This window comes from Streptomyces sp. AC550_RSS872 (assembly GCF_019049285.1).
GTDB lineage: Bacteria > Actinomycetota > Actinomycetes > Streptomycetales > Streptomycetaceae > Streptomyces.
Window position 1 is genome coordinate 56,818 of record NZ_JAGMUL010000008.1, and the last position, 57,388, is coordinate 114,205.

Annotated in this window: 53 protein-coding genes (2 of these 53 running past the window's edge); 21 read left to right on the top strand and 32 right to left on the bottom strand. The window is 70.3% G+C overall.

Annotated elements, in window-relative coordinates; translation table 11 throughout:
* On the bottom strand, nt 1–166 hold the 5' end (the start) of the coding sequence (locus KUM44_RS03405) for an EI24 domain-containing protein (protein ID WP_217206136.1). The gene continues 650 nt to the left of window position 1, outside the view; only the first 166 of its 816 coding nucleotides appear in the window; its start codon is at nt 164–166; its stop codon lies beyond the left edge, outside the window.
* Nucleotides 167–374: 208 nt separating this feature from the next.
* On the opposite strand from KUM44_RS03405, the gene KUM44_RS03410 reads away from it, so the two are divergent.
* The 3 genes from KUM44_RS03410 (at nt 375) to KUM44_RS03420 (ending at nt 4,677) form a co-directional block, all read left to right on the top strand.
* Nucleotides 375–2,957 (top strand): M14 family zinc carboxypeptidase, encoded by a 2,583-nt coding sequence (locus tag KUM44_RS03410; RefSeq protein WP_217206137.1) that lies wholly within the window; start codon nt 375–377, stop codon nt 2,955–2,957.
* Between the two features lie 50 nt (nt 2,958–3,007).
* Entirely contained in the window at nt 3,008–3,427 is a 420-nt protein-coding gene (locus KUM44_RS03415) for a hypothetical protein (protein ID WP_217206138.1), read from the top strand.
* A gap of 95 nt (nt 3,428–3,522) precedes the next feature.
* A complete protein-coding gene (locus KUM44_RS03420) occupies nt 3,523–4,677 on the top strand; it encodes a serine hydrolase domain-containing protein (protein ID WP_217206139.1) in 1,155 nt (384 codons plus the stop codon).
* A 207-nt stretch (nt 4,678–4,884) separates the two neighbouring features.
* Here KUM44_RS03420 and KUM44_RS03425 read toward each other — a convergent pair whose 3' ends face one another.
* Both KUM44_RS03425 and KUM44_RS03430 read right to left on the bottom strand, forming a co-directional pair.
* Nucleotides 4,885–5,304 (bottom strand): organic hydroperoxide resistance protein, encoded by a 420-nt coding sequence (locus KUM44_RS03425; protein ID WP_217206140.1) that lies wholly within the window; start codon nt 5,302–5,304, stop codon nt 4,885–4,887.
* 113 nt (nt 5,305–5,417) lie between these two features.
* Nucleotides 5,418–6,416, bottom strand: coding sequence for an NADP-dependent oxidoreductase (locus KUM44_RS03430; protein ID WP_217206141.1), 999 nt, complete (start codon nt 6,414–6,416; stop codon nt 5,418–5,420).
* 114 nt (nt 6,417–6,530) lie between these two features.
* Here KUM44_RS03430 and KUM44_RS03435 point away from each other — a divergent pair, with 114 nt between their 5' ends.
* The 3 genes from KUM44_RS03435 (at nt 6,531) to KUM44_RS03445 (ending at nt 10,135) form a co-directional block, all read left to right on the top strand.
* Complete coding sequence (locus KUM44_RS03435) at nt 6,531–6,974, top strand: MarR family winged helix-turn-helix transcriptional regulator (protein WP_217206142.1); 444 nt, start codon at nt 6,531–6,533, stop codon at nt 6,972–6,974.
* 153 nt (nt 6,975–7,127) lie between these two features.
* Nucleotides 7,128–9,851, top strand: coding sequence for a LuxR C-terminal-related transcriptional regulator (locus KUM44_RS03440; RefSeq protein ID WP_217206143.1), 2,724 nt, complete (start codon nt 7,128–7,130; stop codon nt 9,849–9,851).
* A gap of 86 nt (nt 9,852–9,937) precedes the next feature.
* Complete coding sequence (locus tag KUM44_RS03445; RefSeq protein ID WP_217206144.1) at nt 9,938–10,135, top strand: hypothetical protein; 198 nt, start codon at nt 9,938–9,940, stop codon at nt 10,133–10,135.
* Nucleotides 10,136–10,180: 45 nt separating this feature from the next.
* On the opposite strand, the gene KUM44_RS03450 is transcribed toward KUM44_RS03445, so the two are convergent.
* Nucleotides 10,181–10,591, bottom strand: a complete 411-nt coding sequence (locus KUM44_RS03450; RefSeq protein WP_308402475.1) for an SHOCT domain-containing protein — start codon at nt 10,589–10,591, stop codon at nt 10,181–10,183.
* Nucleotides 10,592–10,877: 286 nt separating this feature from the next.
* Between KUM44_RS03450 and KUM44_RS03455 the strand changes: the two genes are divergently transcribed.
* The 3 genes from KUM44_RS03455 to KUM44_RS03465 all read left to right on the top strand — a co-directional run bounded on the left by KUM44_RS03455 (nt 10,878) and on the right by KUM44_RS03465 (nt 13,314).
* Nucleotides 10,878–11,027, top strand: coding sequence for a hypothetical protein (locus KUM44_RS03455; protein ID WP_217206146.1), 150 nt, complete (start codon nt 10,878–10,880; stop codon nt 11,025–11,027).
* Between the two features lie 111 nt (nt 11,028–11,138).
* A complete protein-coding gene (locus KUM44_RS03460) occupies nt 11,139–12,767 on the top strand; it encodes an MFS transporter (RefSeq protein ID WP_217206148.1) in 1,629 nt (542 codons plus the stop codon).
* A gap of 19 nt (nt 12,768–12,786) precedes the next feature.
* Entirely contained in the window at nt 12,787–13,314 is a 528-nt protein-coding gene (locus KUM44_RS03465; RefSeq protein ID WP_217206149.1) for a hypothetical protein, read from the top strand.
* Between the two features lie 67 nt (nt 13,315–13,381).
* Here KUM44_RS03465 and KUM44_RS46690 read toward each other — a convergent pair whose 3' ends face one another.
* The 6 genes from KUM44_RS46690 to KUM44_RS03490 all read right to left on the bottom strand — a co-directional run bounded on the left by KUM44_RS46690 (nt 13,382) and on the right by KUM44_RS03490 (nt 17,395).
* Entirely contained in the window at nt 13,382–13,504 is a 123-nt protein-coding gene (locus KUM44_RS46690; RefSeq protein ID WP_302185956.1) for a hypothetical protein, read from the bottom strand.
* Entirely contained in the window at nt 13,501–14,136 is a 636-nt protein-coding gene (locus KUM44_RS03470) for a potassium channel family protein (protein ID WP_217206150.1), read from the bottom strand. Before KUM44_RS03470 ends, KUM44_RS46690 begins: the two co-directional genes overlap by 4 nt.
* A gap of 226 nt (nt 14,137–14,362) precedes the next feature.
* Nucleotides 14,363–14,767 carry an SHOCT domain-containing protein gene (locus tag KUM44_RS03475; protein WP_217206226.1) on the bottom strand — a complete coding sequence of 135 codons (405 nt, stop codon included), beginning with the start codon at nt 14,765–14,767 and terminating at the stop codon, nt 14,363–14,365.
* Nucleotides 14,768–14,856: 89 nt separating this feature from the next.
* Entirely contained in the window at nt 14,857–15,174 is a 318-nt protein-coding gene (locus tag KUM44_RS03480; RefSeq protein ID WP_217206151.1) for a hypothetical protein, read from the bottom strand.
* Nucleotides 15,175–15,380: 206 nt separating this feature from the next.
* On the bottom strand, nt 15,381–15,800 hold the full coding sequence (locus KUM44_RS03485; protein WP_217206152.1) for a hypothetical protein: 420 nt from the start codon (nt 15,798–15,800) through the stop codon (nt 15,381–15,383).
* A gap of 134 nt (nt 15,801–15,934) precedes the next feature.
* Nucleotides 15,935–17,395 (bottom strand): DUF2252 domain-containing protein, encoded by a 1,461-nt coding sequence (locus KUM44_RS03490; protein ID WP_217206153.1) that lies wholly within the window; start codon nt 17,393–17,395, stop codon nt 15,935–15,937.
* Nucleotides 17,396–17,575: 180 nt separating this feature from the next.
* On the opposite strand from KUM44_RS03490, the gene KUM44_RS03495 reads away from it, so the two are divergent.
* The gene (locus tag KUM44_RS03495) at nt 17,576–18,835 is read left to right on the top strand and encodes a diacylglycerol kinase family protein (protein ID WP_254388979.1); all 1,260 of its coding nucleotides are present in this window, start codon (nt 17,576–17,578) and stop codon (nt 18,833–18,835) included.
* A gap of 5 nt (nt 18,836–18,840) precedes the next feature.
* Here KUM44_RS03495 and KUM44_RS03500 read toward each other — a convergent pair whose 3' ends face one another.
* From KUM44_RS03500 to KUM44_RS03525, 6 genes are all read right to left on the bottom strand, one after another.
* A complete protein-coding gene (locus KUM44_RS03500) occupies nt 18,841–19,878 on the bottom strand; it encodes a hypothetical protein (protein ID WP_217206155.1) in 1,038 nt (345 codons plus the stop codon).
* Nucleotides 19,879–20,110: 232 nt separating this feature from the next.
* Entirely contained in the window at nt 20,111–21,151 is a 1,041-nt protein-coding gene (gene yjfF / locus KUM44_RS03505) for a galactofuranose ABC transporter, permease protein YjfF (RefSeq protein WP_217206156.1), read from the bottom strand.
* Nucleotides 21,148–22,233: an ABC transporter permease gene (locus KUM44_RS03510; RefSeq protein WP_217206157.1), complete on the bottom strand. Its 1,086-nt coding sequence runs from the start codon at nt 22,231–22,233 to the stop codon at nt 21,148–21,150. Before KUM44_RS03510 ends, yjfF begins: the two co-directional genes overlap by 4 nt.
* Nucleotides 22,230–23,768 carry a sugar ABC transporter ATP-binding protein gene (locus KUM44_RS03515; RefSeq protein ID WP_217206158.1) on the bottom strand — a complete coding sequence of 513 codons (1,539 nt, stop codon included), beginning with the start codon at nt 23,766–23,768 and terminating at the stop codon, nt 22,230–22,232. Before KUM44_RS03515 ends, KUM44_RS03510 begins: the two co-directional genes overlap by 4 nt.
* 93 nt (nt 23,769–23,861) lie before the next feature.
* Entirely contained in the window at nt 23,862–24,863 is a 1,002-nt protein-coding gene (locus tag KUM44_RS03520) for an ABC transporter substrate-binding protein (protein WP_217206159.1), read from the bottom strand.
* Between the two features lie 154 nt (nt 24,864–25,017).
* Nucleotides 25,018–26,064, bottom strand: a complete 1,047-nt coding sequence (locus KUM44_RS03525; protein ID WP_217206160.1) for a LacI family DNA-binding transcriptional regulator — start codon at nt 26,062–26,064, stop codon at nt 25,018–25,020.
* A 544-nt stretch (nt 26,065–26,608) separates the two neighbouring features.
* Here KUM44_RS03525 and KUM44_RS03530 point away from each other — a divergent pair.
* The 8 genes from KUM44_RS03530 (at nt 26,609) to KUM44_RS03565 (ending at nt 37,015) form a co-directional block, all read left to right on the top strand.
* A complete protein-coding gene (locus KUM44_RS03530; protein WP_189781173.1) occupies nt 26,609–27,772 on the top strand; it encodes a mandelate racemase/muconate lactonizing enzyme family protein in 1,164 nt (387 codons plus the stop codon).
* Between the two features lie 154 nt (nt 27,773–27,926).
* Nucleotides 27,927–28,931: a zinc-binding dehydrogenase gene (locus KUM44_RS03535; protein ID WP_217206162.1), complete on the top strand. Its 1,005-nt coding sequence runs from the start codon at nt 27,927–27,929 to the stop codon at nt 28,929–28,931.
* Between the two features lie 121 nt (nt 28,932–29,052).
* A complete protein-coding gene (locus KUM44_RS03540; RefSeq protein ID WP_217206163.1) occupies nt 29,053–30,021 on the top strand; it encodes a hypothetical protein in 969 nt (322 codons plus the stop codon).
* A gap of 143 nt (nt 30,022–30,164) precedes the next feature.
* The gene (chvE, locus tag KUM44_RS03545) at nt 30,165–31,277 is read left to right on the top strand and encodes a multiple monosaccharide ABC transporter substrate-binding protein (RefSeq protein ID WP_374202005.1); all 1,113 of its coding nucleotides are present in this window, start codon (nt 30,165–30,167) and stop codon (nt 31,275–31,277) included.
* Nucleotides 31,278–31,309: 32 nt separating this feature from the next.
* Entirely contained in the window at nt 31,310–32,860 is a 1,551-nt protein-coding gene (gene mmsA / locus KUM44_RS03550; protein ID WP_217206165.1) for a multiple monosaccharide ABC transporter ATP-binding protein, read from the top strand.
* The gene (gene mmsB / locus KUM44_RS03555) at nt 32,857–34,101 is read left to right on the top strand and encodes a multiple monosaccharide ABC transporter permease (protein WP_217206166.1); all 1,245 of its coding nucleotides are present in this window, start codon (nt 32,857–32,859) and stop codon (nt 34,099–34,101) included. Before mmsA ends, mmsB begins: the two co-directional genes overlap by 4 nt.
* Before the next feature lie 29 nt (nt 34,102–34,130).
* Nucleotides 34,131–35,216, top strand: coding sequence for an aldose epimerase family protein (locus KUM44_RS03560; protein ID WP_374202006.1), 1,086 nt, complete (start codon nt 34,131–34,133; stop codon nt 35,214–35,216).
* A gap of 185 nt (nt 35,217–35,401) precedes the next feature.
* Nucleotides 35,402–37,015, top strand: a complete 1,614-nt coding sequence (locus KUM44_RS03565; protein ID WP_217206167.1) for a histidinol-phosphate transaminase — start codon at nt 35,402–35,404, stop codon at nt 37,013–37,015.
* A gap of 77 nt (nt 37,016–37,092) precedes the next feature.
* Here KUM44_RS03565 and KUM44_RS03570 read toward each other — a convergent pair whose 3' ends face one another.
* From KUM44_RS03570 to KUM44_RS03635, 14 genes are all read right to left on the bottom strand, one after another.
* Nucleotides 37,093–38,070: an arabinan endo-1,5-alpha-L-arabinosidase gene (locus KUM44_RS03570; RefSeq protein ID WP_217206168.1), complete on the bottom strand. Its 978-nt coding sequence runs from the start codon at nt 38,068–38,070 to the stop codon at nt 37,093–37,095.
* Nucleotides 38,071–38,190: 120 nt separating this feature from the next.
* Nucleotides 38,191–41,388 carry a serine protease gene (locus KUM44_RS03575; RefSeq protein ID WP_217206170.1) on the bottom strand — a complete coding sequence of 1,066 codons (3,198 nt, stop codon included), beginning with the start codon at nt 41,386–41,388 and terminating at the stop codon, nt 38,191–38,193.
* Complete coding sequence (locus KUM44_RS03580; protein ID WP_217206172.1) at nt 41,385–41,591, bottom strand: trypco2 family protein; 207 nt, start codon at nt 41,589–41,591, stop codon at nt 41,385–41,387. Before KUM44_RS03580 ends, KUM44_RS03575 begins: the two co-directional genes overlap by 4 nt.
* Nucleotides 41,592–41,797: 206 nt before the next feature.
* On the bottom strand, nt 41,798–42,028 hold the full coding sequence (locus KUM44_RS03585) for a hypothetical protein (RefSeq protein WP_217206173.1): 231 nt from the start codon (nt 42,026–42,028) through the stop codon (nt 41,798–41,800).
* A 359-nt stretch (nt 42,029–42,387) separates the two neighbouring features.
* A complete protein-coding gene (locus KUM44_RS03590; RefSeq protein WP_217206174.1) occupies nt 42,388–43,389 on the bottom strand; it encodes a winged helix-turn-helix domain-containing protein in 1,002 nt (333 codons plus the stop codon).
* Between the two features lie 162 nt (nt 43,390–43,551).
* Complete coding sequence (locus KUM44_RS03595; RefSeq protein ID WP_217206175.1) at nt 43,552–43,929, bottom strand: peptidase inhibitor family I36 protein; 378 nt, start codon at nt 43,927–43,929, stop codon at nt 43,552–43,554.
* Between the two features lie 141 nt (nt 43,930–44,070).
* The gene (locus tag KUM44_RS03600) at nt 44,071–44,928 is read right to left on the bottom strand and encodes a phosphotransferase (protein WP_308402477.1); all 858 of its coding nucleotides are present in this window, start codon (nt 44,926–44,928) and stop codon (nt 44,071–44,073) included.
* 139 nt (nt 44,929–45,067) lie between these two features.
* Entirely contained in the window at nt 45,068–45,727 is a 660-nt protein-coding gene (locus KUM44_RS03605) for a DUF4360 domain-containing protein (RefSeq protein WP_217206176.1), read from the bottom strand.
* A gap of 322 nt (nt 45,728–46,049) precedes the next feature.
* Entirely contained in the window at nt 46,050–46,298 is a 249-nt protein-coding gene (locus tag KUM44_RS45005) for a hypothetical protein (protein ID WP_254388980.1), read from the bottom strand.
* A 268-nt stretch (nt 46,299–46,566) separates the two neighbouring features.
* Nucleotides 46,567–48,081 (bottom strand): alpha-N-arabinofuranosidase, encoded by a 1,515-nt coding sequence (locus KUM44_RS03615; RefSeq protein ID WP_217206177.1) that lies wholly within the window; start codon nt 48,079–48,081, stop codon nt 46,567–46,569.
* A gap of 106 nt (nt 48,082–48,187) precedes the next feature.
* Entirely contained in the window at nt 48,188–49,156 is a 969-nt protein-coding gene (locus tag KUM44_RS03620; RefSeq protein WP_217206178.1) for an arabinan endo-1,5-alpha-L-arabinosidase, read from the bottom strand.
* A gap of 127 nt (nt 49,157–49,283) precedes the next feature.
* Nucleotides 49,284–50,144, bottom strand: a complete 861-nt coding sequence (locus KUM44_RS03625; RefSeq protein ID WP_217206179.1) for a carbohydrate ABC transporter permease — start codon at nt 50,142–50,144, stop codon at nt 49,284–49,286.
* Nucleotides 50,141–51,079 (bottom strand): carbohydrate ABC transporter permease, encoded by a 939-nt coding sequence (locus tag KUM44_RS03630; RefSeq protein ID WP_217206229.1) that lies wholly within the window; start codon nt 51,077–51,079, stop codon nt 50,141–50,143. The genes KUM44_RS03625 and KUM44_RS03630 overlap by 4 nt, the downstream gene beginning before the upstream one ends.
* Nucleotides 51,080–51,093: 14 nt before the next feature.
* Nucleotides 51,094–52,443 (bottom strand): extracellular solute-binding protein, encoded by a 1,350-nt coding sequence (locus KUM44_RS03635; RefSeq protein ID WP_217206180.1) that lies wholly within the window; start codon nt 52,441–52,443, stop codon nt 51,094–51,096.
* Nucleotides 52,444–52,785: 342 nt separating this feature from the next.
* On the opposite strand from KUM44_RS03635, the gene KUM44_RS03640 reads away from it, so the two are divergent.
* The 3 genes from KUM44_RS03640 (at nt 52,786) to KUM44_RS03650 (ending at nt 56,149) form a co-directional block, all read left to right on the top strand.
* A complete protein-coding gene (locus tag KUM44_RS03640; protein WP_217206181.1) occupies nt 52,786–53,427 on the top strand; it encodes a toxin-antitoxin system, toxin component family protein in 642 nt (213 codons plus the stop codon).
* Nucleotides 53,428–53,516: 89 nt separating this feature from the next.
* The gene (locus tag KUM44_RS03645; protein WP_217206230.1) at nt 53,517–54,746 is read left to right on the top strand and encodes an MAB_1171c family putative transporter; all 1,230 of its coding nucleotides are present in this window, start codon (nt 53,517–53,519) and stop codon (nt 54,744–54,746) included.
* Nucleotides 54,743–56,149, top strand: a complete 1,407-nt coding sequence (locus KUM44_RS03650) for an NAD(P)/FAD-dependent oxidoreductase (RefSeq protein WP_217206182.1) — start codon at nt 54,743–54,745, stop codon at nt 56,147–56,149. Before KUM44_RS03645 ends, KUM44_RS03650 begins: the two co-directional genes overlap by 4 nt.
* A 25-nt stretch (nt 56,150–56,174) precedes the next feature.
* On the opposite strand, the gene KUM44_RS03655 is transcribed toward KUM44_RS03650, so the two are convergent.
* Both KUM44_RS03655 and KUM44_RS03660 read right to left on the bottom strand, forming a co-directional pair.
* Nucleotides 56,175–57,026, bottom strand: a complete 852-nt coding sequence (locus KUM44_RS03655; protein WP_217206183.1) for an SMP-30/gluconolactonase/LRE family protein — start codon at nt 57,024–57,026, stop codon at nt 56,175–56,177.
* Nucleotides 57,023–57,388, bottom strand: partial view of an IclR family transcriptional regulator gene (locus KUM44_RS03660; RefSeq protein WP_217206184.1) — the 3' end only. 408 nt of this gene lie beyond the right edge of the window; only the last 366 of its 774 coding nucleotides appear in the window; the start codon falls outside the window, past its right edge — the gene reads right to left on this strand; its stop codon occupies nt 57,023–57,025. Before KUM44_RS03660 ends, KUM44_RS03655 begins: the two co-directional genes overlap by 4 nt.

Sequence of the window (57,388 nt, forward strand, 5' to 3'; positions counted from 1 at the left end):
AGGAGACGAAGGCCTCGCCCCAGACGGCGAGCGCGACCAGGGCGGCCGCGTAGAGCACCAGGGTGATCAGACCCGGGATCAGCCCGAACTCGTACTGCTTGCCGTGCCGGGCCACCCATCGCTGGCCCTTGAGGAGATATCTGAACCCGGTCCCGAGATCGCGCATGGACCGAACTCTAGTCGGGCCGTGTCACACGGCAGTCACGGCCGTTTCGGCGCCCGGTCTCGGGCCCCGCGGCCCACAGCATGCCTCCGCTCCGGCACCGGGATGCGCCATCCGGGGCATCGGTGACACCAACTCCCTCTTGTTGCGGTTGAGTCGAACAGGTACACCTCGCCGTACCGATCTCAGGAAGTTCCCGGAGGAGGTACGCGTGCGCAACACGAGAAGCGTTCCTGCGAGACCCGTTCCACTCATCGCCCTCGCCGTCACCACGGCGGGCTCCCTGCTCCTAGGCCCGAACGCCGCCGCGGCGGAACCCCGGCCCCCGGTCCACCGGGAAGCCGCGCTCGACCAGCAGGTGGCGCGGGCGCCCTTGAGCGCCGCCCAGCGAGCCCTCACCGGCGCCGGGGCCGCACCTCAGGCGGAGGCAGCGCTCGGCGACGACGGCCGCGGCTACCCCCGTCGGCAGGTCCTCGGCCCCGACCCCGTGAACCCGGCCGACAAGTCCCTCAAGCTGGGCCTCACCCCGTACCACGCGCTCGCGCCGAAGCTGAACGCCCTCCAGGCCCTCGGCGACCGGGTGAGCGTCGAGGTCGCGGGGCGGTCGGCGGGCGGGCACCGGCTCTACCTCGTCACCGTCACCGCCCCCGAGACGGTCCGTCAGGCCCGCTCGCAGGCGCGGATGCGGGAGCTCATCGAGCAGGCGCCGGCTCTGGCCGCCAAGTCGCCCGAGATCAAGCGGACTTACAAGGCGCCGGTGTTCGTCAACAACAACATCCACGGCAACGAGTGGGAGGGCACCGACGCCTCGCTCAGGCTCATCGAGCGGCTCGCCACCGCCAAGGACGCCGCGACGCGCGACCTGCTCTCCCACAGCCGCCTGTACTTCAACATCACCGCCAACCCGGACGGCCGTATCGCCGGAACCCGCGCGAACGCGAACGGCTTCGACATGAACCGGGACTTCGTCACCGCCTCGCAGCCCGAGGTGCGGGCGATGCGGCAGATCATGGTGGACAAGCAGCCGACCGTCATGCTCGACCTGCACGGCTACGTCAACGGCACCCTCATCGAGCCCACCACTCCCCCGCACGGCGAGAACTACGAGTACGACCTCTTCCTGAAGAACTCCTATGCCAACGCCCTCGGCATGGAGGCCGCCGTCAACGGCCTCGGCTACACACCGCAGAAGGACGGCGTCGAGCCCGCGCAGATCCCCTTCCGTGACCAGGAGGAGGGCTGGGACGACTGGCCGCCGATCTTCACCCCGCAGTACGCGGCCTTCCACGGCACGGTCGCCGCGCACACCGTGGAGATCCCGATGGAGGTGAACGGCTCCGTCTACGACACCCTGCCGGTCACCGAGCTGCGCCGCCGGTCCGCGATCAACGTCGACGTCGCCGGGGCCGCCCTGCGCGCCACCCTCGACTTCGTCCGGACGAAGCGCACCTCGCTGGTCGCCGACCAGATCGAGGTCTTCCGGCGGGGAGCCGCGGGTGCCGCGCAGGTGCCGGTGTCCCCGGAGACCGTCCCGGGCGTCCCCGGCATCGGCCCCGAGGACGTCTACACGACCACCTTCCCCCGCGCGTACGTCATCCCGGCCCCGGGCACGACGGCCGCCGCCCGCCTCGTCGGCCACCTCGTCGCAGGCGACGTACGCGTCACCCGCGCCACCCACTCCTTCCGCCTCGGCGGCCGGACGTACGCCAAGGGCTCGTACGTCGTCGACATGCACCAGCCCAAGCGCGGGCTCGCGAACGTGCTTCTCGCGGACGGGCGGGACATCAGCGACAAGGTGTCGGCGATGTACGACATCTCCGGCTGGAGCCTCGGGCGGCTGTGGGGCACGACGGTGCAGACCCTGCCACGGATGCCGTACGGCGGTGTCCTGCGTCCGGTCCGTGAAGCGTCCTCGGTCGCGTACGTCGCCCCGCGCGGCGACCTGCGGCTGCGGCTCGACGACCCGAACGAGGTCGGCGCGCTCAACTCCCTGCTGCGCGACGGCGTCCGGGTGCTCCGGGCCGCCGACGGCAGCGCGATCGTGCCCGGCTCGGCGCGGCGGCAGGCCAGGGAGGCCGCCCGCCAGTACGACGTCGCCTTCCACGCGACGCGGCTCACCGGCACGGTCCCGCTCCAGCGCACCCGGGTCGCCGCCGCCGTCACCGCGGGTGAGCTGTTCGCGCTGCGGGAGATGGACTTCGAGGTCACGCCGGTCTCGACGGACGTGCTGAACGCCGGGTTCGACTGGTCGTCGGTGGACGTGCTGTTCGTGTCGGTGGGGCTGGAGTACGGCGACCTGAGCGCAGCCGCCCGCACGGCCCTCGACGCCTTCCTCGCCGGGCACGGCCTTGTCGGCCGGGGCATCACCGGCGCCGAGCTGAACACGGCGGCGGGGCTGCTGGCGGCGAAGCCGGTCGAGGGCAACGGGGACGCCAACGGTGTCGTACGTGTACGGAACTCGGGCAGCCCTCTCATGTCCGGTGCTCCGGACCACGGGTTCGTGTACGCGCCCGTGTGGTTCACCGACCTGGGTCCGGACGTGCGGGTCGAGCAGGCCTACGGCGCCGGGAACCCGCTGGTCTCCGGGCACTGGCGGCCGTCGCCGGACGGTTCCGGCGGGCCGGCGGACGCGGCGGGGCGGGCGTCGGTGGTCAGCGGGCCGGGAGCCGTCCTGTTCGGCACCGAGCCGCTCTTCCGGGATCACCCCAAGGGCGAATTCGCCCAGGTGGCACGGGCGTTGCTCGCCATGGCACACACCACCGACACCTCCAGAAAACGTTTGCCCAACAGGTGAGGGTGGTGTGGAATGCGCACGACAGAGAATGTCGTGACTAAGGAGGAACATTGCTGACTGCGAGGCTCCGGAACGCCCTTGGCGCGTCCGCGGTAGTACTGGGCATGCTCGGTGTCACCGTTGCGTCCGTTTCGCCCGCCGCGGCCGCCGACAAGGCGTACGCATGGACCAAGGCGGCCGACTGGGGCCCCAAGGCGAATGACGGCAGTGGCTACTTCCAGCCGGACGGCGAGATATTCGGCGTGCGGGACAACCGGGCGGACGGCATGGGGGTCGTGCTGGAGTGGTCCATCACCAGCGGGGGCTCCGGCGGAGGCCAGCTGTGGAACACCGGCGGTTACAGCACCAGCTACAAGACGTGGGACAAGTCGTTCCCCGAGGGGGCTGTGGTCCACTTCCACGTCTGCCTCACGGACGAGGGAACCATCTACGTGGACACCTGCGGCGCCTACGCTGATGTGGTCGCCTAGTCCGGACGACACGAGCCGGTCCGGTAGTCGGTGAGCAGGAGGGCGGGAGTCAGTGCGACTGGCTCCCGCCTCTGCGTTGAGTGTGAGGAGAGCGGATGACTCAGGAGATCGCCGTCCACGGCACGGTCGCGGCGGGCTTCGAAGCGGTACGGGAGGAGTTCGCCGCCTTCGTGGCGGGTGAACTCCCCGACTACGAGGGACAGTTGTGCGCCTATGTGCACGGCCGCAGAGTCGTCGACCTGTGGGCCGGTGAGGGCTGCGAGCCGGGCTCCCTCTACGGTGTGTTCTCCTCCACCAAGGGCGCCGCTCACCTGGTGGTCGCGCTCCTGATCCAGGAGGGCACGCTCGAACCGGACCGCAAGGTGACGTACTACTGGCCGGAGTTCGGCGCCGAGGGCAAGGCCGCGGTGACCCTGCGCGAGCTGCTCTCCCACCGGGCCGGGCTGGTCGGGCTCGACGCCGGGTTCACCCGGGACGAGCTGGCCGACGACCGCGCCATCGCCGAACGCCTCGCCGACCAACGGCCGTTCTGGCGCCCCGGCACGGCCTTCGGCTATCACGCGCTCGTCATCGGCGCGCTCACCGGCGAGGTCGTACGCCGCGCGACCGGCCGTACGCTCCAGGAGGTGTACGAGGAGCGGGTACGGGCGCCGTACGGCCTGGACTTCCACCTCGGGCTGCCCGAGGAGCTGGAGCCGCGCTTCCGGTCGGTGCAGCCGATGGCGCCGACGCCGGAGCAGCAGGCGGTGCTGCACTCGGTGCCGCAGGGGCCGCACACCCTGTCGTCGATCGCGTTCAACACGCATGTGCCGGATCCGGGTGAGCTGGTGGACTACGCCAACTCCCGTGCCGTGCGCGCGAGCGGGCCGGCGTCGGCGGGCGGGGTCGCGTCCGCGCGCGGGCTCGCCGGGATGTACGCGGCGGCGATCAGTGAGCTGGACGAGCGGCCGCCGCTGCTGAAGCCGGACACGATCGCCGAGGTCGGTCAGATCCATTCGACCGGGTACGACCTGGTGGCGCGGGCCCACAAGTCGTACGGGCTGGGTTTTCAGGCGACGGCGGACACGTGGTATCCGTTCCTGGGTGCCGGTGCCTTCGGGCACAGTGGGGCTGGGGGGTCGCAGGCGTTTGCGGATCCTCGTAGTGGGCTGGCGTACGGGTACACCCGGCGTCGGTGCGCGTTTCCTGGTGGGGCTGCTCCGGAGAACGGGCGGTTTGTGAAGGCGGTGCATGTCGCGGCGCTCGCGTGACGCCGACTGCGCCCAGTAGCTCGGGAGGTTCGGTCGTATCGCGGGTGCGGCTCCGTGGGGGCTGGTCGCGCCCACGCGGCGGAGCCGCGAATCGATACACCCCCGCGCCCCTAGGGGGTTGCTGCCGGCGGCGTTTCCAAGCCGACCCACGCGAAGAGGCCGCACCCTACGTCCAAGGGTGCGGCCTCCGCCGTGGCAACGACCGTGTCAGACCAGCGTCACGGTGATGTTGCCGCGGGTCGCCTTCGAGTACGGGCAGACCTGGTGGGCCTTCTCGACGAGGCCCTTGGCGGTCTCGGTGTCGACGTTCGGGATCTCGGCGGAGATCTCGACGATGATGCCGAAGCCGTCGCCGTTCCTGCCGATGCCGACCTTCGCGGTGACGGTCGAGCCGGAGATGTCGGCCTGCTCCTGGCGGGCGACGACGCCGAGGGCGCCCTGGAAGCAGGCGCTGTAGCCGGCCGCGAAGAGCTGCTCCGGGTTGGTGCCGGCGCCGCTGCCGCCCATCTCCTTGGGCGGGTTCACGACGACGTCGAGCTTGCCGTCGTCGGTGGCGACCCGGCCGTCGCGGCCGTTCTCGGCGGTGGCGACGGCGGTGTACAGGACGTCGGACTGCTGGATGGACATGCGGTGTCTTCCTCCTCGGTCCGTCGCGACTCGCGCCCACGATCGCGACGGAATTCGGAAAGAAGTTACCGCATGTCGGAAATCCAGCACAGGTCAACGCCCGCCGGGGAGACCTACAGCTTGACGATCATCTTCCCGGTGTTGTCGCCGCGCAGGACCCCGAGGAACGCCTCCAGGTTGTTCTCGATGCCCTCGACGACCGTCTCGCGGTACTTCAGCTCGCCGGCGGCCACCCACGGGCCGACCTCGGACACGAACTGCGGCTGGAGGTCGTAGTGGTCCCCGACGAGGACGCCCTCGACGCGGAGCCGGTTCTGGAGGATCTTGACCATGTTGCGCGGGCCGGGGGTCGGCTCGGTCGAGTTGTACTGGGAGATCATGCCGCAAATCACGGCACGGCCCCGGAGGTTGAGCGCACCGATGGCGGCCTCCAGGTGCTCGCCGCCGACATTGTCGAAGTAGACGTCGATGCCGTCCGGGGCGGCCTCCTTGAGCTGCTCCCGGACCGGGCCGTTCTTGTAGTTGAACGCGGCGTCGAAGCCGTACTCCTCGACGAGGAGCTTGACCTTTTCGTCCGAGCCGGCGGAGCCGATGACCCGGGAGGCGCCCTTGAGCCTGGCGATCTGGCCGACCTGGCCGCCGACGGCGCCCGCGGCACCCGAGACGAAGACCGCGTCACCCTCCTTGAAGGCGCCGACCCGCAGCAGACCCGCGTACGCGGTCAGGCCGGTCATCCCGAGGACGCCGAGGTAGGTGGAGAGCGGCGCGGCGTCCGGGTCGACCTTGACGGCGCTCTTCGCGTCCACGGCGGCGTACTCGCGCCAGCCGAGGAAGTGCAGGACGTGGTCGCCGACGGCGATGCCCTCGGCGTTGGAGGCGACGACCTCGCCGACGGCGCCGCCCTGCATGACCTTGCCGAGCTCGAAGGGGGCGACGTAGGACTTGGCCGACGACATGCGGCCGCGCATGTACGGGTCGACGGAGAGGTACTTGTTGCGTACGAGCACCTGACCCTCGCCGGGGGTCGGCAGCTCGGCCTCCACCAGGGCGAAGTCATCGGCCTTGGGCCAGCCGACAGGGCGGGAGAGGAGGTGCCATTCGCGGTTGATCATGGGGGTGCCCTTCCGGTGTACTGCGGGTGTGCCGTGCCGCATTTACTTCAACGTATGAAACAACCATGCGCCTGAATATTTCATGATGTCAAGTAACTGGGTTACCCTGAGACCATGGCCACCCCACACAAGACCCGCCGCCCCGACGAGCTGACCCTCGAAGTCGTCGATCTCATCGGCTCCGTCGTGGCCCGCTACCACGAGGAGTACGAGGAGGCCGCCGCCGAGCACGCGCTCACCGGCGCGCAGGCGCGGCTGCTCAGCCTGCTGTCCCTGGAGCCACTGCCGATGCGGAAGCTGGCACAGCGGCTGCGCTGCGAGCCGTCGAACGTGACCGGCATCGTGGACCGCCTGGAGACCCGTGGCCTGGTGGAGCGGCGCCCGGACCCGGCGGACCGCCGCGTGAAGCTGGCCGCGGCGACGGAGGAGGGCCGCCAGGTGGCCCGCAGCCTGCGCGACTCCCTCCGGTTCGCCCGGGAGCCCCTGGCCGGGCTGTCGGAGGAGCAGCGGCTGACCTTGCGGGACCTGCTGCGCCGGATGCTGGGCGTGGACGTCTAGAACCGGCACCCCGGGGCCCCGGGGGCCCCGGGGGCGCCGGTTGCGGCGGGTCCGGGCCGGGGCGAGGATCGGAACGTGGTGGTGTACCGCTCGGACAGCCGTGAGGGGTGTAACGGGCGTGACAGGCGGGACGCGCGCTCCCTCGGGGCGGGGGTGACTCCGGACGGGGACCCGGTGCTCGCCGCCCGGCTGACCGTGCCGACGGTTCCGGGGACGTTCGTCCGCCGGGAACGGCTCGTCGAGACGTTGACCGAGGGGGCCGGCCGGCCGCTGACCCTGGTCACCGGGCCCGCGGGGGCGGGCAAGACGCTGCTGGTCGCCGACTGGAGCACCGCCTGCGAACCGGGGGCCGTCGCCTGGCTGACCGTGGAGCCGCAGGACAGCGCGCCCGGTGTCTTCTGGTCCTACGTCCTGCATGCCCTGCGCCACCACGGGATCGCCCTGCCCGAGAACATCCGCGGCCCGGCCCGGCCCGGCGAGGTGGACCACTCGCTGCTGGCCCGGCTCGCGGCCTGGCTCAACGAACGGGACAGCAGGGTGATCCTCGTCCTGGACGAGTTCGACCGGGTGGCCGGCTCGGCCGCGGTTGCCGACGAGCTCCAGTTCGTGCTCCGCCACGCCGGCGACGGACTGCGCCTGGTGATCATCAGCCGCACCGAGCCGCTGCTGCCGCTGCACCGATACCGGGCCGCCGGTGAACTCGTCGACATCCGCGCCGACGACCTGGCGTTCCGCGCCGAGGAGACGGCGACCCTGGTCGACCGGCACGGGCTGCCGCTGTCGGCCGAGGCCGCGCGCACGCTGACCGAACGCACCGAGGGCTGGGCGGCGGGGCTGCGGCTGTGCGCCCTGGCCGCGCAGCGGGCCGCCGACCCGGAGAGCTTCCTGAACGACTTCGAGGCCGGGCACAGCACGGTGGCCGACTTCCTGCTGGGCGAGGTGCTGCGCGCCCACCCCGCCGAGACCCAGGACCTGCTGCTGCGCACCAGCATCCTGGAGAGGACCCACCCCGACCTGGCCAACGCCCTCACCGGGCGGGACGACGCGGAGCCGGTCCTGGAGGCGCTGCAACGGGCGAACGCGTTCGTCGAGCCCCTCGGGCACTCCTGGTACCGGCTGCACTCGCTCTTCGCCGAGATCCTCCGGGTGCATCTGCGGGTGCGCCGGCCGGGCCTGGAGCCGGAGCTGCACCGTACGGCCGCCGAGTGGCTGAGCCGGGCGGGGCTGCTCGACGAGGCGCTGCGGCATGCGGCGGACGCGGGTGACTGGGAGCTGGCCGCCGCCGAGCTCGTCGACCATCTGGCGATCGGCCGGCTGCTGACCGGGCCGGCCGCCGAGCGACTGGACGGTCTCTTCGCCGGGATGGCACCGGAGGCGTCCGGCCCCGCGCCCGACCTGGTGCGCGCGGCGCGCGAGCTGGCCCACCACGACGTCGACCGGGGTGTCACGTATCTGCGGCGCGCGGAGGAGAACCTGCCGGACCTCGGCACCGACAGCACCGACGACGCCGCGGCGATGCGGCTGAGCTGTGCGGTGCTGCGGGTGCTGGCCGCCCGGGTGGTGGGCTCGGCGGACCTGGCGGAGACGGCGGCGCGGGACGCGGCGGAGGCGGAACAGGCCCTGCCCGCCGACCGGTTGGAGCGCAGTCCGGAGCTGACGGCCCTGATGCTCACCGACCTCGGTTCGGCCCAGCTGTGGGCGGGCCGGTTCGACGCCGCCCGCGCCACGCTGTCCGCCGCCGTCGACACCGCCGAGGGGCTGCCGACGGCGTTCCCCCGGCACGAGGCGCCTGGGCGTGTGGCGAACGTCCCTCCCCCAGAGGGGGCACCCCCAGCCGGGCGGACGACGGGACTTTCGCAGCACGCCCTGAGCCGGCTGGCACTGATCGACTTCCTGCACGGCCGGCCCGGCCAGGCCGAGGCGCATGCCCGGGGGGCGGTCGCGGAGGCGGAGCGTTCGGGGCTGCCGGTGCCGTACCGCACCGGGATGGCCCAGCTCGTGCTGGCCGCGGTCGCCGTCGACCGCGACGACCTGACGGCCGCCCAGGACCATCTCGACCAGGCGGCCGCCACGTCCGCCGCCACCCGCGACCCCCTCATGGCCGTGGAACTGGCGATCCTGCGCTCCCGGCTGCTGGTCGCGAGGGGCGACCCCCGGGCGGCGCTGCTCGCTCTCGACGACATGACACGGCAGCCCCTGGTCTCCGCCGAGCCCTCCCCCTGGGTGAGCGACCGCATCGCCATGGCCACGGCCGCGGCGCATCTGGCGGACGGCGATCCGAGGGCGGCGGTGAAGGTCTTCGAGGAACAGCCGCTGCACAGCCCGGAGAGCCGGGCGGCCGAGGCCCGCGCCCGGGTGGCCGCCGGCGACGGCGAAGGGGCGCTGCGGATTCTCGACGCGCTCCCCGATCCCCAGGACCAGGGACCGGCCGTCGACGTGTGGCTGCTGCTGACCCGTGCGCAGGTTGCCGAGGCGACCGGTGACTCCCCGGCCGCGGAGGGCCTGGTGCTGCGGGCCCTGGCGGCGGCTCGTCCGCATCAGCTCAGGCGGCCGTTCCGGGAGGCCGGGCCCTGGCTCGGCCGGCTGCTGCGCCGGCCCGCGCTCGCCCGGGAACACACCTGGCTGACCGGCACGCTCGCGCCGTTGCAGGCCGCCTCTCCGCAGCGGACGCAGGCCCCGCGCCCGGAGCCGCTCAGCGCCCGGGAACAGGACGTCCTCGAACGGCTGGCCCAACTCATGTCCACCGAGGAGATCGCCGCCGACCTGCATCTGTCGGTCAACACCGTGAAGACGCACCTGAAGAGCATCTACCGCAAGCTCGCCGCCACCCGGCGCGGCGAGGCCGTCCGCAGGGCCCGCGAACTCGGGCTGCTCTGACGGACTCGGAGACGGAACCGGACTGTACCGACGTGTCACCTCGCCCGGGTGATGCCCCTGCGTGCCCCGTCGCCCAGCATGAGGGCATGCGCTACGAGATCCGCGTCGACGGGGAGATGTCGGACGAGCTGACCACGGCGTTCCCCGAGTTGAAGACGTTCGTCGTCCCCACCCAGACCGTGCTGTACGGCCCGGTCGACGACGAGGCGCATCTCTACGGCCTGTTGGTCCGGTTCCAGTCGCTGGGGCTGCGCGTGGCCGAGTTCCGCCAGCTCCCGGAGTGAGAGCGGGAGCTTTCGGAGCAGTGATCGGAGCAGTGACGGGATCGCTCAGCCCGCGAGGACCTTCGCCTTGGCCTGCTCGTACTCCGCGTCGGTGATGTCGCCGTGGTCGTGCAGCCCGGCGAGCCTGGTCAGCTCGTCCACGCGGGTCGCCCGGGCCTCACCGGCGGCCGGGGTTCCGGCGGCCGCCTCCTGGACGTAGGAGCGGAACGCCTGCTCCTGCCGCTGCATCTGGCGCACGTCACGCTCGCCCATGCCGCGGCCTCGGGCGATCAGGTAGACGAAGACACCGAGGTACGGCAGCACACACACGAAGACCGTCCAGCCCGCCTTGGCTCCGCCGCCCATGGTGTCGTCCCGGAAGATGTCGCCGATGACCCGGAACAGCAGCACGAACCACATGACCCACAGGAAGAACCAGAGCATGGTCAGGAACGCGTTGAGCAGCGGATAGTCCACGGTTTCCTCCACTTGCCGGCCGCCGAGAGGGCCACGACGGCGCTCGGAGCCTGTCGTGCTCCACGCTGCGCCTGTCGGCCCGGGACGGCATCACCCGGAGCGGGTGGGGGTGTCGCGGTCAGCCGAGGACCAGCGGACAACGCGGGTCTGGGAGCAGCGGAGGCCGTCTGTCAGCTGTCGGAGGACGGCCGACGGCCCGGCGCCGACGACAGCACCGGTGCGCTGGTGGGCCACCGCCGTGTACGGGAGACGGACGAGAGGGGCGCCGCGCAGAACACGACGGGACTTGAACCAGGAACGGGCCGCCCACGACGGAGACCGGCGACTGCCTCGGGCGGGCCGGGCCGATGCGGCGGACGGCGAAGGCGGCAAGGGGTTCGGGGAGGCGCGCACCGCCCCCGAGCTCTCGGCCGCCGCGCTCCCCCGTGGCGGGTGAGGCGCGGGGTGCGTGCTTCGGATGCGATGGGGGGAGCGGCGGGGCGTGTACCGGCCGGCCGCTGCACAGCCGGCACCGTCGGCGTGCCGGGCCGACTCGGCGAGGTGGAGCGTGAAGCACTGGCGGGCTCTGATCGTCCTCGGGACGGCCCAGTTCTTGATGGTCCTGGACACCTCCGTCATGAACGTGTCCATCAGTCAGCTGGTCGAGGACTTCGACACCGAGGTCACCGCCATCCAGGCGGTCATCACGTTGTACGCGCTGGTCATGGCGGCGTTCATGATCATCGGTGGCAGGTTCGGGGACATCCTGGGGCGTCGTCGCATGTTCCTGCTGGGGCTGGTCGTCTACGGCGCCGGGTCGGCCCTGACCGCCGCGGCACCCACGCTGTGGGTCCTCGCGCTGGGGTGGTCGGTCATCGAGGGACTCGGAGCGGCCATGGTGCTGCCGGCCATGGCCGCCCTCGTCGCGGAGTCGTACCGCGGGCGGGAACGGGCCGTCGCCTACGCGGTCATCGGCGGGCTCGCCGGCGCCGGGATCGCGGTCGGCCCGCTGCTGGGCGGCTGGGTGACGACGTACCTCACCTGGCGGCTGGTCTTCGCCGGCGAGGTCGTGGTCGTCGTGGCCGTGCTGCTGTGCCGCCGGGTGATCCCGACGTCCGCCCCGGCCGGCCCACGTCCCCGGCTGGACGGAGTCGGCGCGGCACTCTCCGCGGCCGGGCTGGGGCTGGGCGTGCTCGGGGTGCTACAGAGCAGCACGTGGGGCTGGGTGCAGCCCCGCAACCCTCCGTTCACCGTCTTCGGCTTCGCCCCGACGCTGCTCGTCATAGGGGCAGGGGTGGCCCTCCTGGCCGTCTTCCGGCACTGGGAGCGGCGGCGGGAGCACCAGGGCGCCGACCCCCTCGTGCACCTGTCCCTGTTGGGCAGACCCGTGCTGCGGTCCGGCCTGATGACGCTGCTGAGCCAGAACCTCATCCTGCTGGGGCTGTTCTTCGCCATCCCGCTGTACTTGCAGGTGGTTCAGGGGTTCAACGCCTTCGAGACGGGGCTGCGCCTGCTCCCGGTGTCCGTGACCATGTTCGTGACCTCCCTGTCCGCGTCCTCGCTCGGGCGGGTCATGGGGCCACGCCGGGTGGTCCGACTGGCCCTGGTGACCCTGGCGGCGGCCATCGTGTGGCTGCTGGCCACCATCGACCCGGTCATCGACGACGCACAGTTCGCCGGAGCCATGGCCCTGCTGGGCGTGGGCGTCGGCCTGCTCGCCTCCCAGCTGGGCAACGTCGTCCAGTCCGGCGTCGGTGAGGAGGAACGCAGTGAGGCCGGAGGGCTCCAGTTCACGGCACAGAATCTGGGCTCCGCACTGGGCACGGCCCTCATCGGGTCGATCCTCATCGGCGCGCTGGCCCACGCCTTCACCACACAGGTGGACGACAATCCGCAGCTGTCGCAACAGACCCGTGAGCAGGTCGGCGTCGCGCTCCAGGCCGGGATCACCTTCGTCTCCACCGATCAGGTGCGCTCGGCGGCCGAGCGTGCCGGATTGCCGTCGTCCCAGGTCGACGCCGTCGCTGATTCCTACGCCTCCGCGCAGTTGCAGGGGCTGAAGGCGGCGATCCTGGCCACTGGTGGCGTCGCTCTTGCCGGCTTCCTGGTCACGCCGTCCCTGCCGAACGCCCGGGAAAAGCATCCGCGGCAGCCGGACGCCGGTGTTCCTGCCGGAGCGAGCGGATCGACGCGCTGAGCTCGGGAGGGAGCTGCCGATGCCCAGGATCAGGCCGGGCCCTGCCAGGGCTCGCGGGGCACCCCGTACCGGGCGCAGGGCACACGCGGACTACACGGGCGGCGTCTACGGATCCATGCTCGCGGCTTCCGTGGTGGTCGGCGCGGGTTCCCTGGGCTCGTTCCCCCGCCTCGAACTGGTGCTGCTGCTGTTGTTCACCGGAGGGGTGTTCTGGATCGCGCACGTGCACGCCCAGCTGTTCGGGACGCGCCTGGCACAACAGGCTCCCGACCGCCGGGTCGTGCTGCACGTGTGCCGTGACGAGTGGCCGATCGTCAAGGCCGCCGTCCCGCCGGCGGCCGCGGTAGCCGTCAGTCCGCTCCTGGGGCTGGACGTGCGAGGTGCCCTCTGGCTGGCTCTCTTCGTCGCCGTGGCCGGCCAGGTGGGCTGGTCCGTGGCCGCTGCACGCCGCGCCGGTGCTCCGCGGCGGCTCATGGCCGCCACCGCAACGGTCAACCTGTTGCTCGGCCTGCTGATCGTCTCCTTCAAGATCGTTCTGACGCACTGATCCTCTGCCGCACGGATCCTCTGACGCACTGATCCGTGGGGCGGGCAGCCGGGCCACCGCTCGTGCGCTACGAAATCCGAGCCGAGGGACGCTGGTCGGAAACGTCGGCCAGAGCCTTTCCGGTGCCGGGGCCGTGGTGCTGTCCGGCCAGACCGTCGCGTCCGGCCCTGTCGTGGCGCTGGGCGGTCATGACCGGGCCTCCTCGTCCGGCGTCCCCGCGTCGGTGCGGGAACCCGATTCCGTAGACGGCTCTCCGCTCTGCCGACGCAGGCCCGCCTGGACCGCGCTCGCCAGCACCCGCGCGGCGACGCCCACGAGCAGCAGCCCTCCTGTCATCTGCAGCATCGTCAGCACGCGCCCGGTCTGGGAGTGCGCGGTGATGTCCCCGTAGCCGACCGTGCTGAATGTGGTCAGAGTGAAGTACAGGGCGTCTGTCCTGGTCAGCGGTTCGCTGAAGGAGTCCGCGGCGGAGCGGTCCAGCAGGTAGTAGGCACTGGCGAAGAGGACCAGAAACAGCACCAGCGTGGCGGCCAGGGCCTCGATGGCTCTCAGCCGCGGGTGGGGTGAGCGCGTGATCACCCGTACCTCCCACGCGAAGACCAGCAGCACCGCCACCAGGCCGCACACGATCAGCGCCGCAGCAGCCTTACCACCCTCGTCCAGAGGCAGCAGATAGTAGGCGGTGACGAGGCCGACGGCGATGAGCACCGCGCGGGTGAGGGCGACGAGAGCAGCCCACCGGCGGGGGCGGAGCCGCCGTGGCCGGTGCGCGTCCTGCCCGGATCGGGCGCCGTCCGTGCGGGCAGTGCTCGGATCACTCATCTCGTGTCTCTTCGTTCCGTCCGGCCGGAAGGTCGATGGGTCGGACGCCAGGAGATTTCCACCTCACTGCCTGCCGCAGCGTCGTCGACGGAACACCCGGGGTGGGTGCCCCGGTCACCCACGGCAGGCGTGCCCCTCATGCCGTCAGGTCCTCGCACAGCGCCCCCTCACACCCCGCCCCGAGAGACCGTGGACGTCACGGCGGTGACGGACGCGTGGCCCCGCGTCAGACCGTCAGTACCTTGGCCTTGGCCTGCTCGTACTCCGCGTCGGTGATGGCTCCCTTGTCGTGCAGCGCGGCCAGCTTGCCCAGCTCGTCCGCCTTGGCGCCCGGCGCTCTCGGCGCGGGTTCGGCGGCGACCTGCTGGACGTAGCTGCGGAACGCCCGCTCACGGTCACGGGCCTGTCGCCGTTCACGCTCGCCCATGCCGCGCCCCCGGGCGATCAGGTAGACGAAGACGCCGAGGAACGGCAGCACGCACACCATCAGCGTCCAGCCAGCCTTGCCCCAGCCGCTGAGCGCGTCGTCACGGAAGGCGTCGACGATCACGCGGAACAGCAGCATGAACCACATGATCCACAGGAAGAACCAGAGCATGGTGAGGAAGACGTCGAGCAGGGGGTAGTCCATGGTCGCCTCCACCGGCCGGCTGCCGCGACGACCGCGCGGCTCGTGCGGTCCCGAGACCTTCACGATGCGCCGGGCCGGTCCGTCCGCCATCACCCCTCAGGGGTGGCCCTCGCCATCCCGACCCGGCCGCGAGCAGCGACACGACTGCCAGAAGGGCGAGCGCGCTCACACACCCCCCGTCCGGTCCGGATCTCGCGCCCGTCGGCCCGGGCCGGCCAGACAGGCGCCGAGTGTGCGACCACGAGGCCGAGCACGATCGTCGTGACGAGGGCCTGGCGCGGGAAGCGCAGGAGCGTGTCGAAGACGGCCGCCGCGGCCACGTCCGACTGCACGGCGGCCGGAAGATGGTCGAGGTGGAAACGGCGTACGACGACCAGGGCGATGACCACCACCAGGCAGGCGAACATGGCGCCCAGCGCGGCACCAGGATGCAGGTGACGACGATCAGCACCGCTGAGGCCGTGGCCCGGGCGATGCGCCCGGGCGCGGAGGTCTTGTGCGCGGCGCTCATGCGGACTCGTGCTGTGTCGGGTCCCCTCCCCTCGCAATCGCGTCCGCACACTACGAGCACGGCATGCCGAACGGGCCATTCGGGCGAGTGGTACGCCCGCCCCTAGTCCGCGAGTGGGTCCCGCTTGACCACGCACAGCGCCCAGATGATGAACGCGTACAGCGCGATCAGCGTGAGCGACCAGACCGGGTAGTACGGGATGGACAGGAAGTTGGCGATCAGCAGCAGGGCCGCGATGCCGACGCCGACGACCCTCGCCCATGTCTTCGCCGTGAACAGGCCGAAGCTCACGATCACGGCCAGCGCCCCGAACAGCAGGTTGATCCAGCCCCAGCTGGTCAGGTCGAACTTGAAGATGTAGTTGGGGGTGGAGACGTAGACGTCGTCCTCGGCGATCCCCATGATTCCCCGGAAGACATCGAGGATCCCGGCGATGAACAGCATCACAGCGGCGAACAGCGTCAGGCCGGTGGCGGCGGTCTGTGCCCCTTCCCGATGCTGGGGGCGACTGGTGGTGGCCATGGCGGCCTCCCTTTCCTCGACGGGCTGCGGCGCGCAGCCGTACACCACGAGCGTGATCCACGGACCGCCGCCCGTCGTCACCCCCGGCGGGTGAGGAGGGGCCGTGCGCGCTCCTGTCGGCAGGGACATCCGGTTCACGCCGCCAGGTCGGTCCGGGCGGTGACGCGGCCCTCGGTCACCGCGTCGGCCAGTGCCCGGTGGTCGCGCTCGTTCTGGTCGGCGTAGGCACGGGCGAACTCCACCAGGGCCCGGTCGAAGGAGTCGCCGCGGCCGAGATAGGCGGCGATGGCGATCGGGTCGCCCGAGCGGGCGTGCGCGCGGGCCAGCGAGGCGCCGCACATCCGGGCGAACAGCGCCAGGGTCTCGGCGTCCATGGTCTCTGGGCGGGCGATGCCCTTCCAGTCCCTCAACTGCCTTACGTAGAAATCGCGTTCAAGTCCGTCGAAGCCTGTGACGTGCTTCCACCCGAGGAAGATGTCGCTGGCGGCCTGCATGAGCCGCTGCCCGGCGACCACCCGCTCGCCCTGGTTCTCGTACTGGCTCGCTCCGCAGTAGGGGGCGAGGACCGACGTGCCCGCCTCCTTGGCCTGGAGCAGGAGCGGGTCCTCGTCGTCGCGACCGAGCAGCAGGATGATCCAACAGCGCGTGCCGACGCTGCCGACCCCGACGACCTTGCGTGCCATGTCGGCCACATGGAACCGGCTCAGCACATGCCGCCGCTCCGACGACAGGGTGCTCATGTACCCGGTGATCAGGTCTTGCAGCATCCGCTCCAGTTCCCCGCGTTCCGCGCCGGCCAGCAGCTCGTCGAGCGGTGTGATCAGCGGGGGATCCGAGATGATCCGGTGGACGCCGCCCTCCACTCGGGTCAGCTTCGCGGCGGCATGCAGACTCGTCCGGCTGCGGGCCTTCGCCGAGGCCCGGGAGGCCCGCTGCTCGTCGTCCTTGCGCAGCGGCCGATCCAGGAGTGTCTGCATCTGGCCGAAGTCGTCCCGTGCGTACCAGACGTCGAGGGTGCGCAGCCCGGCGAACTCCCACATCCGCTCCCGGTAGGACGCGACCGCGGCACGCACCAGGGTGTCGCACCGCTTGGCCGGGAACCCGTTGGCCCGCCCGGCGATCACCAGACTCGCGGCGAGCCGCTTGACGTCCCACTCGAACGGGCCCGGCAGGGTCTCGTCGAAGTCGTTGATGTCGAAGACGAGATGGCGTTCCGGGGAGGCCAGGAGCCGGAAGTTCAGCAAGTGCGCGTCGCCGCACAGCTGGGCGAACAGCCCGGTGTGCGCGCCGGCACCGAGGTCGGACGCCATGATCGCAGCGGCTCCTCGGTAGAAGCGGAACGGCGATTCGAGCATCCGGCCGTAGCGGACAGGGACCAGCTCCCGAATGCGGGTGGCGGACTGCCGCTCGATGATGTCGATGGGATCGGGCCGTTTCTCGTCGGGCTCGAAGACACCGTGGGCGGAGCGCGGAACACGGGCGCGTGCCTCCTTGCCGAGTGCCGCGCGCTCGGCCGGGGAGAGCGGGCCGTCGTGGATCGAGGAGAGCGGACCGCCGCCCCTCGGTGAGAGCGGGCCGTCGTGCGTCGTCGCCATGACCGGACCTCCTTGCCCGCAGGGTCACAGCCCGGCACCCCGGTGGGATCACCCGGAGCAGGTGATGTGGGACGGGGGCGCGGGCGCTGGGATGCCTCTGTGGGCCGTACGCGGAACCCCGCCCGGCAGTCCGGCACGGCTGATCGTCCCGCTGGGGCGGCTCAGCGGTGGGCGGCACGCTTGGCGCTGCTGGTCGCGGCCGCCGCGGTCGCGCTGCCGCTGACGGCCGCCGGAGTCAGGAGCCTCGCGCTGCTGGCCGTCGGTCTGGCCGGGCTCGCCGCCACCGCGGCCGCGCTGTGGTGGACCTTCGCCCGGCACGGCCCGGCCCGTGCGGCCGCCACCGGGCTCGCGGTGCTGCTGCCGCTCGTGGTGCTGCTGCACTACGCGGCGGTGGGCCTGCTGTGGGTCGTGCTGTCGGCCCTGGCACTGTGGATCGCGGCGGCGTTGATCGGCCGGGCCGCCCTCGGCGGGGACGTCGCGCGGACCCGCCCGCGGCAGTACCCGGCCGCACCGCCGAAAGCGCCGTTCCTCATCATGAACCCCAGCTCAGGGCATGGAAAGGTCGGCCGATACGACCTCGTGGCCAAGGCCCGGGCCCTCGGCGCCGAGGTGGCCGTACTCGACCCCGCTCACCCGCAGGACGTCATGGAGCTCGCCCGCCGGGCCGTGGCGCGGGGCGCGGACCTGCTCGGCGTCGCCGGAGGGGACGGTACCCAGGCACTGGTGGCGGGCGTGGCCGCCCGGCACGAGCTGCCGTTCGTGGTGATCTGCGCCGGTACGCGCAACCACTTCGCGATGGACCTCGGCCTCGACCGATCCGACCCGTCGACCGGCCTCGACGCCCTCACCGACGGCGTGGAACTCCGCGTCGACCTCGGCGCCATCGGTGAGCGCGTCTTCGTCAACAACGCGTCCTTCGGCGTGTACGCGACGGTCGTGCAGAGCCCCGCCTACCGCGACGACAAGGTGCGCACCATCCTGCGGGAACTCCCGGACCTGCTGACCCACCAGATCGGCCCCCGGCTGACCGTCCACGCCGGCCAGGCGGTCATCGACGCTCCCCAAGGGGTCCTGGTCAGCAACAACCCCTACCACCTGGGCGACGCCGCCGGGCTCGGCCGGCGCGCACGGCTGGACTCCGGTCTCCTCGGCGTCTTCGGCATCACCGTCGACAACGCCGCGCAGGCTGCCGGTCTGCTGCGCGGTCACCATGCGCGCGGGCTCACCGCGCTCACCGCGCGGGAGGTGGTCGTCGACGCCGACGTCGGCGACATCCCGGTCGGCGTCGACGGCGAGGCCGTCCGGCTACCCACGCCCGTCATCTGCCGTATCACGCCCGGCGCCCTGCGCGTGCGCGTGCCACGCCACCGCCCGGGAGTGCCCCGCTCGAGCGGGACGGTGGACTGGCGGGCCCTGGGCCGCCTGGCATGGCAAAAGTGAACGGGTTACGTGCACCACCACAGGAACCGGTCGCACTCCGTCTCGGACGGAGTCGGTTCCGGGGTCGGGTCCTGTGTGGTCGGCTTGGCGGTCGGCGCGGGAGCCTGCGGCTCGGAGGTCGGGGCGGGGGCCGCGGTCGAGGTGTCGGAGCCGCCGCTGCCCGTGGTCGCCGACGGGGCGTCCTTGTCGGGGGTCTTGTCCTCGTCCTTCTTCTTGTCCTCGTCCTTCGGGGACTCGGAGGACGAGGGGGACGCCGAGGGGCCGGGCGAACGCGAGTCCCCGTCCGTCCGCGTCGTGCCGTCCGTCGCCTCGGGGGACGCGGTCACCTCATCCGACGCCGCGCCGTCCGCCGACTCGTCGCCCGCCACGGCCGGCTTCGGGCTGCTGCCCGGGGCGTCCATGCCGAGCTCGGCGAGGCTCAGACCGCCGGCTGCCAGGACGAACCCGGCGGCGATCAGCAGGGTCCGGCGACGACGGCGGCGATGCGCGGCGGCCTTGCGGTCGCGACGACTCGCACCGGACGGCCCGGACTCCTCGTCCAGGTCGTCGTCGTCCTCGTCGTCGTACTCGTCCTGACCGCCCTGATCGTCGTACCCGGCGGCGTACTCGTCGCGCTCGTCCTGGCCGCGCCGACGGCCACGCCGCTGCGCCGCCCGCCGCGCGGCCCGTCCGCCGACCGGCGCGCTCTCAGCCACCTCAGCGGCGTCCGTGCCCGCGTCCGCGGCGTCCTCGCTGTGGCCGGCGTCGGCATGGCGGTCGCCGTACTCGGCACCGCCGTACTGTCCCGTACCGGCCCCGTACTGTCCCGTACCGCCGCCGTACAGCCCCGCGCCGCTGCCGTTCCCGTACTGCCCCTCGTACACCTCGTACGAGCCCTGCCCGCCCACGGCCCCCGCAGGCGCCTGTACGGCCCGCTCGGCCAACTGCGGGTACGCCTCGTCCGGTGCGCCCGCGTGCACGCGCAGCTCTTCGATCGCGGCGCCGCACCCCGGGCAGGCGAGGGCGCCGTTGAGGTGCCTGCGGCACGGGTGGCAGTAGTCCATGACGCGGGAAGACTAGGGAACCGACCCACACCTTTCCTAGCGGCTACTGTGAAGGTTGTGTGCGGAATTGGTCTTTCCGGTTTGGTCGGTGGGGGTCAAGCCCGACTATTCGGCGCGATCCTCCGCGCCGGGTCCGTAACGCGACTCAGGTGGCCCGTACGGCAACGCAAAATGGCCCGTCGCACCCACGTGGTGCGACGGGCCACCTCGGCACATGTGCCCAGGCACCGGCCTATGTTTGCTTGCGCGTCGTGATCGCCCGCTGGATCAGGATGAACGCGCCCAGCAGCACACCCGTGGCGATCTTCGTCCACCAGGAGCTGAGCGTGCCCTCGAACTGGATGATGCTCTTGATCAGGCCCAGTACGAGGACGCCGAACAGGGTGCCCAGGACGTAACCCGAGCCGCCCGTCAGCAGCGTGCCACCGATGACGACCGCGGCGATCGCGTCGAGCTCCATGCCGACGGCGTGCAGCGGGTCACCGGACTGGATGTACAGCATGAAGAGCAGGCCGGCCAGCGCCGAGCAGAAGCCGCTCACCGTGTACACGGCGATCTTCGTGCCGCCCAGCGGAAGCCCCATCAGCATCGTCGACTGCTCGTTGCCGCCGATGGCGTACACCCGTCGGCCGAAGCGCGTGTAGTGGAGGATGTAGAAGGCGGCGGCGACGACGACCAGGGCGACGAGGGCGCCGACCGACAGCTCCCCCAGTCCGATCGACACCCGGGCCTGGGCCATGCTGCTCACCGTGGAGTCGCTGATGGAGATCGACTCCTTGCTGATGACCAGGCACAGGCCCCGGAAGAGGAAGAGGCCGGCGAGGGTCACGATGAACGGCTGGATCTCGAAGTTGTGGATCACATAGCCCATGAGGAAGCCGCCGAACGCGCCCACTCCCAGGGCGAGCGGGATGACCAGCATCAGCGGCAGGCCCTGACTCTCCACCAGCCACGCCGTGAACATGGTGGTGAAGCCGATCAGCGAACCGACGGACAGGTCGATGCCGCCGGCCATGATGACGAAGGTGGCGCCGACGGCGGCGACCAGCAGATAGCCGTTGTCGACGAACAGGTTGAGGAAGACCTGCGGTTCGCCGAAACCGTAGTTCTGGTAGCGGCTGAGACCGCCGATGTACATCGCGAGGAACAGGCCGGCCGTGACCAGGACGGGCAGCCGCCGGTCGCCGAGCAGACGCGCGGCCGTGGACGCCTGTGCCGACGTGGACGGCGTACGGCCTTCCGCTGCGGTACGGGTCTTGGTGGTCGCGCTCATCGCGACACCTCCATCTTCGGGGCGGCGTCGGCCGGGGTGGCGGGCTCCGCCGGGGCGGTGGTCCGGGCGCGTCCCTTCGCGCCGAAGACCTTGGCCCGGAACTTCGGGGACTGCAACAGGCAGACGACGATGACGACGACGGCCTTGAAGACCAGGGTGGTCTGGGTCGGCACGCCGATGGTGTAGATGGTGGTGGTCAGGGTCTGGATGACGAGGGCGCCGACCACCGTGCCGCCGATGGAGAACCGGCCGCCGAGCAGCGAGGTGCCGCCGATCACCACGGCGAGGATCGCGTCGAGTTCGATCCACAGACCGGCGTTGTTGCCGTCCGCGGCCGAGGTGTTGGAGCTGATCATCAGGCCCGCGATGCCCGCGCACAGCGCGCAGAAGATGTAGACCATGATCTTGATGCGGGTGGCCCTGATGCCGACCAGGCGGCTGGCCTCGGCGTTGCCGCCGACCGACTCGACCAGCAGGCCGAGCGCCGTGCGTCGGGTCAGCGTCGAGGTGACGGCCACCACCGCGGCCACCACGAAGATGGCGAAGGGCAGGGTCAGCCAGTAGCCGCCGCCGATCAGCTTGTACGGCTCGCTGTTGATGGTGATGATCTGGCCGTCGGTGATCAGCTGGGCGACACCGCGACCGGCGACCATGATGATGAGGGTCGCGATGATGGGCTGGATGCCCATCCGGGCGACCAGGAAGCCGTTCCACAGGCCGCAGACCACGGCCGCCACCAGGCCTATGCCCACGGCGAGGAAGACCCCCGCCAGCGCGTTCTGGTCGGCCTGGTCGCTGATGTACGAACAGGTCAGGGCGCCGGTGATGGCGACCACGGCGCCGACGGAGAGATCGATGCCGCCGGTGGCGATGACCAGGGTCATGCCGACCGCGACCAGGATCAGCGGTGAGCCGAACAGCACGATGGAGACGAGACTGCCGTAGAGGTGGCCGTCCGACATCCTGATCGAGAAGAAGCCAGGGGTGAAGGGGACGTTGACCAGCAGCAGGGCGACCAGGATCGCGACCGGCCAGAACAGGTGGTGGCGCGTCAGTGCTCGCCATCGGGACGTGGTGGTCACTGGTGTTCTCCGCTCGCGATGGTCTCGAGGATCTTGCTGGTGGTGATCTCGGGCCCGTTGGCCAGCCGAGCCACGAGTTTGCGGTCGCGCAGAACTCCGATGGTGTGGCTGAGCCGGAGCACCTCCTCCAGTTCGGCCGCGATGTACAGCACCGACATGCCGTCCTCGGACAGGGACACCACCAGTTTCTGGATCTCCGCCTTGGCGCCGACGTCGATGCCGCGCGTCGGCTCGTCCAGGATCAGCAGCTTCGGCTGGGTGATCAGCCAGCGGGCGAGCAGCACCTTCTGCTGGTTGCCGCCGCTGAGCTGCCCCACCCGGGCCTCCGGGTTGGCGGGGCGGATGTCCAGCGCCTTGATGTACTTGGCGACGAGTTCGTCGCGCTGGGAGGCCGGGATGGGCCGGGTCCAGCCGCGGGCCGCCTGGAGGGCGAGGATGATGTTCTCGCGCACGGTCAGATCGAGGACCAGCCCCTCGGTCTTGCGGTTCTCCGAGCAGAACGCGACCCCGGCGCCGATGGCGTCGTTCGGGGCGCTCATCGAGACCTGCCCGCCGCCGATGGTCACCTTGCCGCTGTCGGGCTGGTCGGCGCCGAACAGCAGCCGGGCGAGCTCGGTGCGGCCGGATCCCAGCAGGCCGGCGAGGCCGAGCACCTCGCCCTTCTTGATCTCCAGGTCGAAGGGGGCGATACCGCCGGTGCGGCCGAGGCCCTCGGCCTTGACGAGCGTCTCGCCGACGTCGGAGCGCAGCTGGTGCTCGTGCAGCCCCTCCAGCTGGTCCAGGGCCTTGCCGATCATCAGCTCGATCAGCCCGACCTGGTCGAGGTCGGCCACCATGTGCTCGCCGACCAGGGTGCCGTTGCGCAGGATGGTCATCCGGTCGCAGATCTCGTAGATCTGGTCGAGGAAGTGCGACACGAAGAGGATCGCGACACCCTCGTCCCGCAACTGCCGCATCAGGCGGAACAGTTCGAGGACCTCGTCGCGGTCGAGGCTGGAGGTGGGCTCGTCCAGGACCAGCACCTTGGTGCCGGATCCCCCGCCGTCGCTGTCGCGGTGGCCCACCGACCGTACGATCGCGACCAGCTGCTGCACGGCCAGCGGGTACGAGGACAGCGGCGCCGTCACGTCGATGTCGAGGCCGAGCCGGTCGACCATCTCCGCGGCCTGCTTGCGTATCTGCTTCCACTGGATGCGGCCCGCGCGGGTGGGTTCGCGTCCGATGAAGATGTTCTCCGCCACCGACAGGTTGGGGCAGAGGTTGACCTCCTGGTAGACCGTGCTGATACCGGCCTGCTGCGCCTGCAACGGGCTGCCGATCCGCACGGACTTGCCGTCGAGGGTGACGGTGCCGCCGTCCAGCGAGTAGACGCCCGTCAGCACCTTGATCAGTGTGGACTTTCCGGCGCCGTTCTCGCCCATCAGGGCGTGGATCTCGCCCGGGAAGAGGCGGAAGTCGACGCCCGACAGAGCCCTTACCCCCGGAAACTCCTTGACTACGCCCGTCATCTCCAGGACGGGCTGCGGCTCTGCCATGGCAGCGCTCCTCATGAATGTGTCCAGGTCCGCAGGGAGCCTCGGCCGAGGTTGTCGGCCGGCCGGAGGCTCCCTGCCGGTGGGGACGGTCGGTCAGTACGTGCGGTTGGGGAGCTCGGCCTTGGCCTGGTCCTGCGTGAAGTCGCTCTCCTTGGTCTTGATCCAGCGCTCGACCTTCTGGCCGGCGTGGACCTGCTTGACGACCTCCATCAGCTGGGGGCCGAGCAGCGGGTTGCACTCGATGATGCCGTTGATCTTGCCCTCGGCCATGGCCGCGAAGCCGTCCTTCACACCGTCGACCGTGACGATGAGGATGTCCTTGCCGGGCTTCTTGCCGACCGCCTCGATGGCCTGGATGGCGCCGAGACCCATGTCGTCGTTGTGCGCGAAGAGCACGTTGATGTCCTTGTGGGACTCCAGGAAGGCCGCCATGACCTGCTTGCCGCCGGCACGGGTGAAGTCACCGCTCTGGCTGGCGACGATCTTCCAGTCCTTGTGCTCGGCGTCCATGACCTCCTTGAAGCCCTTGCCGCGCTCGATCTGGGGAGCGGTGCCGGTGGTGCCCTCCAGCTGGGCGATCTTCACCGGGCCCTTGAGGCCGGCCGTGGCGATGACCTTCGCCACCATCTTGGCCGCGCGCCGGCCCTCGTCGGTGAAGTCGGAGCCGACCAGGGTGACGTACAGGGAGTCGTCGGAGGTCTCCACGGAGCGGTCCGTGAGGACGACCGGGATCTTCGCCGCCTTGGCCTCCCTGAGCACGGCGTCCCAGCCGGTGACCTTCTGCGGCGAGAAGGCGATGACGTCCACCTTCTGCGCGATGTAGCCGCGGATCGCGGCGATCTGGTTCTCCTGCTTCTGCTGGCCGTCGGAGAACTTGAGGTCGATGCCCGCCTCCTTGGCCGACGACTTCACCGAGGTGGTGTTGGCGGTGCGCCAGCCGCTCTCCGCGCCGACCTGGGAGAAGCCGAGGGTGATCCCCTTGCTGCCGCCACCGGAGCCACCGGACGAGCCGCCGTCCTCCTTGGCGCAGGCCGCCAGACCGGCCGTAGCCGCCACGCCGACCGCCGCGGTGAGGAAGTTCCTTCTGTTGAGCATGTCCTTCTCCTTTGAAGAGCCGGCCCGGGGTGGACCGCTGGTACTCGGTTGGTACTTGTGGGGACCGGCCGTACTGCGTCCAGCCTGTCGATCATCGTTCGAGATGTCGGTCACGCTTGCCCCGAAGGACGAACGGCGACCGGGTGGTGCGGCGTCAGCCGGGAGCGGCTCCCGGTTGAGGCAGGTACGGGAACGTGCTTGCGCGGACGACGAGTTGGGGTTCGATCGAGACCTGGGACGTCCCGGAGGGGGTACGGCCCTCGATCAGGTCCAGCAGCAGGGCGATGCTCCGCTTGCCCACCGTCGCGAAGTCCTGCCGGACGGTGGTGAGCGGCGGGGCGAAGAACTCCGACTCCGGGATGTCGTCGAAGCCGGCCACCGCGACGTCCTGGGGAGTGCGTACGCCCGCCTCACGCAGCGCCCGCAACACCCCCAGCGCCATCTGGTCGTTGGCCACGAAGACGGCGGTCAGGCCGCGTCCCACCCAGCCCGCCAGTTCCTGGCCGGCCCGGTAGCCCGACAGCGGGCTCCAGTCCCCCCGCAGCAGCATCGGTGGTTCCACGTCCGCCGCTTCGAGGGTCGCCCGCCAGCCGTCGACCCGGTCCACCGCCTCCTGCCAGTCCTCGGGCCCGGCGAGATGCCAGACCCTGCGGTGGCCGGCGGCGAGCAGATGGCCGGTGGCCAGCCGTGCGCCCAGATTCTGGTCCACGTTGACGCTGGGGACCTCGGCGCCCGAGCCGGTGCCCACGGCCACCACCGGGAACGGGTGGCGGAGTTCGGCGAGGGCCTCGACCGCCGACCGCTGCGGGGCGATGGCAATGACCCCCTCCACCCCGCCGTCGCTGAGGCGGTGCAGGGCCTCGGACAGCGTCTCCACCGTCAGCCTGCGCAGACTGACCGTCGAGACCAGATAGCCCTCGGCACGCGCCGCCTCCTCCAGCGCGAACAACGTACTGGCCGGACCGTACAGCGTGGTGTTGGAGGCGACCACCCCCAGGGTCCGGGTGCGCCGGGTGGCCAGGGCCCGTGCGGAGAAGTTGCGGCGGTAGCCCATCTCCTCGATCGCCCGCAGCACCTTGGCCCGTGTCTCGTCCCGCACGTTGGGGTGGTCCCCCAGCACGCGGGACACGGTCTGGTGGGACACACCGGCCTGGCGTGCCACGTCGGCCATGGTGGGCGGCCGAAGCTGCGAGGGGGTCACGGCCGCACCTCCTTGGCGGTCGTCTGCCGATAAGACCTGTGGCGAGGGCCGATGGTTCGGCGCCGGCCGCGTCATGCCGGTGTTCCGGAAGGGCCAACGGCACGGGGCGGGAAGGCGAGTTGAAGCACTGCTGACACGACGCTCATACCTCCTTGGATGCCGTCGGGGCCGACTTGTGGCCGACCGGTGAATGCGGACGCCATTGTGAGCGCTAACATTTCATGGCGGTCAAGAGGGCTGCGCCAGAGAAGTCGTCACGGTTGAATAACGCGACGAGCGGCGGAGGTGGGGTGACCCAGGGCGTTCTGCCTGGTCAGGAGCGCTTCGAGGGTCATCGGGGGAGGTATCCGCACACCCTCGAAGACCTCGGCGACCCTCGTGGCGCACCCCGTCGCATCCGTCTCGCCGGGCACCTGGGCCGCCGCATCGAAACCGTTGTTTGTAGACCCATTGACACTCGCATGTGGTCGTCCCTACTGTCGCGACAGCATTTCGAACGAGTGCCGATATTTCGAACAGACCGAAGAGGACAGGGAGTAGTACCGTGCGCATCACGGGAATCAGCACACACGTGGTCGGAACGCCGTGGCGCAACCTGACCTACGTCCAGGTACACACCGACGAGGGGCTCACCGGTGTCGGCGAGACCCGCATGCTGGGCCACACCGACGCGCTGCTCGGCTATCTGCACGAGGCGAAGACCAATCACATTCTCGGCTCCGACCCGTTCGCTGTCGAGGATCTCGTCAAGCGGATGAAGTACGGCGACTACGGCCGGGCCGGCGAGATCGTGATGTCGGGCATCGCCGTGATCGAGATGGCCTGCTGGGACATCAAGGGCAAGGCGCTCGGCGTGCCGGTCTGGCAGCTGCTCGGCGGCAAGGTCACCGACAAGGTCAAGGCGTACGCCAACGGCTGGTACACCACCGAGCGGACGCCCGAGGCGTACCACAAGGCGGCCCAGGGGGTCATGGAGCGCGGTTACCGGGCGCTCAAGATCGACCCGTTCGGGACCGGCCACTTCGAGCTGGACCACGAGCAGAGCCTCTACGCGGTCTCCCTGATCGAGGCCGTGCGCGACGCCATCGGCCCGGACGCCGAGCTGATGCTGGAGATGCACGGCCGGTTCTCCCCCGCCACCGCCGTCCGCCTGGCCAAGGAGCTGGCACCCTTCAAGCCCGCGTGGCTGGAGGAGCCGGTGCCGCCGGAGAACCTGAAGGCGCTGGAGAAGGTCGCCGCCAAGGTCGACATGCCGGTCGCCACGGGTGAGCGCATCCACGACCGCATCGAGTTCCGGGAGCTCTTCGAGAGCCAGGCCGTGGACATCATCCAGCCGGACGTCGGCCACATCGGCGGCATCTGGGAGACCCGTAAGCTGGCCGCCACCGCCGAGACGCACTACATGCTGGTCGCGCCGCACAACGTGGGCGGGCCGGTGCTGACCGCCGCCTCCCTCCAGGTCGGCTTCACCGCCCCCAACTTCAAGATCCTCGAGCACTTCAACGACTTCGCGGACGCGGAGATCAAGAAGGTGATCAAGGGCGCCCCCCAGGTGAACCCCGAGGACGGCTGCTTCCACCTCTCCCACGAGCCCGGTCTCGGTGTGGAGCTGGACGTCGACGCCGCCGCGGAGTTCCCGCAGCAGCAGGCCCGGTTCGACCTGTGGGCCGACGGCTGGGAGCAGCGCAAGCCCAAGGGCACCGAGTGAGCACCCACACCCGCCGGCCCGGCACCGGGGCCTGGGTCGGAGGTGGCGCCTGCCGGGCGACGCCGGGCACGCCCTCTCGCCACGCACCAGACCCCGCCCGGCCCGCCCTCCGGGCGGACGACGCCACTTCCGATCCAGGCCCCGGGAGGCCCCATTGAGCACCGCCGTCGTCATCGAGGCTCCGGGCGAGCACCGGCTCGTCCCGCACGAGCCCCGGCAGCCGGAAGCGGGCGAGGCCCTGGTCCGGGTGCACGCCTCGGGGATCTGCGGCAGTGACCGCGAGGTCTTCCAGGGCAACCGGCCGGAGGGGTACGTCCGCTATCCGCTCACGCCGGGCCACGAGTGGTCCGGGACGGTGGCGGCGGTCGGCGACGGCGTCCCTTCGAGCCTGGTGGGCCGCAAGGTCGTGGGCGAGGGCTTCCGGAACTGCCAGGTCTGCGACCGCTGCCACGCGGGCGAGACCACACTGTGCACGGCGGGCTACGAGGAGACCGGCTTCACCCAGCCGGGCGCCATGGCCCCCACGCTCACGCTTCCGGCACGCCTGCTGCACGTGCTGCCGGACGACGCGGACCTCACGGCGGCGGCGCTGCTGGAGCCGGCCGCATGCATCGCGGCCGCCGCGCTCAAGGCGAACGCGGTGCCGGGCGAGCGGGTGGCCGTGGTGGGCACGGGCACGCTCGGGATGTTCGCCATCCAGTTCCTGAAGGCGGGCTCGCCGGCCGAGCTGCTCGTCGTGGGGACGCGTCCGGACCGGGCCGAGCTGTCGAAGCGGTTCGGGGCGACGGACTTCCGCACCAAGGACGAGGAACTCCCCGACGACTTCGACGTCGTCATCGAGACCGCCGGGTCCGCGGACGCGGCACGCACCGCCGCCGCCCTGCTGCGCCGCGGTGGACGGCTGATCCTGACGGGCATTCCGGCGCCGGGCGCGGACGGGCTCGACCCGACCGATCTCGTCGTGCGGCAGCTGGAGGTGCAGACCGTGTTCGGCGCGGCGCCGGACGCCTGGGCGCACACCGTGCGGGTCTTCGGGGCGGGACTGCTCGACCCGCTGCCGCTGGTCACGCACGAGCTGCCGCTGGAGGAGTTCCCGCAGGCCATCGAGCTGGTGGGGTCCGGCGACCCGAAGGTCGGAAAGGTCCTGCTGCGGCCATGACCCACCCCTGAGCCGTACGCCGGTACGGGGTACCTGACGACTTCGTACCGGCGTACATCCAAAGCCCCGCACGGCCAGAGCCGCGACCGCCGTCCGAAATATCGAACATGAAGGACAACCTGTGACCGACACCTCCGCTTCGACGCCACGCCGACCCGGCGAGCAGGCGCTCGCCGCACTCGGCCTGGGGGCGCCCGCCCTCGACCCCTCCGACGCCTCTCCGCACACCTTCCCCGGCGGCGGCCGCTGGCGCACCGAGGTTCCCTCCGTGGAGGGCCCCGAGGCGCTCGCCGTGGTCCTCAAGGAGTCCTCGCGGCTCGATGTGCCGGTCCACCGGATCAGCCAGGGCAGCGGTATCTGGATGCTCACCGACGCCGAGATCACCGAGATGGTGGAGGCGACCGCCGAGCGCGACATCGAGCTCTGCCTGTTCACCGGCCCGCGCGGCACCTGGGACATCGGCGGCTCCACCCGCACCGACTCCAAGGGCGGCGGGCTGCGCGCCCGGGGCCACGACGCGGTCGCCGGGTGCGTCGAGGACGCCGTACGCGCCACCGAGCTGGGCGTGAAGTGCCTCCTCGTCGCCGACGAGGGCGTGCTCTGGGCGCTGCACCGGGCGCGGGTCGCCGGGATCATCCCGGCCGACACGACGCTCAAGGTGAGCGCGCTGATCGGCCCCGTCAACCCGGCCGCGTACGCCGTGTACGAGAACCTCGGCGGCGACTCGATCAACGTGCCGAGCGACCTGACGCTGGATCACCTCACCGAGATCCGTCGCGTCTCCGGTGCCCCGATGGACATGTACATCGAGGCCCCCGACGATCTGGGCGGTTACATCCGGATGTACGAGGTTGCCGAGCTGATCCGCCGCGGCGCACCGCTCTACCTGAAGTTCGGGCTCTCCAAGGCCCCCGGGATCTACCCCTACGGCCACCACATGCGGGACCTGACACTGGCCACCGCCAAGGAACGCGTACGGCGCGGACGCCTGGCGCTGGACCTCCTCGCACGGCACGGAGCTGACGGCGACATGGCGCCTCTCGGTTCACGGCTGCCCGGAGCGCTGAAGCGGTTCGAAATTCCCGCATAACGTTCCGGACAATCCCCCTTCACAGAAGAAGACGCAGTCGAACACAATCCGACACACCCTCATCTCGGTCTTTCCCGCACCGCCCGCAAGCGTCTTCGCGCCGCCGACCGAGCCCTGCCAGACACACATCAAGGATGATGATCATGCGTAACCGCCGAGCCGCACTCGCCGCCATAGCCGGAGCCGCCTCCCTCGCCCTCACCCTGTCCGCCTGTGGCCAGAGCGGCGAGGGCGGCAGCAAGCAGGAGGCCGGCGACACCAAGGGCGCCACCATCGGCATCGCGATGCCGACCAAGTCCTCCGAGCGCTGGATCGCCGACGGCAACAACGTCGTCAAGGACCTGGAGTCCAAGGGCTACAAGACCAAGCTGGTCTACGGCGAGGACGACACGGACCAGCAGGTCGGGCAGATCGAGAACCTGATCACGCAGGGCGTGAAGGCGCTGATCGTCGCGGCCATCGACAACAAGTCGATGAACAGCGTGCTCCAGCAGGCCAAGGACGCGAACATCCCGGTGATCTCCTACGACCGCCTGATCCTGGGCACGGAGAACGTCGACTACTACGCGTCGTTCGACAACGAGAAGGTCGGCGAGCTCCAGGGCAACTACATCGTCGAGAAGCTCGGCCTGAAGGACGGCTCCAAGAAGGGCCCGTTCAACATCGAGCTGTTCGCCGGCTCCAACGACGACAACAACACGCGCTACTTCTTCCAGGGCGCGATGAACGTCCTTCAGCCGTACATCGACAAGAAGCAGCTCGTCGTCCGCTCCGGCCAGACCAAGCTCAACCAGGTCACCACCCTGCGCTGGGACGGTGGCAAGGCCCAGAACCGCATGGACGAGATCCTGACCTCGGCGTACAAGAGCGAGCGCGTCGACGCGGTCCTCTCGCCGTACGACGGCATCTCCATCGGCATCCTCTCGGCGCTGAAGTCGGACAGCTACGGCACCAAGAGCAAGCCGTGGCCGATCGTCACCGGCCAGGACGCCGAGGTCGCCTCGGTGAAGTCGATCATCGCCGACCAGCAGGCGATGACCGTCTACAAGGACACCCGTGAGCTCGCCAAGGTCGCCTCGAACATGGTCGACGCGGCGCTCAAGGGCAAGAAGCCCGAGGTCAACGACACCAAGACGTACGACAACGGCTCCAAGGTCGTCCCGGCCTACCTGCTCACTCCGGTCAGCGTCGACAAGACCAACTACAAGAAGGAGGTCGTCGACACCGGCTACATCAAGGAAAGCGACCTCAACTAACCGCCGGCACACTCTGATTGGAAGGCACGACCATGGCGGGACCCGTCCTGGAAATGCGCTCGATCGTCAAGACCTTTCCCGGCGTCAAGGCGCTGTCGGACGTCACACTGACCGTCCAGCAGGGCGAGGTCCACGCCATCTGTGGTGAGAACGGCGCCGGTAAGTCGACCCTGATGAAGGTCCTCTCCGGCGTCCACCCGCACGGCACCTACGAGGGAGACATCCTCTTCGAGGGGGAGGTCTGCGAGTTCAAGGACATCCGGGCGAGCGAGCACCGCGGCATCGTCATCATCCACCAGGAACTGGCGCTGTCGCCCTACCTCTCCCTCGCGGAGAACATCTTCCTCGGCAACGAGCACGCCAAGAGCGGGTTCATCGACTGGCGGGAGACCCTGCGGCACGGCTCCGAGCTGCTGCGCCGGGTCGGTCTCAGCGATCACCCCGACACCCGTGTCGCCGACATCGGCGTGGGCAAGCAGCAGCTCGTGGAGATCGCGAAGGCGCTGTCGAAGAAGGTGAAGCTGCTCATCCTGGATGAGCCGACCGCGGCCCTGAACGACGAGGACAGCGGCAAACTCCTGGATCTGATCCTGGAGTTGAAGAAGCAGGGCATCACCTCGATCATCATCTCCCACAAGCTCAACGAGATCCGCAAGGTCGCCGACTCGGTGACGATCATCCGTGACGGCCAGACCATCGAGACGCTCGATGTGAAGGCGCCGGAGACCACCGAGGACCGGATCATCAGCGGGATGGTCGGCCGCGACCTGGAGAACCGCTTCCCCGACCGCACCCCGCACGAGCCGGAGGAGGGCGCCCACCCGGCGCTTGAGATCCGCAACTGGACCGTGCACCACCCGATCGACCAACAGCGCAAGGTCGTCGACGACGTGTCGATCGAGGTGCGGCGCGGCGAGATCGTCGGCATCGCGGGCCTGATGGGCGCCGGCCGCACCGAGCTGGCGATGAGCGTCTTCGGGCGGACGTACGGCCGCCACGCGGGCGGCACGGTCCTCAAGGACGGCACGGAGATCCGTACCAAGACCGTCCCCGAGGCGGTCAAGCACGGCATCGCGTACGTCACCGAGGACCGCAAGCACTACGGTCTCAACCTCATCGACACCGTCAACCGCAACATCTCGCTCAGCGCGCTGGGCAAGGTCGCCAAGCGGGGCGTGGTCGACGAGCACGAGGAGCGGCAGGTCGCCGAGGGCTTCCGCAAGTCCATGAACATCAAGGCGCCGACCGTGTTCGAGCCGGTGGGCAAGTTGTCCGGCGGCAACCAGCAGAAGGTCGTCCTCAGCAAGTGGATCTTCGCGGGTCCCGATGTGCTGATCCTGGACGAGCCGACGCGTGGCATCGACGTCGGCGCCAAGTACGAGATCTACACGGTCATCGACCAGCTGGCCGCCCAGGGCAAGGCGGTCGTCTTCATCTCCTCCGAGCTGCCGGAACTGCTCGGCATGTGCGACCGCATCTACACGATGGCCGCGGGGCGGCTGACCGGTGAGTTCTCGCGGGAAGAGGCCTCGCAGGAATCGCTGATGCGTCAGATGACAAAGGACAAAGAGGTATCCCGATGAGCACGGATGTGACCGCCAAGACCCCGGCCCCCGCGCCGTCGGGCAAGAGCGGAGGGGCCGCGGGCGACGGTCTGCTCCAGCTGGTGATGGAGGGCATGCGCCGCAACATGCGGCAGTACGGCATGCTGATCGCCCTCGGGCTGATCGTGGCGCTGTTCGCCGTGTGGACCGACGGTGACCTGCTGCTGCCGCGCAACGTCTCCAACCTGGTGTTGCAGAACAGCTACATCCTCATCCTCGCGATGGGCATGATGCTGGTGATCATCGCGGGCCATATCGACCTGTCGGTCGGCTCGTTGACGGCGTTCATCGGATCGATGGCGGCCGTGTTCATGGTCAAGAACGACCTGCCATGGCCGGTCGCCGTCATCCTCTGCCTGGCGGTGGGCGCCATCGCGGGCGCCATCCAAGGGTTCTTCATCGCGTACGGCGGCATACCATCGTTCATCGTAACCCTCGCGGGCATGCTGATCTGGCGCGGTCTGACCGAGATCTTCCTTGAGGGCCAGACCCTCGGCCCGTTCCCGGAGGGCCTTCAGAAGGTCGCCAACGGCTTCCTGCCCGAGGTCGGCCCGAACACGAACTACCACAACCTCACCCTGCTGCTCGGCTTCGCGATGATCGCGTTCGTGGTCTTCCAGGAGTTCCGTGACCGCCGCCGCCAGCAGGAGTTCAACCTCGACGTCCCGCCCTTCAACCTGTTCCTGCTGAAGCTGGTCGCGCTCGGCGCCGCCATCCTCACGCTGACGATGCTGCTCGCCAGCTACAAGGGCGCCCCGGTCGTGCTGCTCATCCTGGGCGTGCTGCTCGTCGGCTTCGGCTACGTGATGCGCAACGCGATCATCGGCCGCCACATCTACGCGATCGGCGGCAACCTGCCCGCGGCCAAGCTGTCGGGTGTGAAGGACAAGAAGGTCACCTTCCTGATCTTCATGAACATGGGCATGCTCGCGGCCCTGGCGGGTCTGGTCTTCGCCGCCCGCTTCAACGCGGCCTCTCCCAAGGCCGGCCTCAACTTCGAGCTGGAGGCCATCGCGGCCTCGTTCATCGGCGGCGCGTCGATGAGCGGCGGCGTCGGCACGGTCCTCGGCGCGATCATCGGTGGTCTGGTCCTGGGCGTGCTGAACAACGGCATGAACCTCGTCGGCATCGGCACCGACTGGCAGCAGGTCATCAAGGGCATGGTGCTGCTGGCGGCGGTCGGGTTCGACGTGTGGAACAAGCGCAAGGTCGGTAGCTGACAGAAGCGGAAGAGGGGCCTCGCCGAAGGGTGGGGCCCCTTTCATGTGAGAAGGGCGGGGAGCAACCCGTGAAGGAACTCTTCGGCAAGCTCGCCGACGGCACGAAGGTCCACAGCTGGTCGCTGGCCAACGGCGGCACGCGGATGAAGGTCCTCTCCTACGGCGGCATCGTGCAGTCCCTGGAGGTCCCGGACCGCCGCGGCCGGCTCGCCGGCATCTCCCTGGGCTTCGACACCATCGAGGACTACGTCGCGGGGAGCCCTTACTTCGGCGCCCTGATCGGCCGGTACGGCAACCGCATCGGCGAGGGCCGGTTCACCCTTGACGGCGAGGCCTACCAGGTCGACGTCAACGACGGCGTGAACAGCCTGCACGGCGGCGCCAAGGGCCTCGACCGGCACGTGTGGGACGTCGAGCCGTTCACCAAGGGCTCCGACGTCGGTCTGCACCTGCACCACACGTCCGTGGACGGCGAGATGGGCTACCCCGGCACGCTCAAGGTGAAAGTGACGTACACCCTCACCCAGCACGGCGACTGGCGGATCGACTACGAGGCCACCACCGACAAGGCCACCGTCGTCAACCTCACCAGCCACGTCTACTGGAACCTCGCCGGCGAGGGCAGCGGCACGATCGAGAACCACGAGCTGAAGATCGCCGCGTCCCGCTACACCCCCGTCGACTCGGGCCTCATCCCCACCGGTGAGCCGGCCCCCGTCGCCGGCACCCCCTTCGACTTCCGCCGCGCCAAGGCGATCGGCGAGGACCTCCGCGAAGGCCACCAGCAGTTGCTGTACTGCAAGGGCTTCGACCACAACTGGGTGCTCGACAAGGGCATCTCGCCGCGCCCCGAGTGGATCGCCACGCTGAAGGACCCCTCCTCCGGCCGCACCCTGCGGATGGCGACCACCGAGCCGGGCATGCAGTTCTACTCCGGCAACTTCCTCGACGGCACCCTCGTCGGCCCGTCCGGCCGCACCTACCGGCAGGGCGACGCGCTGTGCCTGGAGACGCAGCACTTCCCGGACTCGCCGAACAAGCCGTCGTTCCCCTCGACGGTGCTGCGCCCCGGGCAGACGTACCGTTCGACGACGGTGCACTCGTTCAGCTGCTGAGTCCGTCGAGCCGTCCCTTCTGACGGTTCTTCACAGGTGGCACACACGTTCTCACCGATTTCCCAGTGGTTGAACAGCGCCACCCCAGCCTCCGTATGTAGGGGCGGCCCGTGCTCCCCCGCGCGGGCCACCCAAAGACGACGGACCCGGGTCGCCCCGCCGGGTCCGCCCCATACGGAGGTTCCATGGCCGACAACGTCACCTCGCTGTTCCGCAGCACCGCGGCACACAGCCCGTCGATGGCGGCGCTGACGCGTGAGGGCGGCGACGGGGCCGGTCCGGTCGACTTCTGCATCCCCTGCAACCCGTACTTCCCTACGCCGGAGATGTTCCAGGACATGGGGGCCCGGCTGAAGGACATCATCACCTACTACCCGAGCAGCGCCGACACCATCACGGCCGAGCTGTGCAGCCTGCTCCAACTCCCGCCGCAGTGCGTGGCGATGGGCAACGGCTCCACCGAGCTGATCACCTGGATCGACCACCTGATGGTCCGTGAGTCCCTCGCCATCCCCGTCCCCACGTTCGGCCGCTGGACCGACCAGCCGATGGAGACCGGCAAGCGGGTCGACATGTTCCCGCTCCAGGAGTCCAGCGGATTCGCCCTGGACCTGGCCCAGTACGCCGAGTTCATCCGGGCCCGGGGCACCCGGGTGGCCGTGATCTGCAACCCCAACAACCCCGACGGGGGCTACCTCCACAAGCACGCGCTCGTGCAGTTCATGGACGCGATGGCCGACCTGGACCTGGTGATCATCGACGAGTCGTTCCTGGAGTTCGCCGACGCGGAACAGGATCCGTCGGTGGTCCAGGAGGCGATGCTGCGCCCGAACGTCATAGTCCTGCGTTCCCTCGGCAAGAACTTCGGTCTGCACGGCATCCGCTTCGGCTACCTCGTCGCCAACCCGGCGCTCGCGGGCATGGTCCGCTCGATGCTGCCGAAGTGGAACCTCAACGCCTTCGCCGAGCACGTGGTGTTCATGCTCAAGAACCACGGCGCCGAGTACGCGCAGAGCCTCCATCAGGTGCGCAAGGACCGCCTCGACATGGCCAGCCAGCTCGCCTCGCTGCCCGGACTGACGGTCTACCCGTCCCAGGGCAACTTCCTCTTCGTGCGCCTCCCCGTCGGCGCGGAAGGCACCGTGGTCCGCGACCGGCTGCTCACCGAGCACCGGATCCTGGTCCGCGAGTGCGGCAACAAGATCGGTTCGTCCAGCCGCTTCCTGAGACTCGTGGTGCGCCCCCAGGTGGACGTGCGTCGCCTGGTGTCCGGCCTGGAACAGGTGCTCTACGGGACCAGGAGGGGAGCCGCCGTACCCGAGCTCGGTACAGGGACCAACTACAGCTCGGGTACGGCGGCCGTGGACCGGTTGGTGAGCTCCACCAACGGTTCGGGGACGCCGCTTGCCGCGCAGGCGCAGGCCATGGGGGTCGCGTCGCCCATGCCTGCGGTGGCTCAGCCGCAGGGGATGCCGGGTGCGGGCATGCCCATGCCGGCGCCCATGCCGGCGCCCATGCCGGTGGCTCCGGCGCCCATGCCGGCGCCGGCGCCCGTGGCCCCCATGCCGGCACCGGCTCCCGCCGCCCCCGCGCCGATGCCGTTCCCGTCGCCTGTGGCGCCGGCTGCGGCGACGATGCCTGCGCCCACCCCGCCGGGAGTACCGGCTCGGGGTGGGCTGACGGCCGCGCAGGTTCGGGGTACGACCGGGCCGGCTCCCGGGCTTGCGCCCGCGCCGGCGACCGGGTGGCCGAACAGCCAGAGTTGGCCCAATGCGGCGGGGATGGGGCAGACCGGGTAAGCGCCCTTTCGTCATAGGGGGGCGGGTGCTTGTGCGACTGCGGGTTCGTTGTGGCTTGTCGCGCCCACGCGGTTGGCTCAGTAGGCGACGGGCCAGCCGCTGCTCCAGTTCAAGAGGTTGATGCCCAGCTTGGGCGTGCCGTTGTCGTTGCCGTCGTAGTAGTGGTAGACGATCAGGTCGCCGTCGACGTCGTTCATGATCGACTGACCGCCGGGACCGATGACACTGCCGTGCGACTCCAGGACCGGGGTGCCGCCGTTGTTCATCATCGAGACGCCGTTCTTGTCGGTGTACGGCCCGGTGATGCTGGTGGCCCGCCCGACCTTGACCTTGTAGGTCGAACTCGTCCCGGCGCAGCAGGTGTCGTAGGAGGCGAAGAGGTAGTAGGAGCCGCCCCGCTTGACGATGAAGGGTGCCTCGACGGCCTTGGTCCCGGTGGGGCGGGAGGCGAGCGAGTAGCGGGTGGTGTGGGAGCTGAGCTGCTTCCCGGTGGAGGGGTTGATCTGGATCATCTTGATCCCGGTCCACCAACTGCCGAAGGACAGCCACCACTTGCCGTCGTCGTTCACGAAGAGGTTCGGGTCGATGGCGTTGTAGTCGCTGGAGGAGCTGGACGTGTAGACCGAGCCCTGGTCGGTCCAGCTGCCCGGCCGGCCGGTGGTGGAGGTGGCGAGGCCGATGGCGGACGTGTTCGAGCCGAACTTCGAGACGGAGTAGTACATCAGGTACTTGCCGCCGTGGTACGAGATGTCCGGCGCCCAGGCCTCCGGCACGGAGGAGTAGTTCCGCCACCAGCTCGGCCGGCTGCCGAAGGCGTCGCTGCCGTTTCTGAAGGCGGTGCGGTCGCTGGAGGTCTTGTTCGCGATGCCGCCTCCGGTGGCGTAGAGCAGGTACTGGCCGGAGGAGGTGCGGATCATCGTCGGGTCATGGGTGACGACGTCGCCGGTGACACGGCCGGGGTTGGGGTACGCGGACGCGGTGGAGGGGATCAGGGCGAGCAGGGCGGCGGCGGGGAGGGCGAGCAGGGCGGTTCGCTTACGGAGGGTGCGGCTCATTCGGGGTCCTCCTTGCGGTGGGGGTGACAGATCGGCAGATATCTGGCCGACATCTCGCACGATGCTCGCAAGTTCGAACGGAACGTAGAATCGAACCACTTGCGCGTCAATGGCCCCGGCCTACGCGTGCGGGAGCTGATGGACCAGCAGCCGGTCGCCGAAGGCCTCCGCTCCCACGATGGCGGGCTCGACCGGGCCTGAACTCCACAACTCGACTCGCAGGTCCGGCATACCGTGCAGGTCCCGCAGGTCGAGCGTGCCCGGCGCCGTCGCCATCAGCCCCAGGGCCAGCCTTCTCAGGCCGGGGAAGACGCGGCTCAGCTCCCCGGTGTCCCGGTAGTCCCACACGCCGGTGAGCATCAGCCGTTCGACGCGGGGCAGCGGGTCCACGGGCTGGAGTTCGCGGAGGGAGTCGATGCCCAGCGCGATGCGGGTGAGCCGGGGAGCGTTGCGCGCGGAGCGGAGGATCCAGAGGGGGTTCCGGCAGTACCCCTGGACCGTGAGCGTGCGCAGACTCGGCCAGGCCTCCAGCTCTCCGAGCCATCCGACGTTCTCGATGCCCGCCTCCAGGCGGCGTACGCCCGGATGCGGGGCGATGCCCCCGTGGATGGCTCCGGACAGTCGGAGCGCCGTCAGGCGGAGGTCCCGCACGGCGGAGAAGTCCCGCAGTTCCGGGCAGTCCTGTAGTTCGAGGGCTCTGAGATCGGGTCGGGCCCACAGGAAGCCGAGGCTTTCGATCGACTCGTTGTCCCAGATCGCCAGGGATTCGAGGCCGAGCGACGGGAGTTGGGCGTTCAGCTCCTCCTCCGCGTACGAACCGCGCACGGTGAGCTTGGCGACGGATCCCAGGCGGGACAGTCGCAGGAACTGCGCGGGCTTGTCGACCAGCAGGTCGGGCAGGTGGGCGCCGTACAGCACCTCGTCGACGTACTCCTCCAGCGGGTGCAGCTCCCAGGCTTTGGCGACCTCGCCGCGGACGCCGGGGTCCGGATGCGCCGCGCACTGCCTGAGTTTGTGCCGGGCCTTCGCGCTGCGTACCCGGCCGAGGAGCCGTACGGTGTTGAGGGCCACGCGGTCGCGCAGGTGTTCCGCGTCGGGCAGCAGCCCCACGATCCAGTCGCCCAGGCCCGCGAGGTCCTCGACCTCCTCACGGTCCCGGGGCGGCATGAGGGAGCCGACCCGGTCCTTCACCATGTCCATCAGGCCGGAGTTCAACGACTGGACGTTGAGCGCGCACCGCGCGGCCAGGACGTAGTGGCGGTATTGCACCCAGCGCTGCTCAGCGGCGTCGCCGCGGCCGAGCAGATCGGCGATGAGATGGCGGGCGGCCGGACGTGCCGCGTGCCCGGCGGCCAACACGATCACGTCCTGCCAGTACTCGCTGAGGGCGTGGTTCGGGAGTTCCTCGATGTAGCCGCTCTCGTGGAACTCCTTGGCCGCCAGGAAGTCCTGGAACGTCCGGTGGATGAACTGGATCGCGTCGTCGGCCCGTTCCTGGAGCAGCCCGCTGCGGTCGAGCAGGAAGCGCAGGATCTTCTCGGGCGGCCCCTGTTCCTGGACCTGGGGCATGTCCCGCATGGCGAGGGACAGTTGACGCAGCGTCTGATCGCGCGTCAGCTGCTGTAGCCCCATGCGGACCAGCCAGATGGCCAGCCGCTGGAGCAGTGTGTGCTGCTCGTCGGAGTCCAGTCGGACGTGATCGGCGTTGAGGACGCCCCGGCCCGCGTCCCGGCCGCCGAGGAGCATGGCGAGCGCGGCCCGGTAGAGCTGCCAGCGGGTGGTGGGCAGCAGCCCCCGGCGACGGCGGTGCAGCGCGCAGATCACGGCACACAGCAGCGGGGTGCGGGCGAGGTCGCGAAGCGCCGGGTTCCGCTCCAGCTGGTGCGCCAGATCCTGTTCCAGGGAGGTGAGAAGCTCGTGTTCCTCGCGGCACTCGAGACGGGCCGCGTTGTGCCAGGCGTGCACGAAGGCGCGGATGTCGTCGTCGCTCATGGGCAGGAGGGTCAGCTCGGCGAAGCCGTCGCCGGTGAGCCACCGCTCCTCGACCGCGTTGGGGCGCACTGTCGCCAGGCACCGGGTGCCGGGGTACCGGTCCAGGAGGGCGCACAGCCACCGTCGGGCCTCCTCGCGCTCCTCCGCCGGGACCTCGTCCAGGCCGTCGACCAGAAGGAGGCCGCGCCGCGCTTCCAGCACCCGGCGGGTCCAGCCGTCGGGCTGGCCGTCCGTGCTGACCCGCCCGGCGGACAGGAGCTCCGCCACCGTGGGGAAGCGTCCGCCGCGCGCGTGCACCTCGCGCAGCGGGATGACGAACGGGACCAGGCCGTTCAGATCGGCGAGATCGTCGCTCAGCGTGCCGTTCGCGGCATGGGCGGCGAGCCACCAGACGAGGGTCGTCTTGCCGGCGCCCGCCTCGCCCCGCAGCAGGACGAGGGGCCGGTCGGTCAGCAGGGTCTCGATGCGCTGGGCGCTGTCCCACGCCGGGCCGTGCCGCCGCGGGCCGGGGAACGACGACGGGTAGACGGCGGCCTCGGCCCGCAGGCTCAGATAGGCGGTGTCGAGGTCCCAGCGGGACTCACTCCGGCCGAGTTCCTCGATGCCGAAGATCTCCGTCTTGCGGTACTGGGAACTCAGGTCCTGCGCATACCGGCTCTCGAAGTTCTCGTCCCGGGGATCGACTTCGGTGATGCTCTGCACGTGCGGGTGAAGGAACCCCATGGCCCCTTCCCGGATGACGCCCGTCATCGACGCCGCCTCGATCCTGAGGTGGCGACGGCCCTGGGGCACCTGTGTCACCACACCGAGCAGCACCGGGCCGGCGAAGACCGGGGCACCGGAGAGTCCGCTGAGCGGTGACGCCCGGCGCCCTTGCTCATCGACGGCCGGCTGGTCCAGTTCGCAGGTGAGGACGCCCTTGATCCGTCCGGCCATGGGCAGCACGCTCACCCGGTACTGGTCGTACTCCAGGTCCTCGCCGTGCTCTCCGTAGCGCTGGATCTCGGGGAAGCCGACGATCTGGCAGTGCGGGAGCGGAGCGTCGGTGCCGAGCCGGCCGAGCCGGAGACGGCCCATGGGTGCGGCGGACTCGACGCTGATCACGTCGTCGAGGACGATCAGCACGGCGACGTCGAGTTTCGGATTCGCCCAGCCGACGTGGCAGGGCACCGGCTTGCCCGACGAAGGATGGACCACCTCGACGGTCCCGCTGTCCGCGACCACATGCCACGCCGTGAGCACCGTGTGCCGGTCGAGCAGCACCCCGCTCCCCTGCCCGTTCCCCCACACCACGAGGGCCCGCTCGCGGGCCTGCCCCCCGATCACCGCCCGTCGTCACCCTCGCCGAACCGCCCGACGCTCCCGCGGCTCCCGCTGCGCACCTGCCGCGGCTGCCCGGTCGCGGAGTCGAGCGCGATGTCGCCCACTTCGAAGGTCACGTCCTGCCCGGACGAACGGGCCGCAGCGGTGATCAGTTCGTCCCGTACCGCCTGTACGGCGTCGGCCAGTTCGATCCGGTGGTCGCTCATGTGCCCCACGCTAGAGAGACCTCGACCTCCACCGCCATCGGTTCACGCCAAAGCGCCGTGGCGGCGGCGCCGGATGCGGCCCGCAGGAACGCCAGTTGGCGCTTTCGCCGGAATCACGGGCAGCATTTGTCTCTCACGGCCGGAATGGCTGAGAAAAAGAACGGGCCCCGGAATCAATTGATCCAGGGCCCGTCGCACATGTTTCGTCAGTTGGCGGCAGCGTGCCCGTGCAGGCCCAGCGCGACGCCCTCGGGCGAGATCGCGGCAAAGGCGTCGACGCAGGCGACGGCGGAGAGGGAGTCGGAGAGACCGCCGGCGAGAGTACCGGAGAGGGCGCCCGCGAGACCGGCGGCGGCAGCACCCGCCTGACCACCGGAGATGTCGTCCAGGACGGAGTCGGCGATCTCGGCCGTTTCAACCTGAGAGGTGAAGCTCATAACCTGCGGTTCCCTTCAAGTGAACATGTTGCATAAGCGGCGGTGGCTACGGCGCCTCCAGCCGTGCGCAGGATCAAAGCACGCCGAAGAGGAGACGGCCAGCCTCTCCAGGCCGGTGGACGACGCATTCCGGCGACCGGCTTCACCGCTATGGCCATCGGGTCACCGAATACGCCAACTTCTTCACGGGACCTGCCGCCTGGCCGCGTACGCGAGGGTTGCGGCCCGGTTTCCAAGACGGACACTTCGGCGACAAGGCGGCGCGCGGCGGGAGGATGTGGTGGTCGGCGAGGCTCGGCATGAACTCCTGGTGCGCTGGTGTGGACGTTTGCCGGAGGTTCGGGCCCCCGCCGTCGGTCTCACGCCGAACGCCGTGGCCGCGGGGCCGTAGGGCCGCCCAGCAGCGCCATTCCGAGCGGCGTCACGGAGTGCAGTACGGCTCTCCCCGCCCGGCACGTGCTGAGCAGCCCCGCCTTGCGCAGGATGCCGACATGGTGGCTGGCAGTGGCTGGGGAGATCCCGGCGTCGTGGGCGAGTTCGGTGGTCGTCACCCCGTGATCCGCGACCGTTTCGAGGATCCCGGCGCGGGTGCGGCCGAGGAGGGCGTTCAGCGAGCGCAGCCCGGTCGCGCCCCCGCTCAGAACCGTCTCGTGCGTCATGGGGTACACCACGACACACGGCAGGGCGGGATCCTTCAGCACCGTCGGCCTGCGCCAGCAGAAGTACGACGGGAGGACCAGCAGCCCCCGCCCGTCCAGCCGGACATCGCGATCCGCCGCGCCCGGCCCCGTCACCTCCAGGACGGGTCGCCGCCAGACGAGGCCGGGGTGGAGGGCGCCGAGCAGGGCGCCCAGGTCCCCGTCGGCCAAGTACCGCCCGTGGGCGGCGCGTTCGGCGTCGAAACGAGTACGGACGCGTCCCCACCAGGGCGCCAGCGCGGTCGCGAAGTACGCCCGGACCGCCCGCGCGAGGTGGACGACGGCCTCCTTGTCACCGTCGGCGAGCGGCCTCGCCCAGGACGGCAGTGGTCGGCCGGCGCGGGACAACTCGACCAGGTCACCCCTCAGCCGCTGCCGTGGCGTCGACAGCAGGGCGCCGATCCCGGCATCGAGGCCACCCGTCCCGGCGGCCGGGGTGAGGAAGTCCGCCGAGTAGCCGACGGGTGGGGCCAGCCGGAGCAACGGACGTACGGCCGTGGGCAGTTCGCGGCGCACTCTGCCCCGCCAGCCGCCGAAGACGGCGGACCCGGTGTCCGTCTGAAGCATGTGCATGCTGAGCAGTGCCTCCCACAGGGGGTCGGGAGCCTGGGCCAGCCTGATGCCCGCGAGATCGTCGTCGGTGAAGTGAATGCGTACCGCCATGTGAGCCGTCCCCGTTCCGCGTGTCGTGCACTCACATGGTCCAGGGGGCAGCGCCGCTTGCCATCCTCAGAAGTCATGGGGCTCCGCCCGGCACCCGGGGCCACCCGTGCCGAGGCCCCGCCGCACGAACGCGTGCGGCGGGGCCTCGTCCGGGAGGACCGGTCAGCAGGGCTCGACGGAGCTGACCTGGTCACGCACCGGCGACGCCAGGTCCAGCGCCTGCCCGTCCAGGATCACCTGGATCTCGTTCTCGTGGTCCGCGTCGCGGTACAGGCACCAGTCGTCGCCGGAGATGTTCTTCACCGACCACACGTGGTCGTTGAGACCGCCCGGCAGCTGGCCCAGGTCGGACGCGCCGTCCGACAGCGAGTAGTGCGCGCCGCCGCCCTGCGCGTCGTGGTAGATGCAGAACTCGGACGGGTCGCAGGGCCAGGTCGCCGGGTCCCCGGCCGCCTGCGCGGACGTGGGCATCGCCAGCATGGCGGCGCTGCCGACGAGGGCGGCCAGGCCGAGGGAGAGACGGTGCTTGCGGAGGGACATGAGGTCTTCCTTTCCCCGTGGTCTTGCGTACGACGTCCAGCCTGCGGTCCGCACCCCGCCCCCCGCACCCGCCTTCGATCCAGATCGAATCGAACCCGCATGGCGGCTTCGGGGAACACCGACGCCGCGTACTTGTCGGTGTCAGGGGGCCAGGCCCCCGGCGAACGGCATCGTCTGCCACTGGTCGACGGCCGGCTTGAGGTACTCCGCCAACTCGGGCAGCTGCGGCACGAGCGTGAGGGAGGCGATGATCCGCAGCATCCCGACCGCGTTCACGAAGCGCAGGACATCCTCGTTCAGCAGTCTCGTGCCGTTGCGCCGCGCGCCGCGGTCGTAGGCGGCTTCGTGGACGGGTCCGAGGGCGGCCAGGTCCCACTCGACGGGGCCCGAGGTGATCAGCTCGAAGTCGGCGTAGAGATCCCCGTCCGTCCCGGAGAAGATGTTCGCCGGCGGGGAGTCGCCGTGGATGGGCTGGAGGTCGACCCCCGGGAACGCTTCTTCGAACGCCCTGCGTGAGCGCACGCGAGGTTCCAGGATCTGCCACTCTCGGCGCGCTCGGTCCAACTCGGCCGCGCCGATGAGGTCGGGGAGCTTTTCGAGCAGCACAAGGCTTTCCGCGATGAACCGCGGGTCGGCTGCGGACAGAAACGACAGACGGCCCGGGTACGCGCGCATCGCGGCGTGGAGGTCGGCAACGCTTTCGGAGTTCGCCACGTAGTCGGGTTCCTTGTCCCGGTCCTCCTCGACGAACTGCCAGAACGTCATCGAGAACCCGTCGCGCCGAACCGGTTCCCGGGGCACGAGAGGGCTGGGAGGTATCACAGGGGTTCCCTGATCGGCGAGCCATCGCGTCACGTCCAGTTCCGCCCGCTGGCGACGCGCCAGGGAGTCGAGGTCCTCGGAGTGCGGCAGGACGGTGGGAATCCGGGCCACGACCGGTACGGGCGCGAGGTGGACAACGACGGAGAAGACGTTGTGGAGCACCCTGGCATCAGTCACGGCGAGTCCGAGCTCGCGCCCTGCGCCGACAGCCGCCTCGACTGCGGCGGAGGTGCGGTGCAGGTGTCAGGCCGTACCCGGCATCTCCCGCGCCGGGCACGGCCTGACGTATCCGCGGGGGCCGCGGTGGGCTACTCGGCTACTTCTCCGGGCACTGCTTCCATGCCAGGTGGTACACCGTGCTGATGTCGCCGTCCGTCGAGTCCATGGTCATGAAGCTGACCTTGCTCGGCGAGGACGAGCCGAGGTTCACTCTCAGCTCGGTGTTGATGTTGAAGTTGCGCTGGACTCCGCAGGGCGCCCAGACCAGTTGGGCCCAGTCGGTCTCGTCGGTGGCCTGCCAGTTGTCGTTGAGCGGGCCGCTGTAGGGGTGGCTGCGGAACTGCGTGCTCGGTGAGCCCTGGAAGTAGTACGAGGCTCTCTGTATGGCACTCGCGCCGGGCTGAAGGGCGGCGAAGCCGCGGTAGTCGGCGCTGGCGATGGCGTAGGTGAAGCCACCGGGGACATGCACGACCAGGCTGAGCTGGCAGTTCTTACGGAACGCCGTGGGGTCGGAGTTGCCGCCGACCTGGGCGAGGTAGTCGCTGTACGTCACGGTGAACGCGGTGTTGTCCTCGGAGACGGCGACGGCGGTGGTGCCCTGGGGGCAGCCGGAACCGTTCACCGTGGCGACCTTGATGACGATCTTGTCCGGCGGCGGGTCTTCGAACGCCGGGGCCGCCTGCGCGGGCAGCGCCGCGGTGAGCAGAGCGGCGAATGCGCCGCCGCTCAGCAGGAATCGCAGGAGTCCACGTGCCATGGAGCGCTCCTTGGGGATGGGGGGTGGCTGTACCTCCGACCCGCGCCCACTTGTTCAATATTTGAAGAATCAGTGGGGTTTCTGTGAAGGCTGGAGGCGTACGCATCGTAGGAGTTGCGCGAGTCGCCGACAGGGCCAACTCCAGCCATTCACAACGCGGTTGAGCGAGGTGGCCCCCAGGTGGCCGATTCCGTTCGGTCAGACGCCGACCGGCTGCCGCCGCTCCTCGGCGGGGTCGGCCCCGGCCGCGGCCCTCACCTCCTTCAGGTGGGCGCGGAACCGAGTACGTCAGGGCGGCGGCCCACAGGCCGTACAGAGCGGCTTACACCGCCACGGCCGTCACCCCGGATACCGCGAGCCAGTCGCTGTTCAGCAGGGTGCGGACATTGGTGACGAGGATGACGCCGACCACCGCGGAGCCCAGGACGCGGCGCGGCAGGACGCGCACCAGCCAGGCCGCGACCGGGGCGGCGACCAGGCCGCCGGCGAGGAAGGCTGCCACCCGGACGGGGTCGACGCCCTGCGAGCCCAGCGAGAACAGGAAGCCGAGACTCGCGGCGACCGCGACCAAAAACCCACTGGTGTCGATCGAGCCGATGACCTTGCGCGGGCTCCATCCGGATCTCGGCGAGGTGGACGGTCGCGGAGGCGGCGGCCGGATTCGTCCCCAGGGTGAGCAGTATCAGCGTGCGTGCGCATGCGGCCGGTCCCGTCTTCCCGAGGTTTCATACCGGGCTGGCAGGGATGGACGGGACCGGGCCTTGGGGCATCAGGCTGGGGGCGAGCTACGAGTGTCCGAAATGTGGGACGGAGGTCCGAGGCGTGGACCTCCGTCGGTCTCAGCCCAGCCGGATCACGTTCCAGGACAGCGGTTCCAGTACGGCGGTGAGGCTGCCGTCCTTCAGCGCCGTGCCCTCGACCGGGTGCGGGGCCACCCGCTCGGGGTCGTCGAGGGTGTTGCGGGCGTCGGGGTCGGCGTCCGCGAGGGCGCTGTGCTCGACGACCCGCGTCAGGTCGAGCCCGTTCAGGGCGACCTCCAGGGGCAGCGCCTCGGTGCGGCTGCGGTTGACCGCGAACACGGTGACCGAGCCGTCCTCGGCGCGTACGGCGGTGGCGTGCAGCAGGTCGGCCTCCCCGTACTTCTTCGTCTCGTACGTCGGCGAGTCCACGCGGACGTCCAGGACCTGGCCACGGCCGTACCGCGAGGCCTGCGCGAACGGGAAGAACGTCGTCTGGCGCCACGCCGGGCCGCCCGGCTCCGTCATGATCGGCGCGATGACGTTGACGAGCTGGGCGAGACAGGCGACGGTGACGCGGTCGGCGTGCCGCAGCAGCGCGATGAGGAGCGAGCCGAAGACGACGGCGTCGGTGACGCTGTAGTTGTTCTCCAGCAGCCGCGGGGCCTGTGCCCAGTCCCGCGCGCCGGAGTTCTCGATCTCGTGCCACTCCGAGATGTACCAGACGTTCCACTCGTCGAAGGAGAGGTTGATCCTCTTCTTCGACTTCAGCTTCGCGCCGATGTGGTCGGCGGTGGCGACCACGTTCTCGATGAAGGACTCCATGTCGACGGCGGAGGCCAGGAAGGAGTCGATGTCGCCGTTCTCGGGCTGGTAGTAGGCGTGCAGGGAGATGTGGTCGACGAGGTCGTACGTCTCCTCCAGGACCGTCGCCTCCCAGGCGGCGAAGGTCGGCATGGACTGGCTGGAGGAGCCGCACGCGACGAGTTCGACGCCGGGGTCGATCTGGCGCATGGCGCGGGCGGTCTCGGCGGCGATCCGGCCGTACTCCTGGGCGGTCTTGTGACCGGTCTGCCAGGGGCCGTCCATCTCGTTGCCGAGGCACCACAGCTTGATGCCGAAGGGGTCCTTGTCGCCGTGCGCGGCACGGAGGTCGGACAGGGTAGTGCCCTCCGGATGGTTGGCGTACTCCTGGAGTTCCAGCGCCTCGGCGACTCCGCGGGTGCCCAGGTTGACGGCCATCATCGGCTCGGCCTGGGGGCCGACCTTGCGGAGGAAGTCGATGTACTCGGAGAGGCCGAAGCGGTTGGACTCCGTCGAGCGCCAGGCGAGGTCGAGGCGGCGGGGGCGTTCGTCCGCGGGGCCTACTGAGTCCTCCCACTTGTAGCCCGAGACGAAGTTGCCGCCGGGGTAGCGGATGGCGGTGACGCCGAGTTCCCGGACGAGGTCCAGGACGTCCTGGCGGAGGCCCTCTTCGTCGGCGGTGGGATGGTCGGGTTCGAAGATGCCGGTATAGACGCAGCGGCCGAGGTGTTCGACGAAGCTGCCGAAGATTCGGGGGTTGACCTCGCCGATGGTGAAGGCGGGGTCGAGGGTGACGCGGGCCGTTTCTTGCATGGTCGCCTTTCCAGAGGGGTCGTTCTTGTTTCGTTGGCGGCTGCGGGTTGTGGGGGCTGGTCGCGCCCACGCGGCGGAGCCGCATATCGGACACAGCCCCGCGCCCCTAGAGGACGATGGGCCAGCCGCTTCTTGTCCAGTGCAGTCTGTTCAGGCCCAGCTTGGGGGTGCCTTCGTCCCGTGCGTCGTAATAGTGGTACGCCAGCCAGTCCTGGCTCCGGTCTCGGAACACCGACTGGCCGCCCGTGCCTACGTACTGTCCGTGTCCCTCCAGCAGCAGGTCACCGCCGCCCTCCAGCATCGGCCTGCCCTCGCTGTCCACGTACGGGCCGGTGACCGACGTCGAGCGGCCCACCCTGATCTTGTAGGTCGAGTTCACGCCCTGGCAGCACTGGTCGTACGACGCGAAGAGGTAGTAGTGGCGGCCGTGTCTGACGATGTACGGGCCCTCGACCGCGTACGGGGCGTCGGGGCGGGTGGCCAGGTGGTGGACCGGGGCTGCGGTGAGCGCCTTGCCCGTCCTGCGGTCGAGCTCGACCATGCGGATGCCCGTCCAGTACGAGCCGAAGGACATCCAGAGCCTGCCGTCGGCCTGGATGATCGCGGGGTCGATGGCGTTCCAGGTGTCGGTCGTCTCGGAGGTGAGGACCTTGCCGTGGTCGGTCCAGGTGCCGGGGAGGCCGGAGCGGGACGTCGCGACGCCGATCGCCGAGTGGTTGGTGCCCCAGCTGGACACCGCGTAGTACAGCCAGTACCTGCCCGCGCGGTACGAGATGTCCGGGGCCCAGGGATCACCCGTGTCGTTGTACTCGTACCACCAACTCGGCGGACCGGCGAAGGCGTTGCCCGCGTCGTCCCAGTGCTTGCGGTCCTTGGAGAGGCGGGCGCCGATCACGCCGCCGGTCGAGTAGGCCACGTACTGGCCGGACTTCAGCCTGAGGACGGTCGGGTCGTGGATGATCTGCCGGCCGGTGATCGGGAGCGGGTCGGGGTAGGTGGTGTCCGCCTGGGCCGTGGTCGGCAGAAGGGCGATGAGGGCGGCGGTCACAACGGTGGCGAGTCCGAGGCGCTTCAACTGTGGCTCCCTGCATCGGTGGCGGCCCGCCAGGGCCGGAGGCGGCTGGTGTGGCGCTGTCCTCTGGCGGCTTCGAGCACGTGACCATCGGTTCGTGGCCGACGACGCGACCCGCTCCCTCGTGGGTTCACTGCCCGGCCAGGCCCGTGTGGGCCACGCCCGCCACGATCTGTCGCTGGAAGAAGACGAACACGACGATCAGGGGCAGGCCCGCCATCAGGCCGCCGGCCATGAGCTGGGCCCACTGGATGCCGTAGGAGTTCATGACGGTCGCGATGCCGTTCGGCATGGTCATCAGGTCGGGGTTGTTGGTCACCATGTAGGGCCAGAGGAAGTTGTTCCAGGAGGCGATGAAGGTGAAGATGCCGACCGCCGCGAGGGACGGGCGGGCGAGCGGGACGACGATGGTGAAGAAGACGCGCCAGCGGCCGGCGCCGTCGATGAACGCGGCCTCCTCCAGCTCGCGCGGGATGCCCTGGAAGAACTTGTAGAGGATGTAGACCATCGCGGCGGGCGCGCACTGGGGCAGGATCATGCCCCAGTAGGTGTCGACCATGCCCATCTGCTGGACGGTGGTGAAGAGCGGGACGCCGAGGACCGCCGGGGAGATCATCAGGCCTGCCATGACGATGCCCATGAGGACGGTCCTGCCGCGGAACTCGGTGCGGGCGAAGCCGTATCCGGCCAGCGTGCTGACCGCCAGCACGACGGAGGTGACGCAGACCGACACCACCAGGGAGTTGACGAACCAGTTGGTGATGTTGCCGGTCTCCCACAGCGCTTTCCACGCCTGGGCCGTCCAGACCTCCGGCAGCCAGTGCGGCGGGATCGCGGCCGCCTCCGCCTCGGCCTTGAACGAGGTGAGCAGGGCCGCGGCGATCGGGGCCACGAAGACGGCGGAGACGGCGACGCCGAGGATCGTGAGGATGATCTGGCTGGGCGTCCAGGGCTTACGGGGGCTCTTGCGGAGCGGTACGGCGGTGGTCATCGGCCGCCCTCCTCACGGTTGCGCAGCAGCCACATCCGCGCCAGGGCGACGACTGCGATGATCACGAAGAAGATGATGGACATCGCGGAGGCGTAGCCCACGCGGTAGCTGGTGAAGCCCTGTTCGAGGGTGTACTGGACGAAGGAGCGGGTGCTGAGCTCCGGTCCCGGTGAGAAGTCCATCATCACGACGGCCTGGTCGAAGAGCTGGAGCGAGGCGAGGATCTGGAGGGCGATCACCAGGCCGGTGATGTTGCGCAGCATCGGCAGCGTGATGTGGACCATGCGGTGCCAGGCGTTCGCGCCGTCCAGTTTCGCGGCCTCGTAGAGGTGGTCGGGGATGCCCTGGAGGGCGGCGAGGTAGAGCAGGAAGCTGAAGCCGACCGTCCACCAGAGGGTCTCGATGACGATGGCGAGCATCGCGTACGACTTGTCGGTCAGCCAGGGTGTGGTGAGGCCGAAGGTCTCGTTGATCAGGCCGATGCCCTGGGTGAAAAGCCACTGGAACATGTTGGCGGCGACCGTCGAGGGCAGCAGGAACGGCACGAAGAAGCACAGCCGCCACAGCCATTTGCCGCGCTCGATGTTGTGGGCCAGCATCGCGAGCAGGAAGGCCAGGACCGTGATGCACGGGACGACCAGCAGCGTGAAGTAGGCGCTGTGGCCGAGCGCCTCCCACATCGCCGAGTCGTTCAGGGCCTCGCGGTAGTTGTCGAGGCCGACGAAGCTCGCGCCGTCGCCGGAGATGTTGGCGTCCGTGAAGCTGAGGTAGACGCCGCGCAGCAGCGGCCAGATCACGAACAGCGCGAAGAGCGCCAGGAACGGGGCGACGAACCAGCCTCCGTGCTGGAAGCCCTGCCTCCGGCGGACGGTCACGACGGCCGTCGCGGTCCTGGCGCGTGCCGGTGCGAGGGCGGTCCGTGCTCCGGTCGTCATGTGCGCGCCGGCCGTCATGCGACCGCACCTCCCTGCGCGGCGGTCCTGCCGTCCATCGGGTTCTTCGAGGCGAGGAGCTTGGTGAGGTGGCTCTTCATCGTCCGTGCGACCTTGTCCGGCTCGGCGGAGCCCGTCGTCGAGGAGACGACGACCGGACCGAGATCCTGGGCGAGGACGCCGGTGGAGCCCGCGAACCACACCTTCGGCTCGGTGGCCTGGTGGTCCATGGCGCTGACGTACTGGTTCTGCGGGGTGAGCTTCTTGTACGCGTCCGTGGCGAGCGTCGGCGTGTACGCGGGGATGTGGCCGCCGGCCGCCCACTGGAGGGCGTGCTTGACGACGTAGGCGGCGAGTTCGTGGGCGCCCTCGTTGGCGGCGCCGCCGCGGTCCGACTGGTGCGGCAGGACGAAGGCGTGCGACTCGGCGTGGGTGGCCTGCCTGCCGAAGACGGGCGGCAGCGGGGTCGCGCCGTAGTCGAGCTTCGCTCCGGAGAAGACCGGCACGGACCAGTTGCCCTCCCAGGTGAAGGGGGCGCCGTTGACGAACTGTTCTCCCGTGGGCGCGCCGGGGATGACGTACCCGTCGGTGACGTGCCTGCGCAGGAACTCCAGGACCTGGGTGGCCTTGTCGGTGTCGAAGAGGACCTCGGTGTCGGTGTCGTCGAACCACTTCCCGCCGAGCTGGGTGTAGAAGGTGACGAAGAACCACCACTGGAAGTTCTGGTCGTTGGTCCACAGACCGATCGTCTGGAAGCCCTTCTTCTGGACGGCCTTGGCCTTCCTCAGGACGTCGAACCACTCGTCCGTGGAGGTGACCGGGATCATCCGGCCGTCGTCGCCGAGCAGGTCGGCCTTCTTCAGGACGTCCTTGCGGTAGAAGCAGAGCTGGACGTGGATGTCGAGCGGGAGGGCGTAGAGCTTGCCGTCGATGACGCCGCGCCGCCACAGCTCCGGCTTGAAGTCCTGCTCCCGTACGCCGTACTCGGCGAGCAGTTCCACGTCCCAGGGGTCCAGGAGACGGCCCGGCGAGAAGCCGGTGACCCGGCCCATGTGCATGACGCCGAGGTCGGGTGCGCGGTTGCCGGCGGCGGCCATGGCGAGCTTGGTGTAGAAGGGGTTGCCCCACTGGAGGGTGGAGTCCTTCACGTCGATACCGGGGCCGGCCTTGCGGAAGGCGTCCAGCATCGCGATCATGTTGGCGCCGTCGCCGCCGCTGAAGAGGTTCCAGTAACGCACGCGGGTGTGTGCGCTGGAGGCGAGCGCGTCGGCCCCGGTCCCGAGCGCCGCGAAGCCGAAGCTGCCGGCCACCGCCAAGCCGCCTGCCGCGGCGAGGAGTTGCCTGCGATTCAGGTCAGGTCGTCCCATTCCCCGCCCTAACTGTTCGAGATATCGGATCGCGCCCGCAACTTCGAACGGGACCGTAGGCTGCAAGCGCTTTCTAGTCAATGGGTCGTGCACGAATTCGGAGCGGCGTCCGAGCGCAGAGCACCCCTCACGAAGCCACCTACGGTCCGGCAACGCCCTTAGGCCCTGTCGTTTGGATCACCCCGGCGTCCAAACGACAGGGCCTAAGGGGACCAATCCCGGCCCCACCCGCGGAGCGCTTGGTTCCCGGTTGAACTACGGTCGCCGGATCGCATGACGCGGACACGCGGGTCCGCGTAGGCTCGAACGGCCCGCCGAGCGGCGGGGGAAACAGGGGGTGCGATGGACATCGCGGGCGCGCGCAAGAGGGCGGCCCGGGTCGCTTCGGTGCTACGGCTGCGGCGCTCACGCTCCGCTTCCGCGATGCGCGACCTGGCCTCCGATCTGAGCGCCGCACTGCGTGCCAGACCCCATCCCCCGGCCGATGTCCGCGAGTTGTGCCACGCGCTGTGCGCGGAGATGAGCGCGCGGCGCGGCGAGCGGCCCGTCGAGCTGCGGTTCGAGCGGTTCCCCGACGAGATCGAAGTGACCGGGCTGTGGGTGGAGTTCCAGGACTTCGACCTGGTCATCGTCGAGGAGCGGGCCGAGGCGATGCAGCAACTGGTCATCCTCGGCCATGAGTTGTGGCATCTGCACGCCGGTCACGGCCACCACCACACCGACGGTACGGCCGCCGCCCACGCCCTCGCCGGCACGCCCGGCTGGAAGGACGCCGCCCTCACGGTGGCCGCCCGCAACGGTTCCCGGGAGCGGGACGAGTCCGAGGCCGACGACTTCGGGCACCGGTTGGCGGCCGCGTTCCGGCCGCTGCTGTCCGGGCGGGGGGCGCAGCCACCGCTCGGGCCGGTGCAGCGGTCGATGGGGTATCGCGGGAGCGGGAGTGCGAGCGGGGCCGGGAGCAGAAACGGGAGAGTGGGGCGGTGACCTGGGCGACCGGGCCGGCGTCGGGGCCGGTGGCGGAGTCGGTGACCGGGCTGGCGTCCGAGTCGGTGACCGGGCTGGCGTCCGAGTCGGTGACCGGGCTGGCGTCGGCCTCGGAGAGGCTCTTCGGCGACGTGCAGATCTCCTTCTGGATCCCGACCGTCGCCCTCACCGCCGCCCTGGCGATCAAGCTGCCCAGCATCGTCAGGATGTGGCGGGACCCGCTGCTGCGCGCCGTCGGCGGTCTGCTGCTGTTCGCCTGCGCCGTGTTCGTCTTCGCCGCCCCGAGCACCATCGCCTGGACCAACCGCGTGACGGGCGTACCGAACATCTCGGCGCCCTGGGTGTACTCGCTCATCACCGCGCTGTGCGCGTCCTGGCTGCTGCTGATCATCGCCTGGCGCAACGGCCTGGCCAACCGCTCGGCCGCGACGCGCCGCGCGACGCGCTGGGTCGTCTCCGTCTACGCGGGTGTGGTCGTCACCCTGTGGGTGCTCTTCGCCCTCGCCGACGCCCCCGTGGAACGGCTGCGGGACCTGGACACGTACTACGCCACGACGCCGTTCATGCGCGAGCAGATCCTGCTCTACCTGCTCGCCCACACCGTGGCCTGCACGATCACGGCCCGGCTGATCTGGAACTGGATCCGCACCGACGGCCTGGACGCATGGCTGCGCTGGGGCCTGAGGTTCCTGGGCGTCGGCTACGCGACGAACCTGCTCTTCGACGCGTCCAAGCTCAGCGCCGTCGTCGCCCGGTGGACGGGCCACGACCTGGACTGGCTGAGCACCTACCTGGCGCCGTCGGCGGCCTGTGTCTCCGCCTCCCTGGTCGCGGTGGGCTTCATCATCCCGCACGTGGGCCAGTACCTGCACGAGCACTGGCGGATCCGGCTGCGCCACCGGCACCTGCGGACCCTCTCCGCGCTGATGCGGTCGGTCAGCGCCGCCCGCGAGCCGTTCACCCTGCGCGGCACCGCGGAACTGCGGCTGATCCGCCGGGAGACGTTCATCCGCGACGCGCTGCTCCAGGTGTCCCGGCACCTCGACGAGAACCTGCGCGCACGGTCGTACGACGCGGCCCTCGGCCTCGGTTTCGGGCCCGCGCGGGCGGAGGCCCTCGCGGCTGCCGTCATGCTGCTGGACGCCGTCGACACCCGGCGGCAATCCCCGGAGGCCGACGCCGGCGCCTCTCCGTCCGGCCCCGACACCGCGTATCTGCTGCGGGAGATCCAGGCCGTGTCCCGAGCCCTCCGTCATCCCGAAGACATCGAGGCGGTACGCGCCCGAGCGACCGCCCCGGCAGAGAGTGCCTCCGCATGAACGAACGCCCCGCCCCAGACGTCAGAACCGCCGTCGTCCTGGGGGGATCCCACACCGGCATGCTCGCGGCCCGCGCGCTCGCCGGTTTCGCCGACCGCGTGGTCGTCGTCGACCGGGACGCCCTGCCCGACGGCCCCGAGCCCCGCAAGGGGCTGCCGCAGGCGCGGCACGCGCACATGCTGTGGTCGGGCGGGGTACGGGCCATGGAGGAACTGCTCCCCGGGATCACCGAGGTGCTCCGGGCCGCCGGAGCGCAGCGGCTGCCCGTCACGACCGACGTGGTCGCCATGTCGGCACGGGGCTGGTTCCGCCGCTGGCCCGAGTCGCACCATGTGATCCTGGCCGGCCGGGACCTGCTGGACGCGACGATCCGCGCGCAGGTCCTCGCCGACGAGCGGATCGAACTGGTCGAGCGGGCTGAGGCGGTCGGGCTGACCGGCTCGGCCGCCGCCGTGACGGGCGTACGCGTCCGCACCGACGACGGCGCCGAACGCACCCTGCCCGCCTGCCTGGTCGTCGACGCCACCGGCCGCGGCTCCGGGGCACCCAAGTGGCTCTCGGAGCTGGGTCTTCCCACCCCCGAGCGCCGCGAGGTCGACTCCGGGCTGGTGTACGCCAGTCGCCTCTACCTCGCCCCCGAGCATGCCCGGGACGGCTTCCCGGTCGTCAACGTGCAGCCCGACCCGCGCGACGGCGGGCCGGGCCGGGCGGGATTCCTGCTGCCGATCGAGAACGGCCGGTGGATCGTCACCCTCTCCGGCACCCGCGGCGGCGAACCGCCCGCCACGGCCGAGGACTTCGCCCCGTTCGCCCGCGAGAAGCTGCGCCACCCGCTGATCGGCGAACTCATCGAGAACGCCGAGCCCCTGTCCCCCGTCTCCTGCACCCGCACCACCGTCAACCGCCGCTTCTTCTACGAGCGGATGCCGGCCTGGCCGGAGAACCTCGTCGTCCTCGGCGACGCCCTCGCCGCCTTCAACCCGGTCTACGGCCACGGCCTCGCGGTCGCCGCCCAGAGCGCCCTGATCCTGCGGGACATGACACGCCGTCACCCCCCGACGGCCCCCGGCCTGGCCCGCCGCGTCCAACGAGCGGTGACCCGCCCGGTCGCCGCCGCCTGGGACATGGCCATCGGCCAGGACGTCTTCTACCCCGGTGCGACGGAGGCCGGCCCCACCCCGCGGGAGCGCCTGGTCGCCGCCTACGTGGCCCGCCTCATGCACACCGCCACCGGCAACGGCCGCATCGCCCGCCGAGTGACGGACGTGACCTCCCTGGAGCGCGGCGCCGAAGTCCTCCTGACCCCGTCCGTCCTCCTGGCCGCCGCGATCGGCCCCCTCAAGCAACCGCTGAAGGGGCCACCGCTGACGGCGGAGGAACGGAAGGCGGGAGGGCTGGTCTGAGGGGAGGGGCGGGCGGCGGGCGGGGTCAGCCCTTGAAGGCCGGTTGCGCCAGCCCCTTGCCCGCGCCCGGGATCACGAACACCGAGCCCGCCAGCGCGGGCGGCGACGTGAGGCCCACGCGGGCCGTGGTGATGTAGAGGTCGGTCAGGTCGGGGCCGGCGAAGGTGCAGGCCGTGACCCGGGGGACGGGGAGCGGGATCACGCGGTCCAGTTCGCCGGCCGGCGTGTAGCGGCGTACGGAGGCGCCCTCCCACAGGGCCACCCAGACGCAGCCCTCGGCGTCGACGGTGAGGCCGTCGGGGAGGCCTGCGCCGTCCTCGATCTCGGCGAAGGGGCGCCGGTTCACGGCGCGGCCGTCCGTGAAGTCGAAGACGTCCACGCGGCGAGTGGGCGTGTCGGTGTAGTACATGAGGCTTCCGTCCGGGCTCCAGCCCGTGCCGTTGCTCACCGCGACGTCGTCGAGGATCACGTCGACCGTGCCGTCACCGGTGATCCGGGACAGCGTGCCGCCGCCCGGGGCCTCGTCGTAGCGCATGGTGCCGGCCCACAGGGAGCCGTCCGGGGCGACGGCGGCGTCGTTGGCGCGGCGGCCGGGGACGGGCTCGTGGTGCAGCCAGCGGAAGGTGTCGTCCGGGTCGAGCAGTCCGACGCCGTCCCGCAGGTTCAGCACCAGGCCGCCGCCGGCGCGCGGCTTGACGGCGCCGACGTGCTGCGGGGTCGTACGGACCGAGCGACGGCCCGAGACGGGGTCGTACGTGTGGATCCGTGATCCCAGGATGTCGATCCAGATCAGCCGGCCGCTCGCCGGGTCCCAGGTCGGGCCCTCACCGAGCTCCGCCTCCGCCCGTACCGCCACCTCGTACGCGGTCGTCGTCATGCCACGCTCCGGTATCCGAGGTGCTCCGACAGTTCGGCGGCCCCCTTGGCGGCGAGCTGCTCCAGCTCGACGCGCCGGTCGTCGCTCCAGCGGATCATCGGGACGGAGATGGAGAGGGCGGCGACCACCTGCCCGGCACGGTCCCGCACGGGCGCGGCCACGCACGACACGTCCGGGTTGGACTCCCGGCTCTCGACGGCGATCCCCCGCTGCCGGATCTCGGCGAGCGCCTCGCGCAGGGCGCCCGGGTCGGTGATGCTGTTGGGTGTCATGGCGATGAGCTCGGCGTCGTCCGCGATACGGGAGGAGAGCTCCGGCTCGGGAAGGGAGGCCAGCAGCATCTTGCCGACGGACGTGCAGTG

Coding starts and splice junctions, on each gene's coding strand:
- KUM44_RS03420 (WP_217206139.1), top strand. CDS start 3,523: ATGACTCAGGAGATCGCCGTCCACGGCACGGTCGCGGCGGGCTTCGAA.
- KUM44_RS03425 (WP_217206140.1), bottom strand. CDS start 5,304: ATGTCCATCCAGCAGTCCGACGTCCTGTACACCGCCGTCGCCACCGCC.
- KUM44_RS03430 (WP_217206141.1), bottom strand. CDS start 6,416: ATGATCAACCGCGAATGGCACCTCCTCTCCCGCCCTGTCGGCTGGCCC.
- KUM44_RS03435 (WP_217206142.1), top strand. CDS start 6,531: ATGGCCACCCCACACAAGACCCGCCGCCCCGACGAGCTGACCCTCGAA.
- KUM44_RS03445 (WP_217206144.1), top strand. CDS start 9,938: ATGCGCTACGAGATCCGCGTCGACGGGGAGATGTCGGACGAGCTGACC.
- KUM44_RS03465 (WP_217206149.1), top strand. CDS start 12,787: ATGCCCAGGATCAGGCCGGGCCCTGCCAGGGCTCGCGGGGCACCCCGT.
- KUM44_RS46690 (WP_302185956.1), bottom strand. CDS start 13,504: ATGACCGCCCAGCGCCACGACAGGGCCGGACGCGACGGTCTGGCCGGA.
- KUM44_RS03470 (WP_217206150.1), bottom strand. CDS start 14,136: ATGAGTGATCCGAGCACTGCCCGCACGGACGGCGCCCGATCCGGGCAG.
- KUM44_RS03475 (WP_217206226.1), bottom strand. CDS start 14,767: ATGGACTACCCCCTGCTCGACGTCTTCCTCACCATGCTCTGGTTCTTC.
- KUM44_RS03480 (WP_217206151.1), bottom strand. CDS start 15,174: ATGTTCGCCTGCCTGGTGGTGGTCATCGCCCTGGTCGTCGTACGCCGT.
- KUM44_RS03485 (WP_217206152.1), bottom strand. CDS start 15,800: ATGGCCACCACCAGTCGCCCCCAGCATCGGGAAGGGGCACAGACCGCC.
- KUM44_RS03490 (WP_217206153.1), bottom strand. CDS start 17,395: ATGGCGACGACGCACGACGGCCCGCTCTCACCGAGGGGCGGCGGTCCG.
- KUM44_RS03500 (WP_217206155.1), bottom strand. CDS start 19,878: ATGGACTACTGCCACCCGTGCCGCAGGCACCTCAACGGCGCCCTCGCC.
- yjfF (WP_217206156.1), bottom strand. CDS start 21,151: ATGAGCGCGACCACCAAGACCCGTACCGCAGCGGAAGGCCGTACGCCG.
- KUM44_RS03515 (WP_217206158.1), bottom strand. CDS start 23,768: ATGGCAGAGCCGCAGCCCGTCCTGGAGATGACGGGCGTAGTCAAGGAG.
- KUM44_RS03520 (WP_217206159.1), bottom strand. CDS start 24,863: ATGCTCAACAGAAGGAACTTCCTCACCGCGGCGGTCGGCGTGGCGGCT.
- chvE (WP_374202005.1), top strand. CDS start 30,165: ATGCGTAACCGCCGAGCCGCACTCGCCGCCATAGCCGGAGCCGCCTCC.
- mmsA (WP_217206165.1), top strand. CDS start 31,310: ATGGCGGGACCCGTCCTGGAAATGCGCTCGATCGTCAAGACCTTTCCC.
- mmsB (WP_217206166.1), top strand. CDS start 32,857: ATGAGCACGGATGTGACCGCCAAGACCCCGGCCCCCGCGCCGTCGGGC.
- KUM44_RS03565 (WP_217206167.1), top strand. CDS start 35,402: ATGGCCGACAACGTCACCTCGCTGTTCCGCAGCACCGCGGCACACAGC.
- KUM44_RS03570 (WP_217206168.1), bottom strand. CDS start 38,070: ATGAGCCGCACCCTCCGTAAGCGAACCGCCCTGCTCGCCCTCCCCGCC.
- KUM44_RS03580 (WP_217206172.1), bottom strand. CDS start 41,591: ATGAGCGACCACCGGATCGAACTGGCCGACGCCGTACAGGCGGTACGG.
- KUM44_RS03585 (WP_217206173.1), bottom strand. CDS start 42,028: ATGAGCTTCACCTCTCAGGTTGAAACGGCCGAGATCGCCGACTCCGTC.
- KUM44_RS03590 (WP_217206174.1), bottom strand. CDS start 43,389: ATGGCGGTACGCATTCACTTCACCGACGACGATCTCGCGGGCATCAGG.
- KUM44_RS03595 (WP_217206175.1), bottom strand. CDS start 43,929: ATGTCCCTCCGCAAGCACCGTCTCTCCCTCGGCCTGGCCGCCCTCGTC.
- KUM44_RS03605 (WP_217206176.1), bottom strand. CDS start 45,727: ATGGCACGTGGACTCCTGCGATTCCTGCTGAGCGGCGGCGCATTCGCC.
- KUM44_RS03615 (WP_217206177.1), bottom strand. CDS start 48,081: ATGCAAGAAACGGCCCGCGTCACCCTCGACCCCGCCTTCACCATCGGC.
- KUM44_RS03625 (WP_217206179.1), bottom strand. CDS start 50,144: ATGACCACCGCCGTACCGCTCCGCAAGAGCCCCCGTAAGCCCTGGACG.
- KUM44_RS03630 (WP_217206229.1), bottom strand. CDS start 51,079: ATGACGACCGGAGCACGGACCGCCCTCGCACCGGCACGCGCCAGGACC.
- KUM44_RS03635 (WP_217206180.1), bottom strand. CDS start 52,443: ATGGGACGACCTGACCTGAATCGCAGGCAACTCCTCGCCGCGGCAGGC.
- KUM44_RS03640 (WP_217206181.1), top strand. CDS start 52,786: ATGGACATCGCGGGCGCGCGCAAGAGGGCGGCCCGGGTCGCTTCGGTG.
- KUM44_RS03650 (WP_217206182.1), top strand. CDS start 54,743: ATGAACGAACGCCCCGCCCCAGACGTCAGAACCGCCGTCGTCCTGGGG.
- KUM44_RS03655 (WP_217206183.1), bottom strand. CDS start 57,026: ATGACGACGACCGCGTACGAGGTGGCGGTACGGGCGGAGGCGGAGCTC.